The organism is Solirhodobacter olei (assembly GCF_004010155.1).
Taxonomy (GTDB): domain Bacteria; phylum Pseudomonadota; class Alphaproteobacteria; order Rhodobacterales; family Rhodobacteraceae; genus Solirhodobacter; species Solirhodobacter olei.
Genome location: NZ_RRYH01000013.1, coordinates 1 through 57,031, shown reverse-complemented (window position 1 = coordinate 57,031; position 57,031 = coordinate 1). Strand labels below are relative to the sequence as shown.

The window sequence follows — 57,031 nt, the reverse complement described above, 5'->3', positions numbered from 1 at the left end:
ACGGTCGGGGCCGGCGTAGGCCCTGCCTCCGCCGCGGTGCTCCCGGTCAGGTCCTGCACCGTGACGGGCGCATCGTAGCGCACCGATTCCGGCGCCCCCGACAATGGGGCCCGGCTGAGCGCGAGAGAGAGCGTTCCTACCCGCTGCGCCAACGCCACCATCTTCGCGCCCTCCGGCGTCACCTGGAGCGTGACGGTCTTGGGGGGTGAACCGCTAGGCTTGCCGGTCACCGCAGTGTCCTGATCGGTCGCCAGAACCCGCAGCCCCTGCAGGATACGACGGCTCGCCTCCTGACCAGAGCTTGTCTTGTAAGCCAATAGAACATCGACATAATCGCCACGCGTCAGCAGCCCGGCCACGGCGCTCTGTGGCGTCACGGCGATGGAGATGCCGCGCATGCCGCGCGCCAGAAGCGCCGCATCGACGCTTGGCGCGGCCTGAAGATCGTGCGGATCAAAGATCGCCCCCTGCGCCAACGGATAGCTTACCACGCGGCCGGTGATGCCACCGAAATGTGCAGCGTCGGACGGTATGGCGTCCGGAGGCACCCCCGCTTTCGGGCGCCGGGCCGAGGCGATATCCGCCGCCCTGACCACGTCTCCGGGCTTGAGGCCCCGGGCCGCCACCAGCACGGACACGGTTTGCGCGGGCGCCACCGCAACACTCTCGGCCGCCGCCGGAACCGGTGCGGGGCCGCTACGAACATAGACCCAGGCCACTCCGGCCGCTCCGATCCCCGAGAGCGCCAGAACGCCGATCGTGCGGATCGTCACTGCACTGCACAGTTGCCAGTGCTGTCGAGTGCGGTGCAAACGTTAGCGAACTTGGTTTGCACGACCACCCCGAGGTTGCCGACGATGACCACCAGAACCGCGGCAATCAGGGCAGCAAACAGACCATATTCGATGGCAGTTGCGCCGTCCTCGTTGCGGGAAAAGACCGAAAGAGATTTTGCAATGTAGTGGATGGACTTACGGACCATGCTCTTACCTCACGTAGATCGTTATACCGGTCGCCTTTTAGAAACCACGACTTGCTCCAGGCGCCGCTGCCTCTAGCTAGGGTTGCAATTGATGCAGTCACAACCTCTTTCCGAAAAACATGCACACAAAATGCAACCTTTGGGATACTTTTGTCGCAGGCCTGCAACAGTGCGAACGCAAATGTTTAAGAAGTTGTAAACTTTATGTTTGTACCGAAACTATTTCACGGGAAAAGAGGCGTCATTCCGGGGATTTGACGGCGAAATGGGTCGACTCAACTGCGAGCGGAGTTGGCCTGCAGTTCGATCGGTTGGACCCTGATGGCGATCCTGGTTTCGGGCGCGCCCGAACGCATGGATCGGTCCTTGATTGCCACCGGCATGATCGTGGTCGCGCTTGGCCTTCTGCTGATGGTCTGGGCGATGCCGTCAGGGTCCGTCTGGCTGGTGGCCGTGGCGATGGCAGCCATGGGCGGCGGCTTCGGACTGTCCTGGACCTTCATCCTGCGCCGCTCGACCGCGCTGGCTGACGGAGACGAGGTACAGCGCATTGCCGGCGCAATCCCGGTGCTGCAGCGGCTGGGCTATGCACTTGGCGCCGCCGTCATCGGCATCGTCGCCAATGCCAGCGGGTTCCTATCTATGCAGGCACCAGAGGACGGGGCGCATGCGGCGCGGGCGATCTTCCTCGCCTGCCTGGTGCCGGCAGCACTGGCGCTCGTCGCGATGCTGGGCCTCGTGCGCCGGTAGGGTCTGGCCCCAAAGAAAGACCCGGGTTCCACCGGCCGCCAAAATTGTCCCCGCCATCTCGCGGCAGATTTCCATATCCCGCTTCCCGTTAAACTTGGCTGCCTGGCTAGCCGCAACGAGTGGAGGATCCGTGAGCGACGTCGCACAGGCGCAACTCACTTTCGACCGCGACGCCTAAGTGGGCGTGACCGAAAGCGCGCCGGTTATGATCTCGCAAGGGCCCGGCACGGGTGCGATCTCAAATAATCGATTGTGTGAAAGTACCGGCGGAACTAACTGGGCGGCGCGGCACAGCGTTCCGTATCTGACAGATCGCCCGCTCACACCCGGTCAAGTTCAAAATCCATAACGAGCTTGTGCGGCCCGACGTCAGCTTGAAAGTCGTCGAGTTCGCCGTCCGGCAACTCCCATATCGCCCATTTGAGCAGACCCAACTCGCGGTGGTTGCACTGACCGAACCGGATGATTTCCCGCCGGGCGCCGCCGACAAGGGTATCCCGTTCCGCCCAGATCAGATCATCAGCGGCAACGCCGTAGACCGCGCCGGTGACAGCGTGTTCAATGAATGCTGTTCCTACGGCTACGTAAGCGATCGCGCAGCTCCCCGATGCAGCGCCTCATGCCCGTCCAATAACAGAATCCGGCTTTGCAAATTGCAAGACAAAGGTACGGAGAAAATGCATGATTTTTGCCCTGCGCGGCTTACTCATAAGAGGACAAGCCGGAATTGCATCGAACCAGCATCATGTTGGCAGCCATTGCGCCGACCGCGGACCGAAGCCAGTACCCGAGGCGATCTCAGACGAAGGCAGCGGCCATACAATGACGGATCAAACAAAGCCGATGCGAAAGCCGTACCTCAGCACCCGGCGCCTTATGTGCGAAATGGCTTGATCGGGACGACCTCGTTACCGAAGTCTGGAGCCTAGGTTGCCGGGGTTGCGCCAACGGAGTCCCGTTTGTCTTTTGTACGCCTGGCCGTCACCACTGCGATGGAGCTCCGCTCAACGCCCGTTCTCTCAGAAGAGTTGGGCACCTGCTCGTCACGCAATTTTCGGCTTTCCGGACCGAGCGGTCGGTCCGCTCCAGTGGTGTTCGACCTCGGCCCCTACCGGCCGGTATGGGGGCGCCTTGCTGTCGTCAGGGATGGTATGACGAACGGCAGCGACGAGGCCAATCCAGGCATGGCGGCCGTTGCCCCCTCAAGTTGTTCGCCGGCCTCATGAGCCGCGATTGCGTTGGCCGGATCATACGGCGTGTTGAATTCCGGTATTGGCGAACGCTCCCATAAACAAGAGACGGATCTCCCCGTGGTTTCTCCCTCCCGTCTCCGGCCCCAGCATCAGGAAGCGGGTCTTCCGCTTCGCCTATCTCCCGGCTCTGAACGCGTCACTTTCGCCGTCGATCAGTTCCGTGGGCCAGATCCGGCGGATGGTGCCGGTCGGGTAGATATCGGCGTATCGCGGCATCGAGGCCAGAAGCGCCTCGCAAAGTGCCATGCCGCAGCCGAACAGATCTTCGCGGAACCGCGTCAGACTTGGCGACAGATAGGGGGATTGCGGGCTCTCTCGACCGATCACGGCGATATCCCTGCCCGGGCGAACGCCAGCTTCGGAAAGCCCTCGATAAAGGCCAGCGGCAAGGCTCGGGTTCAGCAGCACCACCGCCGTCGGCCGCTCCGGCAAGGCCAGAAGGCGGCCCGCCACGGCATAGCCGCCTGCCTCGTTCGGGCGAAACGGCAGGGCCAGTTCGGGGTCGAGCACCAGGCCATGCGCGGAATGTGCCTGCCGCGCGGAGTCCAGGAAGACATGTCCGAGGTTCGCGTCGTCATCCGGCACGGTCACGGCGATCCGTTCGTGGCCGCGGGCGACGAGCCGGTCGATCGCCTGCCGTGCCATGGCCTCGAAGTCGATGTCGATCCAGGGCTGCCCGGCATCGGTGCTTGACCGACCGAGGGTGACAAAGGGAACGCCGCGGCTGGCAAGGAAGTCGATCCGCGGATCGATCCTCTTGGTCGAAGAAATGATGATCCCGTCGGCGATGCCGCGGCTGACCATCCGCTTCAGGTAATCGCCCGCATCCTCATCCGATGGGCAGAGCAGGGCCACGAGATCGAGATGATGGCGGCCCAGGACCGTCTGGACCCCGTCGAAGATGCTCATGAAGAAGGCGTCACCCTGTCCGGTGATCTCGTGCCCCGTCTCCATCATGAAGGCAATGACGCCGGTCTGACCGCGGCGCAGGCTGCGGCCAGACTGGTTGGGAACGTAGCCGAGCGCGAGGGCCGCCTCGCCGACCCGCTTGCGGGTTTCCGGGTTCACGTCCGGCCGGTCGTTCAGCGCCCGCGACACCGTCCCGATGGATAGATTCAGGTGTTCGGCCAGTCCTTTGATGCCAATGCTCATGCCTCCTCCACCCTTGCATCCTACCGTTCTGACCGAAGTCCCAAAAAAGGGCAATTGACTCGTAAACGTTTTCGGAAATACTACCGTAAACGTTTACGGATGCCTTGCCAACCCGTACGGGTCCGAAGGGAGGAACCACGGACCGCGGCCGAAGGCAGGGCTGACCCGTCGACTGAAGGGTCTGAAGACCGACACCAAGGGAGGTGACAAAATGAAGACTGCGATGAAGCTGGCGCTTGCGCTGCTGGCCGGGCTGACCGTTGGAACCGGCCCGGCCCTTGCCGCAAGCAAGACGTTCAAGGTCTGGTGGTACGAGCCGGCAGATGGGGCGCTCGGCATCTCCTGGGCGGCCGCGCTGAAGGAATTCAAGCAGCAGCATCCAGATGTGAACGTCGAGTTCGAGCTAAAGACTTTCAATCAGATCAACCAGGCCGGCAGTCTGATCCTGAATTCCTCCGAGGCGCCTGACGTCCTGGAATACAACAAGGGCAATGGCACCGCCGGCCTCGTTGCCAGCGAAGGCCTGCTCCAATCGCTGGACAAGCCTTTCCACGACCGCGGCTGGGACAAGATCCTCAGCCCGAGCGCCGTCGAACTGGGCCGCTATGATCAGAACGGCATCTTCGGCTCAGGTCCACTCTATGGCATCTCGGACTACGGCGAATTCGTCTCGGTCTTCTACAATGCCGACATGCTGTCAAAGGCGGGCATGACCGTGCCGAAAACCCTGCCAGAGTTCGAAGCCGACATGGACAAGTTCGTCGCCAAGGGCATCACTCCGATTGCCGAAGCGGCCAACGATTATCCCGCGCAGCATCTGATGTACCTGCTGGCGCTGAGCAAGGCGGATGCCAAGTGGGTCTCCGATTTCGAGGGACTCAAGGGCCCGCTCGACACCAAGCCCTTCGTCTATGCCGCCCAGAAGTTGCAGGACTGGGTGAAGAAGGGCTATGTCAGCAAGGATTCCACTGGCATGAACGCCAATGACATGATCAGCCAGTTCACGTCGGGAAAATCGCCCTTCGCGATCACCGGCACGTGGCTCTCGACCGCCTTCGGCAACATCAAGACCTTCCACGCCAGCCAGTTCCTGTTCCCCGGCAACCGTTTCGCGCCGGGCTCGACGGGGAACCTCTGGGTCGTGCCGAAGTCGGCCAAGCACAAGGATCTGGCCTACGACTTCATCGGCATCACGCTCAGCCCGAAGATCCAGAACCTGATGGGCAATAGCGGCGGGCTTCCGATCGCGGCGGATCCGGCGAAGATCACAAATCCGGTCGGCAAGATCACCACGACGCTGTTCAACAAGCTGGTCGCGCAGAAGGGCCTCGGCTTCTACCCGGACTGGCCTGTCGCAGGGTTCTACAACGTCGTGCTGCAGGGAACCCAGGCGGTAATCGGCGGATCGATCACGCCCAAGCAGTTTGGCGAGCGCCTTAAGCAGGCCTATGACGCTGGCCTGAACTGACACCTGCGCGGGGCAGCGCGGCTGCCCCGCCCTTCGGGGCCCAGAACCATGGCGACATTTTCCCGGAACCGGCGCGACGCCGCAGCGTGGTGGCTATACCTCATGCCGGGCCTGATCGGCTTCCTGCTGGTCGTGGCGGTGCCTTTCGCAATGAATATCGGCATCAGCTTCACCCGCTGGCGCGGGATCGGCGAGCCTCGCTATGTGGGACTGGCGAACTACACCCGCCTCCTGGCCGACACGGCGTTCTGGACCTCGCTGGAGAATACGCTCTTCTTCGTCGTCGCCATGGCAGTCGTGCCGACCGTTATCAGCCTCGTCCTGGCCTCGACGCTCTTCGACTACGTCGCCAACACTTTCGGGCAGGGTCTGTCGAGCTTCTTTCGCGCGGGCTTCTATCTTCCCCAGATCCTGCCGGTTTCGGCCGCGGGCATCCTCTGGGGCTGGATACTGAATCCACACGGGGTACTGAACCTTATTCTCGGAGGGCTCGGCATGGTCGGGTTGCAGGGGAACTGGCTGGGCGATCCGGGGCTCGCGATCTACGCGCTTATGGCGGTGATGGTCTGGCTCCAGATCGGCTATTCGCTCGTCGTCTTCATGTCCGGTCTCGCCCGTGTCGATCCTTCGCTCTACGAGGCGGCGGAACTCGACGGTGCCGGAAGTGTCCAGCGGTTCTGGTACATCACCATCCCCATGCTTCGACCAGAGATCTTCGTGGTCGGCCTGACCACCACGATCGCCGCGCTGAAGGTCTTCGCCCCGGTTTACGTGCTGACGAACGGCGGGCCGAATTTCTCGACGATGGTGCCATCCTACTATTCCTACTACCAGTTCTTCTCCACCGTGCGTGTGGGCTACGGCGCGGCCATTGCCACGGCACAGACCGCGATCACGGTCGTCCTCGGTCTGATCTTCCTCTGGGCACAGTCCCGCGACGAAGAGGAGGACATGGAATGACCGACGCGACGATCCCTTCCGCCCCGGCGAAGCCTTCAGCCGGCCGCAGATCGCGACGGCGCGGCGCCGGCCGCTGGATCGTGCTTGGGCTTCTGATCCTGTTCCTGCTTCTCATGCTGGCACCCCTGGTACTGGCGGCCATGAACGCGGTGAAGACAGCGGCAGATTACGCCGCCCGCGGGCCGCTTGCGCTGCCGCACAGTTTCACCATCGCGGGGCTGAAGGCCTTCTGGGTTCACGCCAACTTTCCCCGCAAGCTGCTGAACAGCCTCCTTCTGTCCGGCGCCGCGGCGGTGTTCGGCACCGCGCTGAGCCTGTTTAATGCCTATGCGATCGGCATCGGCCGGATCAGGGGTGGGCGGGCGCTTCTGGTCCTCATCCTGCTCGGCATCATGATCCCGCAGGAGTCGCTGGTCTATCCGCTCTACTACATGGCCAAGGCCGCGGGACTGTTCGACAGCCTCTGGTCGGTCATTATCATCTTCACCGTCCTGCAATCGGCGTTCGGCACCTACCTGCTGTCCGCCGTGATGCAGGAGTTTCCCCACGAACTTCTTGAGGCCGCACGCGTCGACGGAGCGACCCGCTGGCAGATCCTTCGGCTTATCGTGCTGCCGATCCTGCGCCCTACGCTCGCGGTGCTGGCCACGTTCTTCTTTATCTGGACCTGGAACGAATTCCTGCTGCCGCTGGTGCTTCTGGCCTCGAACGACACGCAGACGATCTCGGTCGCAATGGGGGTGCTGAGCGGTCAGTACGTCTCGGACCCGACGACGACGGCGGCGGCATCGCTTCTGGGCATAGCGCCGACCATCCTGTTCTTCCTGATCTTCCAGCGAACGCTCACGAAGGGCGTCATCGTCGGGGCGGTGAAATGACGACCGCACGCCGCGCCTCCTCCAAGGACCAAGTTCAATGAAATTCAGTGACGGCAACTGGCTCGTTCCGGACAACCTCGCTCTCCTCAACCCGGTGCATGTGCATGAGGTCCGGGCCGAGGGAACCGGCCTCGTCGCCATCATCGCGACGCGGGACCTGAAGGGCCGGGGCGACCAGCTCAACACCGGGGTATTCCTGCTGCGGCTGACCTCTCCTGCTGACGGGATTATTGCCGTGCGCCTGGAGCATTTCCGCGGTGCGCGCCAGCTCGGCCCGGACTTCGCGCTCGCGGCCGGGGATGGTCACGGCCAGATCCGCTGGACCGGGCAAGAGGCCATCCTTGAAACAGGGCAGCTCTCCGCCCGCCTGCCGCGAGAGGGACGCTACCGGCTGGATTTCCTGCGCGATGGGCGCCGGCTGACCGGAAGCGGTCTCAAGGCCGCGGGCCAGGCGCGCGACCGCGACACCGGCGCAGCGCATGTGTTCGAGCGGCTGGACCTCGACGTAGGCGAATATGTCTATGGTCTGGGCGAGCGCTTCACGGCCTTCGTCAAGAACGGCCAGAGCGTCGAAATCTGGAACCGCGACGGCGGCACCGGCACCGATCAGGCTTACAAAAATATCCCGTTCTTCCTGACGTCCAAGGGCTGGGGCCTGCTGGTCAACAACCCTGGCCGCGCCAGTTTCGAGATCGCGACCGAGAAGGTGTCAAAGGCACAATTCTCCGTTCCCGGCGAGGTGCTGGAATATCTCGTCATTGACGGCCCGACGCCCAAGGATGTGATCGCACGCTACACCGGACTGACCGGCCGGCCCGCACTGCCGCCGGTCTGGTCGTTCGGGCTCTGGCTCTCCACCTCCTTCACCACGGATTACGACGCCGGCGTTGTGAACGGTTTTCTCGACGGGATGCAGGAACGGGGCATCCCCGTGCAGGTCTTCCACTACGATTGTTTCTGGATGCGCGGGCTGCACTGGACGGATTTCGAATGGGATCCACAGACCTTTCCGGACCCCACAGGCCAGCTTGCGAACATCCGTGCGCGGGGCATCCGCACCTGCCTCTGGATCAACCCCTACATCAGCCAGCTCTCCCCTCTCTTCGACGAGGGGCGCGAGAAGGAATACCTGCTGCGCCGGCCCGACGGCAGCATCTGGCAATGGGACCTGTGGCAGCCCGGCATGGCCATCGTCGACTTCACCAATCCCGGGGCCGCCGAGTGGTACTGCGGCCACCTCAAACGCCTCCTCGACATGGGCGTGGATGCGTTCAAGACGGACTTCGGCGAGCGCATCCCGACCGATGTCGTCTGGCACGACGGCTCCGACCCGGAGCGGATGCACAATTACTATGCCTACCTCTACAACAGGGTGGTCTTCGAGCTGCTGCAGCGCGAACGCGGAAAGGACGCAATCGTCTTCGCCCGCTCCGCCGCTGTCGGCAGCCAACAGTTCCCGGTCCACTGGGGCGGAGACTGCGATTCCAACTATGCCTCGATGGCTGAAAGCCTGCGCGGGGGGCTCTCGCTCGGCCTCTGCGGCTTCGGCTTCTGGAGTCACGACATCGGGGGGTTCGAAGGCACCGCCGCCGCACATGTCTACAAGCGCTGGTGCGCCTTCGGCCTCCTGTCCAGCCACAGCCGGCTGCATGGCTCCGACAGCTACCGCGTGCCCTGGGCCTTCGACAACGAGGCCGTCGAGGTGCTCAGGCAGTTCACCCGCCTGAAGTCCCGCCTGATGCCCTATCTCTACGCCGCCGCCGTCGAGGCAAGCCGGACCGGCGTTCCGATGATGCGGGCGATGGTTCTGGAGTTTCCCGAAGATCCGGGTGCCGCCACGCTCGACCGTCAGTACATGCTGGGCAGCAGCCTGCTTGTCGCCCCGGTCTTTTCTGAGGATGGCACGGTCGACGTCTACCTTCCTCCGGGCCGCTGGACGCATCTGATGACGGGCGAGGAAAAGACCGGCGGCTGGCATCGGGAACACCACGATGTCTTCAGCTTGCCGCTCTATGTCCGGGAGGGCACGCTCCTGCCGACGGGCGCGCACGACAACACGGTCGACTACGACTTCGCCGAGGGTGTCACTGTCACCCTCTACGCCCTCGCTGACGGAGCGACGGCGCGATGCGAGGTGGCAGGTGCGCATCCTCTCACGGTGACTGCCAGTCGCGACGGAAGCGAGATTCTGGTGGAATCGGAAGGAGATGCGCCCTGGCACCTCCGGATCGTTGGGCATGACGTGGTATCGGCTGAAGGCAACGCGACTTGGAAGGATCGCGGTTGGCGTCTCATGGGTAGGGACCGGTTACTCCTGAAGCCGCCAATCACTTCACCTCGGGGACAGATATTAGTGAACTCGACCAAACGAGCGTGAAGATAAACTGCCGAACGGCTGCCATGATCCCCTTTACCCTTCCCGGACGTTGCGGAAGCCCGCGGCGAAAGACACCTCCTGCTCCTACTGAGCTTTGCCAGCGGGCGTTGCGAACCGCAGCTTCAGGGCATCGCACCCGGAAACTTGAACGACCAAGATGAAGGCGCCTTGCTGCTGTTGCGACAGCGCACGGCCAAGGGAGGCGACCAGCCCCTCATCTGCTGTTAACCTTGCTCGAACTCGGCACCCGGGATACTCTGCCCAACCAGGCTTGGCCCGCGCCTCCTCCCTCCAGTTCGGGAAGTATCGCACATACAGGGCGTCGAACGTCATCGAACCATCTGTTCGAGCGATCGCATAAGGAGGGGTTGCGTCATCCGCTCGGAATGGAGGTTCCCTATGCGGCTATCCGCACCAATCCACAGCTTGAAGCGGCGGGCCAAGCTCATGGCCCGCGACGAAGATATTCCCCTGCACGATGCCTTGGACCGCATCGCGCGCGAAGAGGGGTTTGTGGCGTGGAGTCTACTCTCTTCTCGCCTGATGATGAGCCCGCCTGCCACCTCGCTGCTGCCAGACCTCGCGGCAGGGGACATGCTCCTGCTTGCGGCGCGACCCGGGCACGGCAAGACAAGGCTCGGATTGCAGCTTCTGATCGATGCTGTCCTCGACGGACGTCGGGCCGTCTTCTTCACGCTGGAGTACACAGAGCACGAGGTCCTGGACCGGATCCAGTCCTTGAATGACCAGGTGACGGCACGCGCGCTGGAGATCGTGACTTCGAACGACATCAGCGCCGACTTCATCACTCGGTATTTGTCCGGCGCGCCGCGCGAGACTGTCGCCGTCATCGACTACCTGCAAATTCTTGATCAGCAGCGTAGCAAGCCCGCCCTGGCAGAGCAGCTGCATGTCCTGCAGGAATTTGCGCGCAGTACCGGCACAATTCTCGCCTTCATCTCGCAGGTAGACCGTTCCTACGACCCGGAGCGATCAGCAGTGCCGGACCTGACGGACCTTCGCCTTCCGAATCCCGTCCCGATTGAGGTCTTTTCCAAGGCCTGTTTTCTGAATGCGGGAGAAATCAAGGTGCAGCGCATAGCGTGAGACCTACTGCCGGGGCGGGACAACGAGCCCCGGCGGCTGCTTCAGTAGGTATGCTGCAGCGAGAAGCATGCCGACGGCGGCCAAAAGCTGCTCTTGGATCTTTCGATGCTACACGCGAGCGGCCGGGCTGGGCACTTCCAATACCTCAGGCCCCGCTCAACGAACGGCGGCTCCTAGGGCGCCCTGCCCTGCCGTGGAACGGCAAAGTCGAGGGCGCGTTGCAGCCCGACGGCCCCGATCGCAGGGTGGATCAACAGGGCTAGAAGCCGTCTATCGCCGCGCCCTCGTCAAACGGCAGCCTGCCGCCCGTTCCTATCATGGGGCGACCCCCTCGAGCAACGCCGCCGCCGAGCGGATGGCGCGGATGTTGCGGCCATAGGCCTCTGGCGCATCAGCAGACCCGTCGCGGAACACCGCCGATCCGGCGACGAGCACGTCGGCACCGGCTCGGACCAGACCCGGCGCAGTGGTCGGGTCCACGCCGCCATCGACCTCGATATGGATCGGCCGGTCGCCGATCATCCCGCGCAGACGGCGGATCTTCGGCGCGAGGTCGATGAACTTCTGCCCGCCGAAACCCGGGTTCACCGTCATCACGCAGACGAGGTCGGCAAGGTCCAGCAGATGCTCGGCCGCCTCGACTGGTGTGGCCGGGTTCAACGCGACACCGGCCTTCATCCCTGCCGCGCGGATCGCCTGCAGCGTGCGGTGGATATGCGGCCCGGCCTCGACATGGGCGGTCAGGATATCCGCCCCGGCCTCGGCATAGGCCCCGATAAAGGGATCCACCGGCGCTATCATCAGATGCACGTCCATCGTGGTGGTGACGTGCCGGCGGAAGGCCTTCACCGCCGGGGGGCCGAACGTGAGGTTGGGGACGAAATGTCCGTCCATCACATCGACATGAACCCAGTCGGCGCCCTGTGCCTCTATGGCACGGATTTCCCGCCCGAAATCTGCAAAATCGGCCGACAGGATCGAGGGGGCGATGCGGATCTGCGGCATGGTCGTTCCTTTCATTCCATCGCCCGTTTGCGATCGGTGTCGAGACCGCCGCGGAAGACGCGGCTCGCGCGGATATCGGCCTCGGTGATCGTCGAGAGCGCGGCGGCATCGAGCGGCGTCGCGGCGGTAGAAAACAGCCGGTTCGCCTGCCTGAGGCGCGCCCGGTCCAGCGCGTTGCGGATCGAACGCGCATTGGCGAAATGCGGCTGTGCCCGCCGGAGCGCGATATATTCGGCCATCGCGGACCTGGCGCCATCATCCAGCGCATAGTTCTGCTCGGACAGCATAACCTCGGCGATCCGGGCAAGCTCTTCGTCGGTATAGTCCGGGAATTCGATATGATGGGCGATGCGCGAGCGGAATCCCGGATTGGCCGAGTAGAATCGGTCCATACGGTCGGCATAGCCGGCGAGGATTACCACGAGGTCGTCCCGGTTGTTCTCCATCACCTGCAGCAGGATCTCGATCGCCTCCTGCCCGTAGTCGCGCTCGTTCTCGGGGCGGTGGAGGTAATAGGCCTCGTCGATGAACAGCACGCCCCCCATCGCCTTCTTCAGTGCCTCCTTGGTCTTGGGGGCGGTATGGCCGATGTACTGGCCGACGAGGTCGTCGCGCGTGACAGTCACGAGATGGCCCTTGCGGACATAGCCGAGGCGATGCAGCAGATCTGCCATCTTCAACGCCACGGTCGTCTTGCCGGTTCCGGGATTGCCGGTGAAGGACATGTGGAGGGTCGGCGTCTCGACCGCCAACCCCATTTCGCGCCGCGCCTTGTCCACCAGCAGGAGCGCCGCGGTTTCCTTGATGCGCTGCTTGACCGGCCCGAGCCCGATCATGGTGCGGTCGAGTTCATCCAGCACGTCGCGCACACCAGAGGCCTGGTACGCGGCGGCGAGGTCCACCGTCTGCGGCCGTGCCGTCTCCGGGCGCATCTCGGTTTCGGTATTGTTCATGTCGGCTCCTGCGAAACGCGGATGCCACCCGGAAGCGGCACCCGGGAGGTCAGGCGTAGCGCGCCCCTTCGGGCTGGCGCACGGCATAGCTCTCGATCGTGTAGCGGATGACCCGTCCCTCGGCCTCCTGGCGCACGACGCGAAAGCCGGGCTCCTCCGCCGGACGGTTCACGATGAAGGACATCCGGATCGACTCCCAGCCCGGCGTACTGTCGAAGGCGATGACGCGGATATACTTGCCGCCATGCGCCTTGCGGCACTCGTTGACCTCGTAGACCACCGCCGCGGCATCCGGGTTGTCGAACATCGGATGGCCCCACATCTCCCAATAGGTGTTGCGGGGGTGCGGGTCGTCGGTCCATTCCACCGACACGGCCCAGCCCTTGTCGATGGCATATTGTGCCTGCACGCGGATGTCGTCGTCACTGAGGTCCGGCAGGAAGCTGAACTGGCCTTGGGTGAGTTTCATCTGGCTTCTCCTCAGGCGGAAACTTCGGGGGTCACGGCGAAATCGGGGCTGTCGGTGGAGGCGTAGTTGAAGGTGACATCCTTCCAGGTATCGAGCGCCTGCTTCAGCGGAGTGCAGGTCCGCGCGGCGTCGCGCAGGATGTCCTCGCCCTCGTTCCAGATGTCGCGGCCGGCGTTTCGGGCAAAGACGATCGCCTCCAGCGCCACGCGGTTCGCCTGGGCGCCGGCGGCAATGCCGTGCGGATGGCCGATCGTGCCGCCGCCGAACTGCAGCACCACGTCCTCCCCGAGGTAGGTCAGGAGCTGGTGCATCTGCCCGGCATGGATACCGCCCGAGGCAACCGGCATCATCTTGTTGAGGCTCGCCCAGTCCTGGTCAAAGAAGATCCCGTTCTCCAGGGCCATCGGGTTTCGCTCTTCGCGGAAGATGTCGTAGAACCCCTTCGTGGTCGCCGGATCGCCTTCCAGCTTGCCGACGACCGTGCCGGCGTGCAGATGGTCCACACCCGCAAGCCGCATCCATTTGGCAATGACGCGGAAGCTGACGCCATGGCTCTTCTGCCGGGTGTAGGTCGAATGGCCCGCCCGGTGCAGGTGCAGGATCATATCGTTCCTGCGCGCCCAGTTCGCCATCGACTGGATCGCCGTATAGCCGATGACCAGGTCGATCATGACGACGACCGAGCCAAGCTGCTTGGCGAATTCCGCCCGCTCATACATCTGCTCCATCGTGCCGGCGGTGACGTTCAGGTAGGTTCCCTTCACCTCGCCCGTCGCGGCAGAGGCGCGGTTGACCGCCTCCATGCAATAGAGGAACCGGTCGCGCCAGTGCATGAAGGGCTGCGAGTTGATGTTCTCGTCGTCCTTGGTGAAATCGAGGCCCCCCTTCAGCGCCTCGTAGACCACCCGGCCGTAGTTGCGGCCCGAGAGGCCGAGCTTCGGCTTCACCGTCGCGCCCAGAAGCGGCCGGCCGTAGCAGTTCAGCCGCTCCCGTTCCACGACGATGCCGGTGGCCGGGCCTTGGAAGGTCTTCACATAGGCGACCGGTAGGCGCATGTCCTCGAGCCGCAGCGCCTTGAGTGGCTTAAACCCGAAGACGTTGCCGATGATCGAGGCGGTCAGGTTGGCGATCGAGCCCGGCTCGAACAGGTCGAGATCATAGGCGATGTAGGCGAAGAACTCGCCCGGCTTGTTCGGCACCGGGTCCACCCGGTAGGCCTTCGCGCGGTACTTTTCGCAGGCGGTCAGGCGGTCGGTCCAAACCACGGTCCAGGTCGCCGTAGAGCTTTCGCCCGCCACCGCCGCCGCCGCCTCCACCTCATCCACGCCATCCTGCGGCGTGATCCGGAACAGCGCGATGATGTCGGTGTCCTTGGGCTGGTAGTCGGGCTCCCAATATCCCATCTGGGCGTATTTCATCACGCCGGCGGCATAGCGCTTCTTGGCGTTCGTCTCGGTCTTCGCCTTGGACTGGTCGAGCATGACGATCTCCTTCTTCTGGGCTCAGGCGGCCTGTTCGGCCACAAGCTGTGGGTCGAGCGCGCCGCTGGCGTAGCGGCGGGCCATGTCGTCGAGAGAGACGGGGCGGATCTTCGAGGCCTGGCCAGCGGTGCCGAAACGCTCGAAGCGGTCCCTGCAGAGGGCCTCCAGTTCCTTCATCGCGGGAACCAGGAACTTGCGTGGATCGAACTCGGCCGGGTTCTGGGTGGCGACGCGGCGAAACTGGCCGGTCATCGCCATGCGGCAGTCGGTGTCGATATTGACCTTGCGGACCCCCATGCGGATGCCCTTCTCAATCTCCTCGACAGGAACACCGTATGTCTGGGGCATCTCGCCGCCGTTCGCGTTGATGAGATCCTGCAGATACTGCGGCACCGACGACGAGCCGTGCATCACAAGGTGGACGCCGGGCAGGCGTTCATGGATCCGGCGGATCGTCTCCATCGACAGGATGTCGCCATCGGGCTTGCGGCTGAACTTGTAGGCGCCGTGGCTGGTGCCGCAGGCGATGGCAAGGGCATCGCACTTGGTCTGCACGACGAAATCCACCGCCTGATCCGGATCGGTCAGAAGCTGGTCCTGTCCCAGCCTGCCCTCTGCGCCCGATCCATCCTCGGCCGCCGCCCTGCCGGTCTCGAGGCTGCCAAGCACCCCCAGCTCGCCCTCGACCGAGGCGCCCACCGCATGCGCGGCCACGGTGACGCGGCGCGTGATCTCGACGTTGTACGCGTAGCTCGATGGCGTCTTCATGTCCTCCATAAGCGAACCGTCCATCATCACCGAGGTGAAGCCGTGACGGATCGCCGAGAGGCAGGTGGCATCGTTGTTGCCGTGGTCCTGGTGCAGGACGATGGGAATGTCCGGGAAGGTCTCCACCAGGGCGAGAACCATGTGGCGCAGCATGTTGTCGCCGGCATAGGAACGGGCGCCGCGACTGGCCTGCAGGATGACCGGCGCATCGCAGGCTTTGGCGGCGGCCATGATTGCCAGCCCTTGCTCCATATTGTTGATATTGAAGGCCGGCACGCCGTAGCCATGCTCGGCGGCATGGTCGAGAAGCTGGCGCAGGGTGACAAGCGGCATGGGGTCCTCCGTTATCGGTTGAGCAGGGCGCGGGCGGCGGCCACCACGGCTTCCGTGGTGATGCCACAATGGCGGTAGAGATCGGCGGCCGGGCCCGACGCACCAAATCCGGTCATGCCGATGAAGGCGTCATCACGGTCGAGGAACAGCTCCCAGCCCTGCCGGACGGCAGCTTCGATGCCCACGCGGGGGGCGCCCCCCCGGACATGGGCTTGATAGTCGGCCGGCTGGGCGGCGAAGCGGTCGAACGACGGGGCCGAGACGACGGCCGCCCAGATCCCGTCCTCCGCGAGGCGCCGCGCAGCCTCGAAGGCCAGCTGTAACTCCGATCCAGTGGCGATGATCGTCACATGGCGCGGCGTATCGAGCGTGTAGAGCAGGTAGGCGCCCCGCGCCGTCAGGTTCTCGCCGTTGTGGCGGGTCCTGAGGCAGGGTAGTGCCTGGCGGGAGAGGCAGAGAAGCGTCGGCGTCCGGTTCGAGGTTACCGCAAGCTCCCAGGCCTCCGCGGTCTCGATCACGTCGGCGGGGCGGATGACCGACAGGTTCGGAATTGCCCGAAGGCTGGCAATGGTCTCCACCGGCTGATGGGTCGGGCCGTCCTCGCCGAGGCCGATCGAGTCATGGGTCATGACGTAGGTCACCGGAGCGCCCATCAGCGCCGACAGCCGGATCGCGGGTCGGCAGTAGTCCGAAAAGGCCAAGAAGGTGCCACCGTAGGGCCGGAACCCGCCATGAAGGGCGATGCCGTTCATCGCGGCGGCCATGCCGTGCTCACGGACGCCGTAGTGGATGTAATCGCCGCGGAAATCCCCGGGGGCCACGGCGGTCATGCCCGAGGTGCGGGTGTTGTTCGATCCGGTCAGGTCGGCCGACCCGCCAATCATGTTCTGAAAGGTCGCGTTGACCACCTCCAGCACCAGTTCCGAGGCCTGGCGGGTGGCAGTCTTCGTGGCGCGGTCGGAATGCTCGGCCTTGAAGGCGTCGAGAGCCGCATTCAGCGCCGCCGCATCCGGCGCGGCCCACGCCCCGTCGAAAGCCACAGCCCGGTCCGACCCGCGCTTGCGCCGCCCCCATTCGGCCCGCGCCGCAGCGCCGCGAGCGGCGACAGCGCGCCAGGCCGCGCGGATATCGTCAGGAACGACGAAGGGTTCCTCGATCCAACCCAACGCTTCGCGCGCCGCGGTGATCTCCGTCTCGCCCAGCGGCGCGCCATGCACCTTGTGGCTGCCGGCTTTATTGGGCGCGCCCTTGCCTATCAGAGTGCGGCAGGCGATCAGCGAGGGGCGGGCATCGGCGCGGGCCGCCTCTATGGCGGCGGCGATGGCTTCATTGTCGTGGCCATCGACAGGCGCGACGTGCCAGCCCGCCGCCTCGAACCGCTTGCGCTGGTCCGTCGAGGTGGAAAGCGAGGTCGGCCCGTCGATGGTGATCCGGTTGTCGTCCCAGAAGACGATAATCCGACCCAGACCTAGATGGCCGGCAAGATCGATGGCCTCGTGACTGATCCCTTCCATCAGACAGCCGTCGCCGGCGATCACATAGGTCCAGTGATCGACCAGCGTGTCGCCGAAGCGGGCGTTCGCCAGCCGCTCGGCCAGCGCCATGCCCACGGCGGTCGATATCCCCTGCCCCAAGGGGCCGGTCGTCATCTCGATCCCCTTGGCATGTCCGTATTCCGGATGCCCCGCCGTCCGCGACCCGAGCTGGCGGAAGGCGCGAAGCTCGTCCGCATCCATGTCGTCGTAGCCCAGGAGGTGATGCAGCGCGTAGACCAGCATCGAGCCATGGCCCGCGCTCATCACGAACCGGTCGCGGTCGGGCCAGGTCGGATCGGCGGGATCGACCGTCAGGAACCGGTTGAAAAGGACGGTGGCGACATCGGCCATTCCCATCGGCGCGCCGGGATGGCCGGACTTCGCCGTCTCCACCGCGTCCATGGTCAGCACCCGGATCGCATCGGCCATGCGGCGCTCGTCGGCAATGGTTCTGGTTGGCGCGTTCATGGTTCTTCCCTTCAGGCGCGGCGTGACTCGGACACCAGGCGCAGGATCATCGGCGTGAAGATGAGCTGCATGGCGAGATCCATCTTTCCCCCGGGGATGACGAGGCTGTTCGCCCGGGTCATCCAGCTGTCGTGGATCATCGACATGAGGTAGGGGAAATCGATGCCCCGCGGGTTCTTGAACCGGATCACGACGAGGCTCTCGTCGGCAGTCGGGATCCAGCGGGCAATGAACGGGTTCGACGTGTCGACCACCGGCACCCGCTGGAAGTTGATGTCAGTCTCCGAGAACTGCGGGCAGATGCAGTGAACATAGGCATGCATCCGGCGCAGGATCACATCGGTCACCGCCTCGGTCGTGTACCCGCGGCTCGCCTTGTCGCGATGGATCTTCTGCGTCCATTCCAGATTGATGACCGGAACCACCCCGATCTTAAGATCGGCCAGCGCGGAGATGTTGACCTGCTCGTTGACCACGGCGCCGTGCAGGCCCTCGTAGAACAACAGATCGGAGCCACTCTCGAACCGCGCCCAGTCGGTGAAGCTGCCCGGCGCCGTACCCCAGCGCGCGGCCTCCTTGTCGTCGTGGACGTAGTGCCGGGTCTCGCCCTCGCCGGTCTTGCCATAGGTGCGGAAGATGTCCTCCAGCTTCTCCAACTCGTTGGCTTCGTAGGAGAAATGGCTAAACGTGGCATCCCCGGCGTCGAGGCGGCTCTGCAGTTCCGCCTTCATCGCCGCCCGGTCGTAGCGGTGGAAGGCATCGCCCTCGATCGAAACGGTCTTGATCCCCTCGCGCCGGAAGATCTGGTCGAACGTCGACTTCACCGTCGTCGTACCCGCCCCGGACGAGCCGGTCACCGAAATGATGGGATGTTTCTTGCTCATCGTATCCCCGGTTCAGGCGCGGAACAGGCCGCGGTTTCCGAACAGGGCCGAAACCTCGGCCTCTGGCAGGTCATGGTAGGAGGTGATGAGATCCACCTTGCTCGCCGTCCCGAAGACGAAGGGCGTGCGCGCATGCAGATGCTCCGGAACCCGATCGAGCATGCGTTCGGTCCCCGTGGTGGCCTTGCCGCCGCCCGCCTCGATCAGGAAGGCGATCGGCGCGCATTCGTAGACCAGCCGAAGTCGGCCCTGCTCGTATCCCTTCCGGTCGTCGGCGGGGTAGAGGAACACGCCGCCACGGGTGACGATGCGATGGGCTTCGGCGACGAGCGAGGCGATCCAGCGCATGTTGAAATTCCTGCCCCGCGGCCCCTCGGTCCCGGCCAGGCAATCGTCCACCCAGGCCCGGATCGGCGCCGACCAGTGCCGGTAGTTCGAGGCGTTGATGGCGTATTCGTCGGTCGTGTCCGGGATTGCCGTCACTTGGGCGGCCTCGACGAATGTGCCGCTCGCACGGTCGAGGATGAAGGTGCGCAGGCCCGTCCCGAAGCTGACGACCATGGCGGTATACGGGCCGTAGATGATGTAGCCGGCGGCGCTCAGGTTGCGGCCAGGGCGCATGAAGGTCTCCATTGCGTCCTCCAGCGCCGGTTGGATGCCGAAGATCGTGCCAATCGAGATATTGGCGTCGATGTTGGAGGACCCGTCGAGCGGGTCGATAGCGATCGCGAGGGTTCCCTCGGGGTCCAACTCTGCCGGAGCGTCGCGCTCCTCCGAGGCGTACCAGCGGATCCCGGTGCCCTCAAGCGCGTTGGCGAAGGCCGAATCCGCAATCACATCCAGCGCCTTCTGCGTGTCGCCGTCGCTGTTGGTGCCGACGTCCGCGCCCAGCGGCCCGCCCAGCGGCCCCCGCCCGATCCGACCGGAGATCTCGGCGGCGACACCGGCGAGCGCCTCCATCGGGCGGGCCAGTTCGGTGGGAATTTCACGTCCCGTCGTGATCAGCCTGGGCATCGCACCGCGCCTCCCGCCGCTCTGCAATGCCCTAGACTTGCCGAGAATCCGGGAGTAAGAAAATTTTAAAAATCTGATGCAGGCGAAAGAAAAATCTTTGGTTAAGCTCGATCAGATCACGCTCCGGCAGCTCCGCGCCCTCCGCCTGGTGGAGGAACACGGCACGATCTCGGCCGCCGCGGCGGCGGTGGGGCTGACGCCGCCGGCAGTGCATTCCCAGGTGAAGACGCTGGAGGAGATCATCGGCGCGCCACTGCTGGATCGCGACGGGCGCCAGCGCGGTGTTCTGAGCGCCCAGGGGCGCGTCCTTGTTCGCACTGAGGCCCAGATAGAAGCGTTGCTCGACAGGGCCTTGCGCGAGGTCACCGCCCTGCAGCAGGGGCGCACCGGAACCGTTGTTCTGGGCGCTGTCAGCACCGCGAAATACGTCGCCCCGAAGATCGTAGCACTGCTGGATACCGAATATCCCGGTATCGAGGTGGTGTTGAAGATTGCCAACCGCCAGGACACGATCGCAGCGCTCGGACGAGGCGAATACGATCTCTGCATCATGGGACGCCCGCCGCGCTCGCCGCTGACCGAGGCCACGGCCCTGGCCGACCATCCTCATCTTATCATCGCGCCGCCCGGGCATCCGCTGACGGGCGATCGGCGGATCCATGCCGCCGAACTGGCGCGCGAGCGCTTCATCCTGCGCGAGAGCGGTTCCGGCACCCGCCTGCTCGCCGAGCGCTACCTAGGCCAGTTGGGCGACGTGCTGCGGATCGAGCGGATCGAGATGGACAGCAACGAGACCATCAAGCAGGCGGTGATGAGCGGCCTCGGGATCGCCCTGATCTCGGCCGACACGGTGGCCAACGAGGTCGAAACCGGGCGGCTGGCGGTGATCCGCGCCGAGGGCACGCCGATCATCCGCAAGTGGTACCTCCTTACCCCGCTCGACCTGAAACCCGCCCCTGCCACCCGCGTGATCGGGGCCTGGATCGGGGCCAACGGCGGCGCCTGCTTCCCCGGTCACGAGGTGCTGACCCGATGCGCGATGATGCCGGAGTGAACCGGCAACGGCTCGGAAGTCCCTACATTGCGGGAAGATCCGCAGTCGAAGGCAACGGCCTTGAGCGCTGATCCGGGGCTTCCAGAAGGTTGCGGGCCCGGTCCAGACGCACCCCTTCCACGAACTCGCGCGGCGTGACACTCAGTTCGCGCACGAACAGCCGCGCGATGCTCTTCAGGCTGACCCCAGCCAGTTCAGCGAGACGTTCAACCGGAAAAGCCTCGCAGATATGGTCCATGACTGCAGCAGAGGCAGGTTTTGGGGTCCAAGAGCTCCAGTCAGGCTGCAAAGAGCCGCCTTCGAGGTGCCGAGCCTTAGCAATGGAGGTCCAGAGTGCGGGCACGTCGTTACATGGCGGCTTATGCAGGCGGCGATGCGTCGGTGCTTCTCCTGCGCTGACTGCGACCCGCCGCAGCCTCAGACCCGGCGCGCCGGAATGAGACCGCGCAGCGAATTGCCCACGAAGATCGCCTCGGCGTTATCAAGATCGATCGGCCACAAGTCGGCTTCCGTCGCGCGCGCCGATGCGAGCAGCTCTTGCCGCAGCACCCCGGGAAGCAGCCCTGCGGACGGAGGGGGTGTCAGCAGCCGCCCGCCTCGCTGCACGAAGATGTTGGTGATCGTGCCCTCGCAGAGAAACCCGTCACGGTTGCAGAATAGGACTTCATCGACCCCATCGGGCAGCTCCGCCCGTGTCTGGTCGTAAAGCGCGCGTCGGCTGGTCTTGTGGCGCAGCCAGGGATCGGCTGCATCGAGCCGCGCTTTGCCGATGGCGACCCTCCAGTGGTCCGGATTGGGCTGCAGCGGGCCGGACGAGAGAGAAAGGCTTCCGTCGTGGCGAAGCACCAGCCGGACCCGATGTGCGCCCGGACCGTTGACCTGCTCCAGGCGGCTCAGTGCGTCCCTTCGCTGAAACGGGAAGTGGAGCGCGGCAGCACTCCGCTCCATCCGGCCGAGATGGAGGTCGAGCCGCGTATAGCCGAACCCTGAGGTGAACCGCAGGGTCTCGATGAGCTCGAGTTCGATCAGGTCGTGCTCAGAGAGGTTGCGAAGCGCGTCTTCCAAAGGGCTTCCTCGTATTCCGTCTCGGCGGTGCTGTCGTGTACGATCCCGCCCCCCACGTTCAGCCGCGCCGTCCCGTCTCCCGGCAACACCAGGGTTCGGATGGCGACGCTGAACTCCATAGCGCCAGAAGGAGAAATCCAGCCGATTGCACCGCAGTAGGCCCCGCGCGGACAGGGCTCCAGCTCGCGGATAATCTCCATCGCCCGGATCTTTGGTGCGCCTGTGACGGAACCGCAAGGAAAGAGCGCCTCGCAGAGCGCCTGGAAACACCAGCCGTCACGCAGCTTCGCGACAACGCGAGAGGTCATCTGATGCACCGTCGCGAAAGTCTCCACCCGGAAGAGAGCCGGGACCCTAACCGATCCGACTTCGGCCACGCGCGACAGATCGTTGCGCAACAGATCCACGATCATCAGGTTCTCCGCCCGGTTCTTGGGATCCTTGGCCAGCCGCTCCCTGCGGTCAGCATCTTCGACAGGATCTCCATAGCGGGGGAGTGTGCCCTTCATCGGCAGGGTCTCCGCCCGGCCAAGGGCGTCGATACGAAAGAACAATTCCGGCGATCGCGACAGCAGGACTGGCCCGCCAAGATCGACGAAAGCCCCGTGAGGCACAGGCTGGACCGCGCAAAGTCGCCGATAAAGCTCGTATGGCGTCCCAGAGACCCGAGCGGTGAGCGGAAACGTCAGATTAGCCTGATAGATGTCTCCGGCAGAGATATAGGCGTGGACCCGGTCGAAGGCCTCCCGGTACCGCGTGAAATCCCAATCTGGGGTGAAGTTCGACAGGACGGGGCCCTGCACCGCCTCATGCGGCGGTGTAGTCAGGGCACTTGGCCCATCAAATGCCCCAAAGAGGAGCAACGGCTCCTGGCGCCGGGTCGGCAGCAACGGCGTGAGACGGTCTGTAATCAGGTAGCCGAGCTCGTAGCTCGCGTAGCCGGCGAGCCACTTGCCCTGCCGTCGCAATCGCTCGATGGCATCGAATGCCGTCCTCACCTCGCCCGGCGTCTCTGCGCGGATTATCTCGCATGGTTCGCAAAACAGGGTTCCGCCCGAGAGCGGGCCCTGGTCGAAGAGCACGCCCGGCCGCGTTCCAGCAGCCGCGGGCATCTGGCGAATGTCGACCCTTGCGGATGGCCCCATCAGCGTAGCGACTCCCCAAACCCCGCCGAATGCATTGGGCCCGCTGATAGGTCGTCTCCTGCATGCCCTCAAGTCGTCTGCCGACCCCCTGGGCTGCGATTGCGTCGCCCGGGTTTCTCGCGCAGCGCCACCAATGCGAATGGCGGCGCAGTCCGCTCAGGAAATGATTTAGTCGATCGGCGTCGAATTTGTGCAGGCCTATCCGATCGCCGCATGAAAGACGCGCATCACCAGCTTTCCGGCCCTCAATAATGCAGTTTGGCTCCTCGATGCCCGGGAGACCCGACACGGTGAGGCAGAGCAAGCTTGCGGGGCACGGATGCGCACCAGTGGTGATCTGGAGTTATTTCATCTGACAGAAGTTGGGCTGCCTGCTACCATTACCGGAGACTCCGGCAACAACAGCGACGTCCGCATCCCCAACATCCGATCTCATCGCGACGAACGACAGCCCGACCCTACCGTCGAGCGGCCGGGATGGGGGCTCTCTGCTGCCGGTCACACAGGGCCCGACGCACCATGGCGACGCGGGCGCTCTCTTGCCATTCGGACACTGCGGGCCCGGGCCACCTGCGGAGGAGGTTCCTGCCCTTTCCGACGGCGTAGTCGTGCGCGCCGGACCCTCGGGAGTGCTGGCCTGCATCGGTGTCGCAGGCTTAATATGGAATTGACGATTGGAAATGGCTGCACAATATCCTCACGCTTATGTCCCGTATGGTCCTTTTCCTATTACTGATTGTGGTCGCCGTCGCTGCCGTGTGGTGGGGATTGCGCGGGCCAAGGGAGTGACAGGCGGTCAAGGCGGACGGAATCTTCCGCAGGTCGGCGCTGAACGGCTCGCGCCTGCCACGTCACTTCAGCGGCAAGAATAGCACCACGGCCACCCCCTCTCCCGGTTCACCCATGAGCAAGTGTGAACAAGTACCGGACTTTGATCCCTTTCGGCGCCGAACCGTAACCCCTGGCGGCTCATGAACTTTCCAATAGGTCCCGCGGGTTTTCGGTCGTTGCGCGGGGTCACGGTTGGACGCCGATGGTGGGGTCAAACACGCTGCCGACACACCCGCGGGCTCTTAGCAAGTCCGGAGGCGAGTCGTGGCTCATGGGTTGCTGTGACAACTCTGGACCGGGGTCTTAGCATTTTTCGGAAGCGTGGTTTCATGACAGAAAACCATTCGCCGGGCCGCACCTCATTGATCCCATTTTGTGTACATCGCCAAAAAAGAGACGGCTGATCTGCACGATTGGGCCTCAATTTGGGCGCGACGATCCTCTCGGAGACCGCTGACGAAGGGGGCGCGCGCTCCGCTCCTCGGATCGCGGTCACCGCCGGGTTCTAACTAGGAGTTGAGCCGAGAAGTAGTAGGCCATGCTCTGCGTCGGTCACTTGGCCAGCGTGGAAGACGGCCGCTTGCAACATGAGGTGCGCCATGGAGGCCAGAACGCCAGCCCCGGAAACCGCCTGGGATGCAGAATTTCTGCAGTCCATCCTAACGAAGGTCGGCAAGCCCAAAGCCGAGCCGCCGGTCAAGGGACGCTCATCGATCCCCAAGTGGGATATGCCCGGGTTCGCGGCCGGAAGCCGCGTGATGACAACCTTCGGCCAGCTGCCAATTGAGGTCATCCGCCCCCATGACCCTATCAGAACAGGGGGCGGCGGAATACGTCGGGTGCGAAGCACCAACAAGATCCCGCTCGACAGAATACTACTGGCTCGCAACCCCGAGGCACAGCCAATCCGAATCCAGGCCGGAGCGTTTGGCGCGGGCCTGCCAGAAAGCGATCTGCTCCTCTCGCCCGGGCAGGTACTGCTCCCAATCCCTGCCGGAAATCTCGTTAGGCGCACCGCTGTCGGCGACATTCACGGACGCGCCAACATCGCCCGTGTCCCGATCGGGAAGGTAACCTATTTCGTGTTTGAGTTCGATGAACCGGACTCTGCGTTCGTTGAGGGTCTGCCGGTCTATCTGCCCGTGTCGGCGCAGGACTGAGGGGCGTCGCCGCTCGGAACCTGGTGGACACTTGGGCGCCCGCGCTGAATCTATGCAACGTCAGCTATAGGGGGATACAGTTGTCACCGCGAACGCCCGCAATTGGGGCTCTCTGCGGACAGGATGTCGTCGGCTCGCCCATCTCGTATGCTGATCTCGTTCACTGTCATCGCTTCAGTGTTTCGAAAGGCCTGCGCATCTCAAAGGGATGGCCTCACAATCTCATGATGCTTCTACGGCTGTGCCGATCGGCGGCCGCGCAGCTAAGAGGAAGACCACCTGATCAGCCTCAAACTCGGAGGCTCACCCTTAGATCCGAAGAACCTCTGGCCGGAGCCGCACCACGTTCCCGGCAACCGTGGCAGCTACGACAAAGACAGGTTCGTAAACCGACTACACCGGATGGTCTGTCGGCGCGATTTCAGTCTGAGGCCGGCGCAGAAGTGAATTGCGGGCGACTGGGCAGCGGTTGCGCGCAAGGTCGGCACCGGGCGCTGAGTGCTGAGTGCTGATCGTCCGAAGGCATGGCGCGGGAGCCGTCTACGCGGTTCAACCGCGCCATCGTCCGCCTTCGCAAAGTCAGCCGGAAAGGCCGGGCAGACCGACGCTATATGGCGTCCTCCCGTAACCGTTCCAAGACGCCCTAGCTTACCGGCCGAAATCGGCGGAATACCTAGGCCGCGATGTCGCTCGAAACCGCGAAGAACGCGGCGCTGAGTTCACGCAGTTCGGGACCCGAGATGATCAGGCCGAGGCTTTGGAGCCGCTTCAAGATCGGCCGCAGGTGGTGGAAACGGAGATGCTCAAGCGACGACTCGGCGGCGAGCGCCTCGAGTTCCTGGGCGATCGCGAATGCCGCCTGACGACGTTGTTCCAGCTCCTCACGCGGAAGTCGTTCGCGACCTCCGCCCGCGAAGAGCCTGAGCTTGGCGTTGCGGTAGACGCGGTCGCGGGCGGCAAGCAGAGCCGTGCGCAAACGTTCGAGGCGCGTAGGATCGAATGTCATGGCAGCTTCCTCCCTAGGATGAAGTAGAACATACACCCGGCGGGTGAGTCCAAGATTCCCATTTTCGCGTGTCGCTGTGATGACGCTGCTCGGCCGGTTCAAGCCGATCTCGCTCGGGAGGTCTCGGCCGAACCGCTAAAAACTTCATTGCGATAATCGAGCTCTCCGATCGGCGCTCAAATCTGCCAGTGGTAACGATCCGCAAGGACTACCGAGACCCTAACGATGATCAAGGCAAACCCTAGATCGAAATTCCGAATGCCCCAGTGACGAAGCTTCCAAACGCGCGCTATAGCGGGGTCGCTTGCCTGAAGCGCTGCGCTTCACATTCGTCGATGTCCGCCGAGGGGGCCCGTTGCAGTTTGGGCAAGCGGCCGCGTGGGGAAGCCATCGGTCCGTTTAGGGGACGCCCAGCCGACTCCCTCAAAGACCGATTTCGGGGCGCTATGCTGACGGTCAGCTTAGGGGGCCATCTACCGCCCGACCGGATACAGGCAAAACCCTAAGAAAGCGGTCATTCAGCCAAGCCAATAAGCTAGTCAGTTGTCGGCGTTTATAAATCACGGCGACGATCACTCAACGCCAAGCCAATTGACGCGCCAACATCGTATAGGTCGCCCATCTCTACCTCCCGTGCATATCTTTGGAAGTTGATTTGGAGGCCCTCGATTGAGGCCGGGCCCTTGCCTCGGGCCTCACTCTCACTGTGCGTGGATTATGACGTCGAAGCGCGCTTGGGGCTCGGCATCCGTCTCCCACTCACGTCTGAGCACGGCGCTCACCCGTGTTTTCATGGGTCTATCGACCCGGAACGTTAATATGCGCTCTCCCCCGGAGCCAATGCCCCCACGACCGGAGAAGAACGTATCGCCAGACGGCGCGAGTCCGGCCGTGACAACCCATCGATACCCGGTGGTAGGGTTCTCTTCCAGCCGGACAGCAATGGCATCACCCGGCCGAGCCCGCACCGTCTGTCCGTTACTTGCTTGCGTTAGCTGAATTTCCGCCACACCGAGCCTTCTTACCAGACGTATGTCTCGTGAATCATGCCGTCAGCTTCTTCGCGATAGTTGTAGCTCGTCTGTGTTAGCTTTGCACTTGCCGCCAACATGGACAGGGCCACAACGGCGGAATCGGAGTTGTTGGCAAGCTTCTTCCAACCGACACCGACAATGTAGACCCAAGAGTTCCGGTTTTGGTTGATGCCCCACAAAGCGGTCACCCGCTTGTTATTGAGCCAGCTGGCGATGCCTCCCTGAACATCTGCGCTGACGGCATCAGGGGAAAGCGTCGGCGCAGCTTCAACATCGCCGCCCAACCCTGCTTCAGTAGCGGTCGTCGCGGGGGGTTCTTGGTCGGGCATAGTGTCTGTCATAACATTTCCTCCATCATTTCCTGTCGAATGCTCCGGGGGTTCGATTTCAGGCGTGACCGTCTCTGAAGTCGCTGCCGAATCTAAATCCGGCCCGACATCTTTTACCGTCTGATCTTTCTTTTCCTTGGCCATCCACTCGTCCTCCTAGAATACGTAGACCTGCTTAATGATCCCGTTTTCCTGGTAGATGTTGACCGTGGATTTGCCCGACTTCGCGGCCGAGATCTGCGTCAAAAGGTCGAAGAAGATGTTGTCGCTGTCGTAGGCAATGCGGCGCCAGCCGACGCCGCCGTCTAGGTATGCCCAGGCATTGCGATTCTGATCGATGGTCCATAGACCGATCACTTTGCGGCCATTGAGCCAACCGGTCTCGACGATGCCGTCAACGGCCCACATCTCGGAGTCGATGCCGCACTGGCCATAGGCGATGCAAAAGAAACCAGACTCGCCCCAACCGGTGCCCCAGCTGTTCTTGCAGATCCAGAACTTTCCAGTGTCGTCATAACCGACGCAGGAGACGCAATGCCCCCCTGCGACAGCGCCGCTGACATGCTTATAGACACCGCTCTTGTAGGAGAAGAAATCGTTGTAGACCGTGAAAGCGCAGGAGAGTGGCCCGCGCGTGGATATCCAGGTCTTCATGTCGGCCGCGGACTTGATCGAGTGCCAATTTGTGATCTTGGTGAGGCGGTTCTTCCAGTCGGAGCAGCGGTTGCTACAGTTTTGGTCGCCTGCTGTGTAGGGGTAGCAGGCCTCATCACACACGCCGTCGGTCTTGAAGGCATCCAGGCCTTTATCGCACCACCAACCGTTGGAACAATTTCGTCCCTGAGAGCGCGCGATGCAGTAGAAAAGCTCTGCTTCCGACAGGTCTACCGCAAGATTGGGATCATTCCGCTGGCGCCGGAAGGTTCCTTCCACTGTGGCGCAACTTCCGAAAGCAACGCAAGAACCGCATCCGCCCTGATCCTTGACCGGCGTGATGAAGTTCTTTCCACCGACGTTTCGAAGATCAAAGGCTGCCGGCGCACCCACCGCGGCCAGTGCCGTTTCATCGGCGCGACTTGCTGCCGCTTGCTCGCGGGCCTCAAGCGAGTCTTCGCCCGGTGGTGGGACGGCACCCAGCCTTAGCCTCTTTTCGGCGTCCGGAAGCTCAGACACGCTCGTAGCTCCGGCCTGCCAGTTTTCTCCTGCGTTGTGAATTGCCGACTGCAGCGTAACTGCATCAAGGCGTTCGAGAGCCATAATATATCCTCCTGCATTTTGAGGTTTGCAATAGAGAATTCGACTCGCTACGGACAGGGAGTTCCTGGGGATTAGCGAAAGCCAACCCCGATTGCCCCTTTTTGAGGGAGGGCGAATCGTCATAATAGATTTGTCAAATCAATAATAAGACAAACCACAAAACATTTCCAGCCACGCCCAAAATGCCAAAGGTGCCAGGAGTGCGCCTCTAGAAAGATTCATTTAATATGCATGTTTAATCATCTTATTCGTGCACATCACAACTTCCCTCCAAATAAGTGGTTGGATGGTCAAGAGGATGCCCCTTCTAACACCCCATCTTACCCAGGTGACCCATACGGCTCCGTATCAACAAGCGATTGTTTTTACTATTTTTTAATTTTGCAAGTGACTCACGCGCCTTGAGCCTCGGATGTGGCCTCGCGGTAAAATCTCGTTTGATAAAGGAGCGAATGAGGAAGGCTCATGGCGCAAGGACCAAGGAAGATACTTCATAAGTTTTGTCGCGGACGGTCACTCTTGATCCAAATTCATAGGCAATTTCTGGCCGATTAATCCACCCAGCCTGAGCCGTATCCAGTATACAATACGGCGACGAAATGGCAAAACCATGACCTATTGAATTCACACGCAGTCAAAATAAGGCCACAATAACATTCTTACTTACCGCCTTTGCGAGCTATTAAGCCCTGCGTTGTATCTTCTTCGACTCGGATCAGTATGCGAGTGTTGTCGATATCGTCGACCTTCATATAGGCGACCTAGAACACGCGCAGGCCGGCTCCATAAGCGACGCAGAGTGCGGCCTAGTACATGAGACCCGCGCCGCCACGACGAGCCGCGCTGCATCCTTCATGCTCAGCACCTCGGGCAGTTTGCGCGGACTGCCCCGTCCGATGGTAAGCAGCCTCCCGACCCAGTTCGAGTCGTTCCGCGTACATGATCGGCACAAGCTCCCGCATCGTCTTGGGGCCGTCGGACAGAGCCGACAGCACCAGGCGGGCGAATTTGGCCCCGCTTGGCCACGTCTTGTCCGCAGCCTGCACCTTCGCTTCGACCGCCTTGAACGGCGGGTTCTAGGTTGCTCGTGCGAGGCCGGGGCCAGATCTACTGGTCAAGGAACCCATTGTTCATCGCGAAAAGCGCCGCGGCCGTCCGGCTGGTAACGCCAATCCTGTGAAAGTTGTTCTCCGTATACTTCTCAGCCGTCTTTGGCGCAATTCCAAGGGCGGCTGCGCCTCTTTGCCGCTTTCGCCGCGGGCGATCCGCGCGAGCACTCCCGCCTCCCGACGGGTCAACCCTGCCGGAAGTTGTGGCAACGATTTGGCCCGACGCCCAGCGGCCCTAAGCACGGCGCCAATGAAGGTCGCGGGCAACCGCCCATAGACCGCTTCGCGCCTCAGGCGTTGGAATCCCACACACCGCGAAGAGGACTTCGAGTGACGTGCTCTCGCAGGACCGGCCTACTCCGAGTTCAACTCTGAAGAGGTGGAATGGCGTCTTGCCACACCCCGCCAATTACCATTCCAACCGGCGACAACTGCTCGGGTCCCATCACCACCTCGCCCAAGACATCCTCGAGTGCAATCGCTTCCTTGGTGATCCGCAAAACACTGGCATCCGCCGCCGCACCGGATGCCAAGGTACCAAGATCCGGCCGTCGTAGCGCCGAGGCGGCGCGGCTGGTGGCCGCGGCTATGCAGTTATCAAGCGGCATGCCCAGGGTCAGGAACTTCGTCATCGTCCGGAGCAGATTGTAGGCCGGACCGCGAATGCACATTGCATGCACGTCCGACGAGATCGTATCCGGCCAGAATCCAGCCCGGGTCATGGCACGCGCGGTGGCCCAGGCGAAGGAGCCCATGCCGTGACCGATGTCGAACAGCACGCCCCGCGCGCGTGCCTCGAGCACGGCCTTACGGATTTGGCCGTCGGCAAGCATCGGTGCGTTCGGGAACGGGCGGAAGCAATGGGTGAGTATGTCGCCGGGGCGGAGTCGGGAGACCACAGCCTCGTAGGTCGGAGGCGGCTCGTCGATATGCACCATGAGCGGCAGTGCAGCCGCATCTGCCACGTCAAGCGCCACATCGAGCGGCGCGATGCCGTTTGCGCCGGACGCGTTTCGCCCGACGCGGACCTTGATGCCGGCAATGTTCTGCCGATCAGCCACCGCGACCGCTACTGCCTCTCGTGCCGCCATCAGCCGCATGTCGGCGCTCTCGCCCACCATGATCGTCGGAGAGAAGGCGAAGATGCCGGCAAAGGATACATGAAGAAGGGCTAGGACACGCGACTGAGCAGGTTCGATCACATGGGCACGGAAACCAGGGTAGTTTCCTGGGCCAGCGCTCCCGGTGTCGACACAGGTGGTCACGGCGCTCTGGCGCGAATAGTCGTCGGGGTCAACGCCGAGCGAGGTCCCACCCCAGTAGACATGGGTGTGCAAGTCGATCAAGCCGGGGGTGACAATGGATCCCGAAACGTCACGCACCACGCGGCCAACAAGGTTGTCGCCTACCCCCGTGCAACGCCCGCTGGAGAAGCCCACATCGGCCACTCGATCGATCCCCTGAGAGGGATCAATCACCCGTCCGCCCTTCAACACCAGATCGTGCATCGCATCTCCCCACACGCGCCATCTGGCGCAGCTTTACAGACAGGTGTAACCACCGTCGATCACCAGAGCCGCTCCGGTCATGTAGCGCGACGCATCGCTCGCCAGATAAACCGCAAGCGGCCCAATCTCATCAGGCGCCCCGAGCCGTCCGAGCGGGATGTTCCGCTCTATCGCGGAAACCATCTCGGGGTATTTCTCCGACCATGTGCGGTTCGGTTGGGTCAGGAATATGCCGGGACAGATCGAGTTGACGGTGACGCCGTGCGGCGCCCAGTCAACGGCAAGGCTGCGGGTAAGCTGCAGCACGCCCGCCTTCGCCGTCTCATAGTGCCGGCCAGAAATTCCGCGCATCGCCACCAGCGCGTTAATCGAGGCGACGTTGATGATACGCCCACCTCCCCCCCTACCAAGCATGGCGCCGCCGACAATCTTGCAGCACAGAAACGTGCTGGTAAGGTTCAGATCCATCAGTGTCTGCCATTGGTCGAGTGGCATCTCCTCGGTCGGCTGGTTGACCCGGCGACCGCCGACATTGTTCACAAGGATGTCGAAAGGGCCCGAGTGCTCCAGCGCCTCGGCGCAGGCCGCCTCGCATTGCTTGGGATCGCCGATGTCGGCCACGATCACGTCGGCCTCGCGGCCAAGGGCACGGATGTCAGCTGCCGTGGATTCGAGGCTATCGGCACTGCGTGCGACGAGAGTTACATCGGCACCGGCTTCGGCGATGGCAAGCGCCATGGCGCGCCCCAAGCCACGGCTTGCGCCCGTGATGAAAGCTCGTCGACCGTCCAGCCGGAATGCGTCGGCAAGTGCCATCGGAGTCGTTTCCCATTTGTTATTTCAAGCCTAACCGTCAGATCTGGCAGAAAAAATTCCGTTTCGGAATGCACGATACGACATCTGCATGACGGCAGCCCGACCGCACCTTAGAGGCGGATGCCGATGTTCTTCGTCTGCATGTAGCCGAGCAGCGCCTCCTGCCCCTTCTCGCGACCATAGCCCGAGCGCTTCATTCCACCGAAAGGTGTCTCCACCCCCCCGGCCCACCATTGGTTGACATAGACCTGGCCGGCGACCAGCTGGCGCGCCACGCTATGGGCCACGCCGAGATCGCGGGTGTAGAGGCCGGCGGCAAGCCCGTAATCGGTGCCGTTGGCAATCGCGATTGCCTCCTCGGTTGTATCGAACGGCATCACCACGACGACAGGCCCGAAGAATTCCTCCTGGGCGATACGCATCTCGGGGCGGACGTCGATGAACACGGTGGGCGCCATAAAATAGCCAGCTCTTGGCAGCCTGCCACCACCAATCGCGAGAGTCGCACCCTCTTCGACGCCGGTCCGGCAGAGCGCTTCGACCCTATCAAGCTGGCGCGCTGAGATCAGCGGCCCCATCTCGCAGCCGTCTATGCCCGGGCCGACGCTGATCGCACCGGCCCGAGCGATGAGCCGCGCCACGACCTCGTCATAGACCGAGCGATGGACGATGAGGCGCGAGCCGGCCGAGCAGATCTGGCCGGCGTGCTTGAAGATACCGCCGCACGCGCTGGTGACGGCCTGGTCTAGATCGGCATCGGGAAAGACAATCCCAGCCGACTTGCCGCCGAGTTCCATCACGCAGGGGATGACCCGTTCGGCTGCGGCGCGGAGTACGGACTTGCCGGTCTCGACGGAGCCGGTGAAGACGATGTGGTCAATGTCGGAATGTGCCGCGAGAGCCGCCCCCGCCACCTGGCCCAAACCGCAAACGATGTTCACCGCGCCGGCCGGCACTCCGGCGCGGTCACAGGCTTCTGCAAGCAGGACGAGGCTCAGCGGGGAGTCCTCCGGCGACTTCAGCACCACCGTGTTGCCGGTGACGAGTGCACAGGCAATCGAGCGCGCACCGACCGGCAGCGGCCCGTTCCATGGCACGATTTGGGCCGAGACGCCGTAGGGCTCGTGGACCGTGTAATCGAGCCAGCCCTGTCCGAGCGGGATCTGCCGCCCCTCTAACTTGTCGGCAAGCCCACCGTAGTAGCGCAGATAACGCTGGGTGAGCGGCACTTCCGCGCGGCCATTGGCAAGCGTCTTCCCGTTGTCATGGCATTCGACCACGGCAATCTCGTCCGCGGCCTTCTCCAACTCGTCGGCAATCCGGAACAGCATTGCACCCCGTTCGTGTGGCGCCATCCGATCGAGCACGCCGTCGGTGAAAGCATCCCGTGCCGCGGCGACCGCCCGGTCGATGTCTTCTTCCGTGCCCTCGGCAATTTCTGCCACACGGCTGCCGGTCGCGGGATCAATCACCGCCAGACGTTGACCCGCCGAGCCGTCGATGAAGGCACCGCCGACATAGTTCTTCCAATAGGACCGAAGGGTAGTAGGCATGGGGCTCTCCGGTGCAGGAGTGGGATCGGCTGCATCTTTGCCGCCTTCCCCGCGAATGGCGAATGTTGAAAATTCATTCCGCGATGCCGAATCCGCATGCCGAATGCGGCGGAATGTCCGTCGCACAGTGGCGGCGGGCCTCCTAAATTAGCGATGAGGATGGCGAGGTGCTGCAGATCGCGCAGTGCCCTAGCCCTCAGCCCGAGGAGGGCCTGTCATGGAAACGAAGTGGTTGCTCGACTTCCTGTCGTTGGTCGACACAGGAAACTTCTCGCGCTCGGCCGACGCGCGCGCGACAACCCAACCCGCCTTTAGCCGTCGCATTCGCGCGCTCGAAGATTGGGTGGGCGCCACGCTGTTCGACCGCAGTGCGCAGCCGATCGAGCTCACCCAGGCCGGCGCGCAATTCCGTCCGGTGGCTGAGGAGGTCCTCCGACGGCTGTTGCAGAGCCGTGAGGAGATCCAGCAGATCGGCCGTAGTACGGAAAGCACGATCACCTTCGCAGCAACACACAGTCTTTCGCTGGTTTTCTTCCCGCGCTGGATCAGCAGCATCGAGGATAAGACAGGCGTACTGCGGACGCGGCTCGATTCGAACCAGATCGCCAACTGCGTTCAGACCCTGCTGCACGGTGAATGCCACTTCCTTTTGCTGCCGACCCACGCCAACGTTGATATCCAACTGCCCGAGGAGCGGTTCAGCTCGCTCGTTGTCGGCCATGACCGGCTAATCCCGGTTTCGGCACCCGACGAGGCCGGCGGACCCCGCCACCACTTGCCCGGAACGCGGGAGGCGCCGGTACATTACCTCGCCTATGCGCCCTCGTCGGCCAGTGGCCGTGCGGTCGATTTCATGCTGTCGCACCACCCGGAACCGCCGGTGCTGCACCGTGTGTTCGACACCCATTTGGCGGCGGTATTGAAATCGATGGCGCTGCAAGGCCGTGGCCTGGCCTGGCTGCCCGAGAGCGAGATCGGGGCTGAACTCGCTTCCGGCGCGTTGCTTCCCAGCGGCGACGATTCCCACGTCATCCAGACGGCAATCCGTCTGTTCCGTTCCCGCGATCAACTTCCACCCGCACCGGAGGGGTTCTGGGCCAAACTGGTCGATGCAAGTTCGGCATCGCCATAGGCTGAGCTTGCATTGGCCGGCCCGTGGCGCGGCCGCTAACGTCCCGGGGAAACGATACGAGGGCCCCGGATATGCCGCGCGATCCAGCAAAGAAGATTGCCATCCTCGGACTGATGCTCGAAAGCAATGCTTTCGCCCCGGTGACCACCGAGGCCGATTTCCGGAGCCGCGTCCTACTGAGAGGCGAGGAGATCCTGACCGACCTGGCGAGTGGCGAACCGAAGCTGCCGACCGAGATCTGTGGCTTTGTCGCTGCGATGAACGAGACCGCCACATGGGTGCCGGCGCCGATACTCGTCGGCCTCGTCGAGGCCGGCGGACCGCTCGAGCACGGGTTCTTTCGTCAATGCCACGAGGAAATGCGGCAGCGGCTGATCGCCGCGATGCCGATCGACGGCGTGTATATCTCGAACCACGGCGCGATGATCACCACCGAGACGAAGGATCCCGATGGCGAGATATTCGCGATGGTCCGTGAGGTCGTCGGACGGGATGTCCCGGTCGTCGCCACGCTCGACCTTCATGGCAATGTCTCTGAGCGGATGGTGGAAAGCGCGGATGTCATTGTCGCCTATCGCACGAATCCGCATGTCGACATGCTCGATCGGGGCCGGGAGGCGGCGCGCGCGCTGCAGGCGCTCTTTGGGGGGATGCAGCCGGAGTCGACGATGATCCGGCTGCCGGTGACGCCGCCCACGGTGACGCTGTTGACGGATGAGGGGCCTTATGCCGATCTGATCAATTTCGGGCAGAGCCTGATCGACGACGACATCCTGAACGTCTCGATCCTCGGTGGTTTCGCTTACAGCGATACGCCGAAGAACGGACTGGCAATCATCGTAACCGGCCGACGAAGAAACGGCGCCGCGGTCCGTGTGGCCCGGAAAATCGCCGCACAGGCTTGGTCGGAGTACCGTCGTTACACGCCCCTGCTGACGCCACTTGACGCGGCAGTAGAACGAGTCCTGGCAGTGGCGCACGATCCTGCACTTCCCGCGGTGATCCTCGCTGACGTCGCGGACAATCCAGGCGGCGGAGGCAACGGCAACACGATGTGGATTATCGAGGCGCTGCACATGGCCGGGGCGACCGGAGTGATCGCAGGGGTGATCTATGACCCCGCGTTGGCGGCCGAGGCAACCTCCCTCGGGGAAGGGGCAGATTTCGAGGCAGTCTTCAACCGCGTGGAGCCGGATGCCTTCTCGCGTCGCTTCTCGGTGCGGGCTCGGGTAAAGCGGGTGCGCGACGGCGATTGCGTCGGCCGCCGTGGCTTCTACGCCGGCCGGAAGATGAACCTCGGGCCGACCGTGCTGCTGGACATCGGCGGCATCGAGATCGTGGTCGTCTCAATCCGCACCCAGTGCGCTGATCCGATTTTCCTTGAGAGGATGGGGCTCGACATCGGCAAGGCGCGTGCCGTGGTCGTCAAGTCACGCGGCCATTTCCGCGCAGGATTCAATGAATTCTTTACCCATGATCAGGTGATCGAGGTCGACGCACCGGGCCTCACCTCGCCGATCTTGTCGCGGTTCGACTTCAAGAACCTGCCGCGGCCGGTATATCCGGTCGACGCGGACGTTACCTGGTCGGTGCCGGCCTAAACCCACGAGCCGAACATGCTTGTCATCTCTGAAGAAACTGCCCGTCACCTCGTCTCGATGGACGCTGCGATAGCTGCGGTCGAGGATTGCTTCGCAGCGATGGCGCGTGGGCAGGCCCGCAACTACCCCGTGGTGCGAGAGATCGTCGGTATGGCCGACGCGGTCTTTGGCGTGAAGGCCGGCGCCGACACCAGCGCTCGGGTATTGGGCCTCAAGGCGGGCGGCTATTGGCCCGGCAATGCGGCGCGCGGCCTGACCAACCACCAATCCGCAACGCTCCTGTTCGACGCCGACACCGGCCGGGCCGCTGCGCTTGTCAGCGCCAACTATCTGACCGGTGTGCGGACCGGCGCGGCCAGCGCGATCGCCACCAAGCATTTGGCCCGCCCGGAGGCGCACGTACTGGGTATCCTCGGCACAGGTGGGCAGTCTCTCTATCAGCTCCGCGCGACCCTGGCGGTCAGGCCCATCGACGAGGTCCATGCCTGGGATCCCTCGCCCGCCAACCTCACCAGCTTCGGTGCCGAAATGGCAGCGCTCGGCCTGCGATTGGTGGTGCATGACGGTCCGGAGGGCGTGGCCCGCGCCGCCGAGGTGCTGATTACCGTCACGCCTTCGCAACGTGCGCTGGTCCAGGCGGACTGGCTGCGGCCCGGCAGCCATGTTTCAGCAATGGGCGCCGATACCAAAGGCAAACAAGAGCTCGACACGAAGCTGATAGCCACGGCTGCGCTCTTCGTGGACGTGCCCGAACAGGCGCGGTTGATCGGCGAGTTCCAGCACGCGTTTGCTCAGGGGTTGATTGACGACAGCCATATCCGGGCCAGCCTCGGCGCGGTGGTGGCCGGCATTGCACCGGGAAGGCAAAGCGCCGACGAGATCACTATTTTCGACGGCACCGGCGTTGCGCTGCAGGACCTCGTTGTGGCCGACCTCGCGGTGCAGCTCGCCCGGGCAAAGGGGCTCGGCACCGAAGCCCCGTATTGACGGCCAGGCGAGCGGCCGCCGTGAGGAGCCGCGACGAATACCGGGGCGCCACGCGCTACCAGCCGTTCGTCCGCGCCCAGATCTCGGTCACTTCATGGCCGCCATCTACAACATTGTAGCTCGGATACATCGCGGCGGTCATGCAGACATGATTGGGATAGACCCTCAGCTTGGTCCCTATCGGGAAGTCCGACACTGTCAGCGGTGCCGGCACCGGTATCAGCCCGTGCTCTTGATAGACCCGCGCGACTCTCATCTGTGGCGAGAGTGGCTTGCCGTCGAGAGCGGCGATGAGACCGAAACCCACATCATTCGGCACCGCCTCCGTGCTGCGGTCTTTGGACAGCGCCAGCGCACCGGCATCGATGAGGATGTGACCCAGGTCACTCCGATGGCCGATGACCTCGGCAAGCACGGAGACTGCGAGATCCTCCACCCCGCAGGAACCTATCTGGGCCTGGAACATATCGCCGAACATGTAGACACCGGCACGCACCTCAGTGACGCCTTCGAGATGACCGGCATGCAGTGCGGTCGGCGTCGAGCCGATACTGACCGTGGGACAGCGGATACCGGCGGCGCGGATCGCTTCGGCTGCCGCAACTGCCGCGCTGCGCTCGATCTCCGCAACACGCTCCACATCAACGAGGCTGCGGCAGGCGTAGGAATGTCCGGCATGTGTCATCACGCCCGCGAACGCGGTCCCAGTGCCGGCCGCGAGCAACCGGGCGATGGCGATGACTTCCGGTGCGCCAGGGGCGAGGCCGGAGCGGCGCTCTCCACAGTCTATCTCGATCTGCACGTGGAATTTGTGGGCTAAGCGTTCGCCCTCGGCGTTAATCGCTTCAGCGACCTCGATTGCATCGGTGATCAGTGTGACCCGGGCGCCCCGTGTCTCTATGGCGGCCACCCGGGCCAGCTTGTCCGGGACGATGCTAACGGCATACTGGATGTCGGTGAGACCCGCGGAAGCGAAATATTCTGCCTCGTGTAGGGTCGAGACAGCAATGCCACCTGCCTCCCCGGCCAGCGCAATCCGCGCCACGTCAATCGACTTCGCCGTTTTCAGATGCGGCCGTAGCGCCACGCGATTGCGCCGGCAGGCGGCGGACATCCGCGCGAGGTTGTCGACGAGCCGAGGCCGGTCGAGGACGAGACAGGGAGTGGAAAGGTCAGCGAGAGTGGTCACGGTGGTTCAGTCCTTCGACTCGAGGATGAACTCCTCGATCATAACGTTCATGCCGGCCAGCAGTCCGCCGTCTACCGGGAGGGATGCACCGGTGATGTAGGCGGCATCGGCCGAGCCGAGAAAGGAAACGGCCCTAGCAATGTCCTCTGGTTCAGCGACGCGGCCGAGCGGATACCAGCGCGCGAGCTTGTCGAAAACCCGCGGGTCCTTCTCCAGCCTGATCTCCCAGGAGCGGTTAGCGGTCCGGACCGAACCCGGCAGCACAGCGTTGCAGCGGATGCCGTGGCGACCATACTCCGAGGCGACCGCCAGGGTCAGGTTGATCACCCCGGCCTTGGCCGCGCTATAGGCCGGGTTGCCGAAGAAACGCACGCCGTTCACCGAGGCGATGTTCACCACCGCGCCGGCTCCCCGCGCCGCCATCCGCGGCAGCACCGCACGCAGGCAGTGATAGGGCCCGTCGAGGTTGATCGCTGTCTCGCGCCGCCAGCTATCAAGCGATAACCCGACGAGATCGCCCGCATCAGTGAAGCCCGCGTTGTTAACAAGGAGCGTAAGCGGACCCAATGCCGCCTCAGCTGCTGCCACCGCCGCCTCGACCGCGGTAGGGTCGGTGATGTCGGCCGTCAGGGCCACGGCGCGATGGCCGGCGGCCTTCAACTCGGCCGCCGCCCCCTCGGCCACCGCGCCGTCAAGGTCGAGCACCGCCACGGCCGCCCCCTCCCTGGCGAGCTGACGGACGATGGCATGGCCGATGCCGCGCCCCCCTCCAGTGACGAGCGCGACGGTCTGGCGGTGATCGGGCATGGCGGCCTCCTAACTCAGGGCCGCCGCGATCCAGTCGAGCGACTGGAGGCGCATGTGGCCGTAGTTGTAAAACGAGATCGAGCTGGCGCCGAGACCGCGCAGCCCACGCACCGCCTCGGCCACCTGCGCCGCGTCGGTCAGGTTGGGCCAGGTCGGGCGAAGGATGAAGCCGGTATCGGCCTCCGTCCCCGCCGCCCGCACCACCTCGGCGGCATCGGCGAGGATCGCGGCAACGCCCGACTGGTAGGCGGGCACCTCCAGTCGGTCGGCGGCACGGCCGAGCCGGGAGAGGTCGCTACCTTCTGTCCAGCACAGGCTGTTCGGGCTCTGCACCGTCGGGATCACCGCGAGCGCCACTCCGGCGGGCAGCCCCGCGCGGACCTCGGTGGCAAGCTCCGCCACCGTCGCACCGCGCCAGTCCACAAGTGCGCGCCATTCGGCATCGGTCCGGGGATCGGTCGGGGGCGGCGTTCCGTCGGCGAAGAAGGCATCAAGCTCAGCTCGCGTCCGCCGCGCCAGACGGCCGAGGTCGAGTCCGGCGCCTCGCGCGCGCTCGGTGCATGCCGCGCAGAAGCAGGTGCCGAGCATGACCTGCACCGGCTCGGGCAGCTCTATCAGCTCAAACTCGTGGTGATAGCCGTGCCGGAACGCCTGCCAGCCCGGCGCCTCGAGCGCGATTTCACAGACGCCCGGCTGGGCGGCGGTATCGGCGCAGAGCGCGCCAAGATAGTGGCGTACCTCCGGCTGCGACGGGCAGAGCGAGTTCACCAGCGGACCGCCGTAGACCGTCTGAGCCGCAAGCTCCGGGTGGAGCCGGCCGAGGCGGGAATTGTGCAGCCCGATCGTCCAGGCGGTGACCGACAGCTCCGGGGCGCCCTCCGCCAGCGCGCGGAAACTGTCGAAGTCACGCGACATTGCCGCCTGCTCGGGCACGAGCCGACGGTAGCGGCGCGGGTCGGGGCGAAAATAGGTAGTGTTGCCCTCCGGGAAGACCACCTTGTCCTGCCCGTGCGGGCGGACGAACTTTCCGGAGTGGTAGCTTGCCGACAGCGCGACGCCGGTGGCACCCGCCGCCGCCAACCTCTGGGCGATCAGGTCGGCGCCGTCCTCGCGCAGATCCCAGGGGTAGAGGTACATCAGATGGCGCGGCATGGTGGTCTCCGGCACAACGAGAGGGCGGGGCTCGGGGGAACCTACCGGCAGCCGCCGCAGCCAGCCAATGCCGAGAACACATCGCGGCATGACCATTTGGCATTCGGCAAGGATCGGCGGCGCCACTAAACTGCGTGCAATAGGCCCCCGCGGGCCCTGATCGCACGGGCGCCTCGCACCCGCGGGCGCCAGAAAGCCGGAGGCTGGCATGAAGAATATCGTCGTCACGGGCGGCAGCGGCAAGGCAGGCCGGGCGGTCTGCCGGCACCTCGTCGAGCAGGGCTACAGCGTTCTGAACATCGACGTGCAGCCCTCGCCGGACCAGGTCTGCCCGTTCTATCGAGTGGACCTGAACGACCGTGGGCAGGTGATCGACGCGCTGCAATGGACGGGCGGAAAGGACCACCCATTCCGAAGCTTCGCGACACCGGACGCGGTTGTCCATTTGGCCGCGATCCCAGCACCAGACCTACAGCCGGAAGAAGTGACGTTCCGCAACAATATGCTGTCGACCTACAATGTGTTCGACGCCGCGTTGCGGACTGGGATCAAGCGAATCGTCTGGGCATCGAGTGAGACCACCCTCGGCCTGCCGTTTTCGCCGGAGAACCCGCCCGCATATGCACCCGTCGACGAAGAACACCCCATGCGACCAGAGAGCGCCTATGCGCTTAGCAAGGATTTGGGCGAGGAGATGGCGCGGCAGATGGCGCGCTGGAACCCTGGCACGAGCTTCGTCGGGCTCCGGCTGTCAAACGTGATGCTGGCCGAGGATTATCCCAGATTCTCCAGCTGGCAGGGCGATCCGGCGCTTCGGCAGTGGAACCTCTGGGGCTACATCGACGCGCGCGACTGCGCCCAAGCGGTGGAGAAAGCCTTGCATGTGAATCTCGTTGGCGCTGATACCTTCATCATCGCCAACGCAGACACGGTAATGGAGACGCCGAGCGCCGAACTGATGGCGCAGATTTTCCCCGATGTGCCCCTCATTGGGCCGGTTGCGGGTCACCAGACGCTGCTCTCGATTGAAAAGGCCCGGCGCATACTCGGTTACGAACCAGAACATTCCTGGCGAACCGCCTGAGCCAGCACGACAATCGCCTTCAATGGGCGCAGGCCATCCGGCGGGCACGCGGGATGGCCTGAAAGCGTTTAAATCGCCGTGCACGGCATGAGCCAAGCCGATGCCGGAACCACATACGGCCATGCATTCTTTCTATTTTGCTTGGCTCCGAAACCACCTCACAGTTCTGTCATACAGCCCACGACCCCGCTCGAGTCCCGCAGCATGCGACGGACCGAACCGACAGAGGAGAGACACATGTTCCACCGTAAGGTCGCAAGATTGGCCGCCTCGGCCCTGGCGATCGGCCTGCTCGCCGGCAGTGCCTTCGCCGAGACCACCGTGAACTTCACAGTGGCTGAGTACAGCTCGAAGACCGGGCCCTTCTACAAGCAGGTTGCGGCCGATTTTGAGAAGGCCAACCCCGACATCAAGATTAACATCGAAGTGGTGCCATGGGACTCGCTGCTACAGCGGCTCACGACCGACATCGCCGGCGGCACCCCGCCTGACATGTCGATCATTGGGACCCGCTGGCTACTGGACTTTGCCTCGCAGGGTGTGGCCGAGCCGGTCGACAAATATCTGACGCCGGAATTCAAGGGCACCTTCATCGACACCTTCATGAAGCCCGGCATCATCAATGGCAAAACAATGGGCCTGCCGGTCGCCGCTTCGGCCCGCGCCATGGTGATCAACACCGATCTGTATAACAAGGCCGGCGTGAAGCCGCCAAAGACCTGGGAGGATCTCTACAACGCCTCCGAGAAGATCTCGAAACTGCCGGACACCTTCGGCTTCGGCTTGCAGGGCAAGGAGATCGAGACCGACGCCTATTACTACTATGCGCTCTGGACTTTCGGCGGCGACATCCTGCGGCCCGATGGCAAGAGTGGTCTGGACTCGCCGGAGGCGCTGGCCGCGGCGACCTTCTATAAGAAGATGATCGATAAGGGCCTGACCCAGCCGTCGCCGACCAACTACAGCCGCGAGGATGTGTTCAACCTGTTCAAGCAGGGCAAGGTTGGCACGATCTTCACCTTCCCGATGTTGATCCCGCAAATCAAGGCGGAGGCACCGAACCTCCATTACGCGGTGTTGCCTTTCCCGATCCAGAAGACCGAGGCAACCTATGGCGTGACCGACACACTGATGTTGTTCTCCAGCTCGAAGGTGAAGGCCGCGGCCTGGAAGTTCATCGAATTTACCTACCAGGACAAGTACCGCAAGCAGTTCGACCTGGGTGAAGGCTTTCTGCCGGTGACCAAGAACATCGCGGCGCTCGACTACTTCAAGAACGACAAGGACATAGCGGGTTTTGCGGCTGGCCTGCCCTACGCCAAATTCGCGCCAGTCATCGCGAACTGGGAGGAAATCGCCGATACGACGGTCCGGGCGCTGCAGCAGATCTATCTCGGCCAAGTCTCGCCGGAGGACGGGCTCAAGGCCGCGGCTAAGAAGATCAACGGAATCCGTGGGCTCTGATCACCAACGGGAGGGGGCGGAAACGCCCCCTCCCTTCCCAACGCCGGGTTCCCCGGCATCCGCTCCGGAAGGAACCTCGAGGTGACGGTATGAACTTATCCGCAGGCTTCAAGCCCCTCGCAATGATCCTTCCGGGCCTGGCGCTCGCCGTGCTGATCATCGGCTATCCGATCTACGACCTCGGCTACGCTTCGCTGCACGAAGTCAGCCGCTTCGGCCAGTTCCGTGGCCTAAATGGCCTGACTAATTTCCGCGACGTCTTCCAGGATCCGCTGTTCTACGGAAGCCTGATCCGCACGGTGATCTGGACCTTCGCCGTGGTCGGCGGCACCCTCGCCCTCTCGCTGCCGATCGCGATGATGCTGAACGAGGAATTCTACGGTCGGGGCCTCGCCCGCGTCATCATCATGTTGCCCTGGTCTATCTCGCTCACCATGACGGCGGTGGTCTGGCGTTGGGCCCTGAACGGTCGCGCAGGCCTCTTCAACGCCACGCTAATGGACCTAGGCATCCTTAAAGAGCCGATTGAATGGCTCGGTGAAGCTCACCAGGCGTTTACGGTAGAAATCCTTATAGGCATCCTCGTCTCGATCCCTTTCACCACCACGATCTTCCTCGGCGGACTTTCCGCCCTGCCACAGGATTCCTATGAGGCGGCAGCAGTCGACGGCGCCACCCGCTGGGACCAATTCCGTCACATCACGCTGCCGCTGATGAAGCCGTTCATCAACATCGCGGTCGTGCTGAACGTGATCTACGTCTTCAACTCTCTGCCGATCATCTGGGTGATGACCGAAGGCGGGCCTGCGAACGGCACTGATATCCTGGTGACCTATCTCTACAAGCTCGCATTCCGCTTCGGCCAGCTCGGCAAGGCCTCAGCTATCTCGCTCATAATGTTCGGCGTGCTCATGGTCTTCACCATCATCTACGTCCTTTTGGTGATGCGCGGCGAGGCCGGTGCTGACGCGGAGGAATGACATGCTGAAGAAGAGCCTCCTGTTCTGGCTAATCCTATCGCCTCTCGTCGTGGTGATCCTATTTCCCTTTGGTGTGATGTTCGTCACAGCCTTCCGCCCACGCGAGGAGCTCTTCACCTATCCTCCGACGTGGACCTTCTCGGAATTCCGCTGGGCGAACTTCGCTGAGATGTGGGTGAAGACCAACTTTGGTCGGGCGCTGTTGAACAGCCTTTACGTCAGCGTGCTCTCCACCGTGCTGGCAATGATCCTGAGCATCCCGGCCGCTTACGCACTGTCACGCTACCGCTTCCCGGGAAAGCGCGCCTACCGCACTTTCCTGCTGATGACCCAGATGATGTCTCCGATCGTGCTCGTGCTCGGCCTGTTCCGGATGATGGTGACGCTTGGGCTGGTGAACACGCTGAACTCCCTCGTGCTCACCTATGCCGCCTTCAACATGGCCTTTACCATCTGGATGCTGCAGAGCTACTTCAGCACAATCCCGCGCGATCTCGAAGAAGCGGCCTGGATCGATGGCGCCGGCCATCTGACCAGCCTGTTAAGGGTCTTTCTGCCACTCGCCGTGCCGGCCATGGCGGTTACGGCAATCTTCGGTTTCATCAACAGCTGGAACGAATTCGTGTTGGCGCTGACGATGATCCGCTCTTCCGACGGCTTCACCCTGCCCGTCCAGATCTACTCGCAGGTGGCCGGCAGATACCAGATCGAGTGGCACCATGTGATGGCCGCAACCATGCTAGCCACCCTGCCGGTGGCGATCGTCTTCTCTTGGCTTCAGCGGTTCCTGATCCGCGGCATGGCGCTTGGCGCTGTGAAATAGCCGAGGACTAACAAAGGGAACCGGACCATGGCATCCGTCACTATCTCCAACGTCGGCAAGTCCTTTGGGACCATGAGTGTCCTGCACAACATCAACATTGATATCGAGAACCACGAATTCGTCGTGTTGGTGGGGCCCTCGGGCTGCGGCAAGTCTACCCTGCTAAGAATGATCGCCGGGCTCGAGACAGTGTCGAGTGGGGAGGTAAGGATAGGCGAGCGTGTCGTGAACAACCTGCCGGCGCGTGAGCGCGACATTGCGATGGTGTTCCAGAACTACGCCCTCTATCCCCATATGACCTCCTACGAGAACATGAGCTTCAGCCTACGCCTGCGAAAGCGGCCTCAAGCGGAGATTGACCAAAAGGTTCGCGATGCGGCTTCAACGCTGAACCTCCTGCCTTTCCTCGACCGCTCACCCCGCCAGCTTTCCGGCGGGCAACGTCAGCGCGTCGCCATGGGACGGGCGCTCGTCCGCGATGCCCAAGTATTCCTCTATGATGAGCCGCTGTCCAACCTTGACGCAAAGTTGCGAGTGGTGATGCGGACCGAGATCAAGGCGTTGCACCAGCGACTGAAGACCACCTCGATCTACGTCACGCACGATCAGATCGAGGCAATGACGATGGCCGACCGGATCGTTGTCATGAATGGCGGCCGGATCGAACAGATCGGCTCGCCGCTCGATCTCTACGACCGGCCAGCCAATCTCTTCGTGGCGGGCTTCCTCGGCTCGCCCTCAATGAACTTCCTGAAGGGCCAGATGCGGCGCTCGGACCGTCAGGCCTTTGTCGAGACCGAGGGAGGGATGTGGTTACCGGTTTCGCCCGATGCAGCGGCCAGAGAGGGCCAGCCGGTGATCTGCGGTATTCGTCCAGAGCATATAGCGATCAGCGGCGATGGCGGGGTACCAGCCACGGTAGAAGTGGTCGAGCCGACCGGACCGAATATCGAGGTGTTCATATCGCTCGCCGGCCAGAGCGCCAGCGCTGTTATCTCTGAACGCCGCACCTTCCGACCGGGTGAGGAGATCGCGCTCCATTGGCTGCCCGAGCACGCGAGCGTGTTCGACCCCGAAACCGGGCAGCGCCTGTAGAAAGCCCTGGCCAACTTCATCGACCACTACAACCATCACCGCAACCACGAGAGCCTCGGCAACCGCACCCCCGCCGACGTCTATCTCGGCAGGGCCGAAACCATTCTCAAACGACGAAAGAAGATCATTCCGCCGCCGTGTCGGGCGCGCCTATCCAGGCCATTCCGGACCTCCCCCAATACCTAACGCAGCGTCAGACCCGGAGCGCGGCATAGCCCTCAACCCCGCGAACGGCGAGCCAGCTCAGCGCGGCCATCACGCCGGCGGTGGCGAGGCAGAGGGCGAGGCCGCCAATCTGGTAGCTGATGCCAGAAAGGAGCGTGCCGACAAGTCGCCCTGCGGCGTTCGACATGTAGTAGAAGCCCACATCCATTGTCACCCTTTCCGAGCTGGTAAAGGCCAGGATCAGGTAGGAGTGGACCGAGGAATTGATTGCGAAGACGTAGCCGAAGGCGAGCAGCCCCACGGCAAGGGTCGCCGTGAGCCAGATGGCCGGGGCGCCGGCAAGAAGGACGACCGCCATCAGCGCGAACGGGATGACGGTCAGTATCAGCACCCAAAAGGCAGCCGATGAGGCGATCTCGGCTTCCGGCCGCCCTGCCCCACCGAGCAGCTTCGGCACTGCCGCCTGCACTGCTCCATAAGCGATCACCCAAGCCGCCATGAAGGCGCCGACAAGGAAGAACGCGACCCGATGGCCCTCTGGCGTGCCGTCGGAGAGCGTCGCTTCGAAATAGACCGGGATGCCTACGACGAACCACACGTCGCGCGCGCCGAAGAGGAACATGCGGGCAAGGGAAAGACGGTTGATACGTGGGTCCTTCGAGAAGATCTCGCCGAACTTCGTCCCCTTCTTTCCCCGCGGCAAGCCCGCCGGCATGAAGACAACGGAGGCCACAAGGATCGCCAACAGCGCCACGGCCATGGCCCAGATCGAGGCACGGAAGCCGAAGCCCGCGAGGAGCGCCGAGCCCAGGAAGAAACCAGCTCCCTTCACCGCGTTCTTCGAGCCGGTTAGTACCGCAACCCAGCGAAATAGACCGCCCTGAGACGCTGGCGCCAGGAGCTTCACCGCGCTCTTCGACGACATCTTGGTAAGGTCCTTGGCGACGCCCGAGAGGGTTTGCGAGGCCATCACGTAAGCGACCGAAACCGTGACGCTCCAGCCTGGGTCGAGGCGGGTTAGCGCTGCCAGCGCGACCCCCTGCAGGGCTAGCCCAGCGTAGAGCGTCGTCGTCAACCCAAAGCGGGTAGCGAGCCAGCCGGCCGAGAGGTTGGTGACAATGCCAGCGACCTCGTAGCCAAGGAAGAGCCAAGCGATGGCGATCGGGCTGAAACCGAGGAGGTCAAAATGAAGGAGTACCAGCATCCGGAGCGCGCCGTCCGTAAGCATGAAGGCCCAGTAGGCTGCAGTGACGGTCGCGTAGGCCGCTAGCGGCGAAGAGCGCGCAGCCGCTGTCAAAGTGTTCCCGCCACCATCTGCGCGATGTCGGCCAACCGGCAGACATAGCCCCATTCGTTGTCGTACCAGGCGAAGATCTTAACTTGAGTGCCGTTCACCACCATGGTGGAGGCGGCATCGACGATCGAGGACCGCGGATCGTTCAGATAGTCCGACGAAACCAGGGCCCGCGTCTCATAGCCGAGGATGCCCTTCAGCGCCCCCTCCGCCGCTGCGGCGAAGAGTGAGTTCACCTCTTCGGCAGTGGTCGGCCGATGCACCTCGAAGACGCAATCGGTCAGCGAGGCGTTCAAGAGCGGCACCCGAACCGCGTGGCCGTTCAGCCGGCCTTTCAGTTCGGGATAGATGAGGGTGATCGCCGTCGCTGAGCCGGTCGTGGTCGGGATCAGGTTGAGGAGGGCTGAGCGGGCGCGGCGCATGTCCCTGGCCGGGCGGTCGACGATGGTCTGGGTGTTGGTCACGTCGTGGATCGTGGTCATCGAACCGTGGCGGATGCCGATCCCTTCGTGGATCACCTTCACGACTGGCGCGAGGCAGTTCGTGGTGCAACTTGCCGCGGTGACGAGATGATGTGCGGCCGGATCATAAAGGTGATGGTTCACCCCAAAAACGAGGTTCAGCGCCCCGCCATCTTTCACTGGCGCCGAGACGACGACCTTCCTGACGCCGGCAGCGTAGTAGGGCGCCACTTTCTCCGCCGTCTTGAAGACGCCGGTGCAGTCGATGACCAGATCGACACGCATCTCGGCCAGCGGCAGATCCTCGATCCGCTTCGTCGCCGTCAGCCGTATCCGGGCACCGTTCAGGGTCAGGCTCCCGGCATCGTGGGAGATCTTAGCCGGCCACCGACCATGGACCGAATCGAACTCCATCAGCAGCGCGTGGCTCTCAGGCGTGCCGGAGGGCTCGTTCACCAGCACGATATCGCCACCCAAGCCCTCGTCGATGAGCCGACGCAAGAGAAGCTTGCCCATCCGCCCAAGGCCGTTCAAAGCGATGCGGCTCATGCTTGGACCTCATGGCCGAGATCATCCAACCGGTGCTGCAGCGCAATGCGCTGGAGCGAAGCCAGAGGCAGCGCAACGAAGGCGGCGATCCGGCGATTGAGTTCGGCGTACGCACGAGCGAAGGCGAGCCCTTTCTCCGACGGCGAGCCCTCCGCCTTCACCGGATCGGGCATTCCCCAGTGTGCCGTCATAGGCTGGCCCGGCCAGGCCCCGCATTCCTCGTGAGCGGCAAGGTCGCAGACCGTGAAGACGAAATCGAACGTCGGGGCCCCCGGCCCGCGGAACACGTCGACGTTCTTGGCATGGAGGGCCGAAACATCGTGGCCGTTCCGCTGGAGAACGTCGATAGCGTAGGGGTTGAGCTCCGACTTCTCCCGAGTGCCTGCGGAGTAGGCGATGAACTTGCCTTGCCCAAGCTCTGATAGGATCGCCTCAGCAAAGATCGACCGGGCGGAGTTGCCTGAGCAGATGAAAAGGACGTTGAAGACCCGCTTCGACACTGAGGCACTCTCCTGTCTGGGGTTGATCGCCGCGGCGATTGCCGGGGCGCAGAGGTCCGGCCGTCCGCGGCAACAATCGGCGAGGAAATAGTCCACCAGTCCTGCCGTCCGCGTCAGGTCAACGGCGTAATAGACCGTCCGCCCGTCGCGCCTCGCCCCGATCAGTCCTGCCTGCTCCAGCGCCTTGAGGTAGACCGAGGCGGTGTTCGGCTTCAGCCCGAGCACCTCCGCGATCTCGCCCGCGCGCACGCCCTGCGGGGCATGGCGCATCAGAAGGCGGAAGACTGAGAGGCGACCCTCATGGCCGAGGGCGGTAAAGGCTTCGGAGGCGGCTCGTGTTTCCATTAATCATGAATACTGGAATTAACTTGACCCGCATAGTGAACCTTTTGCGACAGGCTGCAGCCAGAGGCATTCTGCCGGCGGCAGCAAATTTCTTGACGCCGCATCACATGCCGTACTTATCATGTAATCGAAGGCTGAGGCTGAAAGCCGGCCTTCTGGCGTGCGGCCGAGCGGATGGGGCTCCCCGCGCCAGCGCTTCTGCACCAGGCGCGACTGCCCGCGACATTGCACATCACGACAGACGCCTGGCTGTCCACGGCCCAGTACTTCGCGCTCTGGCGAGCGGTCGAGGCACTGTCGCATGGCCCTGCCGTCGGTCTCCGCATGACCGCCGGGACCGACACCTAGTTGCATCCCCCCGCCACGATGTCCGCGTTCTTCGCTCGGGACTATCGCGACGGCCTGCACCGGCTGGCGCGCTTCAAGCGCCTCTGCACGCCCGAGGAACTGACGATCACCGAAGCCGGGAGCGAATGCCGGGTTGCGGTGCGCTGGCTCCATGCAGTCGAAGCAGAACCTGATGCGGCGGCCGATGTCACTTTCGCCGCGATCCTGGAACTGCGCCGGCGGGGAACCGGGCGGCACCTCACCCCGATCCGGGTCGAGATGACCCGCCCCGGCCCGGTGACCGCGGTGCATCGGTCGTACTTCGGCGCCCCGATCCGGACCAGCTGTGATCAGAATGCCTTGGTCCTCGCCCGGGCCGACCTCGACTTGCCCTTCTCTGGCCACAACCCGGAGCTTCTGAACCTGCTCGATCCCGCGCTTGCCGCCTCGCTGGAGGAGATCGAGGCGCGGTCATCGCTCTCCGATCAGGTGAAGGTCCTGATCCGGCGCCGCATCGCCAGCGGCAAGCCCGACATCGCCGAGGTGGCCCGCGAACTCGGCATGAGCGAGCGAACCCTGCAGCGACGGATCACCGAACACGGGACGAGCTATCGTGCCCTGCTGGACGAGGCCCGGCGGGACCTTGGCCGCCGATTGCCGTCGGATGGGCAGAACGGCATCGACGAGATTGCATTCCTGCTCGGGTTTCAGGACACCAGCTCGTTCTACCGTGCCTTTCGCGCTTGGGAGGGCGTCACGCCGGCGCAGTGGCGGAGCCTTCATTGAGCGCCCGTCGCGCTGGCGCCACCTTCGGGGATGAGCCGCTACCCGCAAAACCGACCCCCCGTCGAGATCCGCAACAACGTCCGCTTTAGGGCGCAGGCGGCAATGGATCCGATGACCGTGCATGGGCCGCCTTGCTGCCGTTGCAACAGCGCGCGGCGATGACCGGCTCCGAGCCCGGTTGATCTATACTGTGATCGGAGCCGTAGGGCAGGAATTGCCCAAGAAGCGGCCTTCGCCACGATCCTGGCGGATTACGGCAAGGTCATGAGGCGGATCGCGGCCTGGCAGGGAGATTGGTAGGGACCATAGTGGGCCCGTCCCTTGGATTTCGCTGACCCGAGCTTCGGCCTCCCGATTGCAGCCAGCAGCCCCTTTCTCCTCTCCTCACCGGCAAATCTATTTCAGGAGCGATGCCCGCAGTCCATGAACTTCCTTCGGCGTTTGCTTCTGATCACGCAGCCCCTTCACGTCCACCGCCGCGAGAGGTCTCATGCCTGCTGGCGCGTTGGCCGCATTGCCCCAGGCGCCGCGGACATAGTTCAGGATCGCGGCCAGCCTGGCATCATCTAGATGCGCAAAGCTCGGCATCGTTCCGTTGAAGGTTTTGCCCCCCACCTCGATCTTTCCCGTCAGCCCGTTCAGGACGACATGCACCGGATAGAGCCGGTCAAGGAAGAGATCGGAATTGCCCGCCAACGGCGGGAAGCTCGCCGGAAGGCCTTTCCCGGTCTTCTGATGACAGGCCGAGCAATTCTGTTCGAAGAGCTTGCCCCCATTGAGCGAAGGAGCTGCGTCGGCGGTCGAAACGGCAGGTGCGGCCGGTGGCGGGTTCGGCCCGAGATAGGTGCCCAGATAGGTTACGATCTGCGCCTTCTCGGCGTCCGGGATCCGCAGGCCAAAGCCATACATCGTCACCAGGATATCCTTCCAGGCGCTTGCCGGGATACCGGAGGACTCCTTCAGGTAGCCCAGATCGTGGCAGGTCTGGCACCGGGCATAGACCAGATCCCGGCCGGGCCCATCGGGGAGGGTGATTTCATCGGCGGAGGCGCGTCCCAGGCCCAGCCCGAGACAGGCAACAGCCCACAGTAATATCGCACGTCGCATCGGCGTTCCCGTTCGGATAATCAGGGTTTTGGGGCGGGGAAGCGCGACTGGGACGTGCTTCCCCCTAAACCGTCCGAGAGTGGCTCTAGACGGTAACCTTCACATGGTCGGCGCCGTTCCATTCGTAGCCGCGCGGGTTCCACCACACGAGCCCGTCAAGTGGCTGGCTCCGCCCGAGGGAATCCGTGGCGCGCGAGATCAGCGTGTTCTCGCCCTTCGCGAGCGTTCCCTTGGCCTTCCAGTGATACCAGGCCCAGGGGCTTTCGGGCGCCTCGATCTCGGCATCCGTCCAGGTCTTCCCTCCGTCGGAAGACACTTCCACGCGGGTGATCGGTCCGCGTCCGTCATTGAAGGCAACGCCAGTGATCTCCACCGCGCCCGCACCGGGCTTGTCCTCCGGCAGAGGAGAGAAGATCGCACTCTTGATCTTGTGGCCGTAGGTCGGAACGCTGTTGGTTAGCGTATAGTCGTTGGCACCGAACTTGCCCGGCTCCACCGGCACCAATGGCATCCGGTATCCCATCGACTGGTAGACCGACGGCGACTGCTCCGCCTCGAACAGGATCGTATTGATCTGCTTGACGTTCATGTTGCCGTAATAGCCGGGAATGATCAGTCGCACCGGCCCGCCGTGCGCCGCCGGGATCGGCTCGCCATTCATCTTAAGCGCCAGGATGGCATTATCGAGCGCAGGATCGTCGATGTGATAGCTCTTTGCGAAGCTGGAGCCTTCCGGCGTCGCCGGATGGTCCCACCCGTGGGCCGTGATCCACTTGGCACCCGAGGACACGAGGAGCTTCTGCGCCTCCAGGAAGGGACGGAACGGCACGCCTTCCCACTCGATATTGCCCATGCCGCCGTTGTGCCACTGGCCGCCGGCCACCTTCTGTTTGGCGGCGTAGAATGCCCGGCCGTTACCCGCGCATTGCAGCACCGACACGCGCTTGACCTGCTCCATGCCTGCAAGGTCGGCGGCCTTCACCGTCCTTGGTCGCGCCACAAGCCCGTCGATCGTGATAGTCCAATCCGGGAAATCCGGTGCCTTGATCGTGTCATACCATGCTGCCTCGCCCTCGTGCGGGAAGTGGAAGCGGCTATAAAGGATCTCTTTCGGTGTGTGCTTGTGCTGGCGCAGAAGCGTGAGCGGCGTCTCCATCACGCCGAGCTTGGCATTGTGGATGATCAGGCCGGATACCTTGCCTGCGATCACCGCCGCGGAATCCTCACCGGCGGCGAAGGCCGGCCTGAGATAGCCTGGCATCGAAAGCGCCAAGCCGGCCGCACTCGTCGCCAGCCCGAATTGCCTTCTGTTGAAACGAAACTCCCCATCGCGTCCTGACATCATCTTTCCTCCCTTGATGAACGTCACGCCTGTCGGTCTGGTCCTGCCTTCCTCTTGTTCGTTCGCGCCAGGCCTCGGTGTAAGCGCCTCTCCTCGGGCAGGTCCTCCCGACCGCCTGAGTTCGCTTGAGACACTTCCTGCGGGCCCGTTTCCAAGAGGGAACGGGGCGCAGCTATCGGGTGCCTTGTGCAAGATTACAGATGCCCTTTTGAGCATATTTAACATCACGGCCCCGTTATAATCCGTCAAGAGAATTCTTCGGGCCATGGCGAGACCGGGCCCCACATCGCGCCATCGTGGGGCGGTCACACAGTCAGAGTCGTTGCTGCTGATGTATCGAATGACAGCATCCAAGCACTGCACAGAAGAGGCAGAACAGCCGGGATTGGGGGCGCGTTGCTGCCTTTCGAGGATGGCGCGCCGAAGAGCCGTGACGAGGCTTACTTTACATTCGTCAGAGCTAAGGCCTCGCATTCCAGCCAGTCGAGATAGGCCCGGATCGCCGCTTCATCCCGCTTGCAATAGGACCATTTCAGGTGCTTCTGCACGCTGATGAAGCCCGCCTGTTTCAGTATGTCCAGATGCCGGCTGGCCGTGGGCTGAGAGATGGCAAGCGCGTCGGCAATAAACGTCATGCAGACGCCGAACTTTGCCGGATCGGCGGACCATTGATGGCCGAAGTGCTTTCCGGGTTCTGCCAGCAACCGCAGGATCGTCAGGCGCTGCGCACTGGCCATGGCCTTTGTTTGGGTTGATCGGTCCATAGCGCCAATCATATAGTCAATGAGCTAAATGACAATATGGGATCTAACATGCTGGAACTGCCGAACGCCACGACCGTTGAAGGCAACAAAATCCGGTGGGGCAGGATCGGGAACGGTCCGCCGCTGGTTGCCATTCACGGCACGCCCTTTTCTTCCCAGGTCTGGCGCAGAATCGTGCCGCATTTCTCCAGCCTCAGGACCGTCTATTATTTCGACCTCGCGGGCTACGGCCTGTCGGAGATGCGCGAGGGGCAGGACGTTTCTCTTGCCGTACAGAACCGGATTCTTGCTGCACTGTTCGCGGAATGGGGCCTCGACCGCCCGGATGTGCTGGCGCATGATTTCGGAGGCGCTACAGCGCTGCGCGGCTATTACCTTCAGGGTCTACGCTATGCCTCCCTGACCATCTTCGATGCTGTGGCGCTGGCGCCCTGGGGGTCCCCTTTCGTTCAGCATGTACGTAAGCACGAGGCAGCCTTCGCGGGGATGCCGGGCTACATGCACAGGGCGCTGCTGCGGGCCTATCTTCAGACCGCCGCCCACAACCCCATGTCCGAAGAAGCGCTGTCGATCTATTGTACGCCATGGCTCGGCCCGGTCGGGCAGCCAGCCTTCTACCGGCAGATCGCCCAGATGGATCAACGTTTCACCGATGAGATCGAAGGAAAGTACGACCGGATGGATTGCCCCGTTTCCGTCCTGTGGGGGTTGAATGACGAGTGGATTCCGTATGACAAAGGTCGGGCGCTGGCGGCGCTGATCTCGGATGGAGAGGTGACGCCGATCGCAAATTCAGGGCATCTGGTGCAGGAGGACTGCCCGGAAGCGATTGTCACTGCTGTACTGACGCGCCTGCTCGGCCGCTAACGCCCGCTTCGCCTGCACTCTAGGCCGTCGACTGGATAGGGCCGAACGGCAGGTCCAGGGTACCCCTCCGAGACCGGGAACAGCGGAGAAGAGGGCGCCCTGGCGTCGTCAGGGATGGTATGACAAACGGCAGCGACGAGGCCCCTACATATCAACAGATAACTGACGGACCCGTTCGGCCAAGCGCTCGCAGGTCGCCTCGAAACCTGCGTCATCCGTGCGGAGGATAAGGCTTATGCCGCGAAGTCGGATGGCGCCGCGAAGAAGGCCGCGCTGAGATCGCGCAGCTCGGGCCCGGAGACGATCAGGCCGAGGCTTTGGAGCCGCTTCAGGATCGGCCGCAGGTGGTGGAACCGAAGATGCTCAAGCGACGGCTCGGCAGCGAGCGCCTCGAGTTTCTTGGCGATCTCCAGCGCCTCCCGAAGGCGCTTCTCCAGCTCCTCACGCGGAAGCCGTTCATAACCTTTACCCACGAAGAGCCGCAGCTTGGCATTGCGGTAAATTCGGTCGCGCGCAGCAAGCAAAGCCGCGCGCAAACGCTCGAAGCGTGACGGATCGATTGCCATGGCAGCTTCCTCCCTCTTCTTCAGTGCCGTTCAACGGCTCCCACGTTGCGTCAACTCTATCAGTCTCCCCTTGTCGGCAATCTGACGGACCATGGTCAGGTCAGGTCACATGCCCGGCACCTCTTATGGAGTTGACTGAAGTTGCGCTGCCTTTCTGCTCACGCCCGGGCCAGGCGCCGTTAGGCGGCTTGGCGGATTACACCGATGCCCTACTCAGGTAGCGACTCCATGCCCCCTCATGACACTCTGCCATCTGCCCGAGCTTCTTAGCGCTCCCAGCCGGGTGCCGATGAATGGCAACCTCACCACAATGTGATTACACCACAATGAGCGGGCCTTTTTGGTAAGTCCGCCAGGAAGACATCCGCAATGTATGAAAAAATCAGTGATTCCGCGTCGGAAGCGTGCGGGATTGGATAAAGAGTATAGTGTTCCGGAGCGTCTTCAGACCCGGATTTGGCTTGATGCAGGTCAAAGAAGTGCCGCGTCTCTGGCCTTAAATCTTTCCTCAAGGTTATCGGCCTTCTCGCAAAGAGTTCAAACAAAACGTCGGAAACATTTGTTTCGGGCAATGGAAAGGAGTGCTTCGATATGATTACGCACATCTCGAAAATCGCAATCGCCGCCGGCTTTGCAGCGGCTACCGCTCTCGGTGCAACGGCAGCCTCCGCCCAGAGCAATACCGTGACCAAGACGATCTACATTTATGCGGACCAGGCTGGTCTGCCCGGCGCCGATCACAAAAACCATGATGCCTTCTTCCCTGCCGACTTCGTAGTGAAGGCCGGCCAACAGGTGAAGCTCGTATTTATCAATAACGATGATGCGCCCCACAGCTTCACGGCGCCGGGGCTCCACCTGAACGTCGTCATCAAGGCTGGCGTCGACAAGGCCGGCTCGGACCAAGTCACTCCGACCACAACGACCTATACGTTTACCCCGACAAAGGCTGGCGAGTATCGCTGGCATTGCGTTATGCCCTGCGACACCTATTCGATGAATCGCCAGGGCTATATGGCCGGCTACGTCAAGGTGATCTAAGCTCCGATCTGTGCAAGGCTTCAGGACAAATGGCGCCGCCGAGAAGCCGGCAGCGCCATTTCCGCATTTGTTATAGTATTGAGAGGCGCTTCCATTCAAAGGGTCGCCGCCGGTCCACACAGCGTTATCAAATCTTGAGTGGGAAGCGGTATTCTCCGTCTTGGCTCAGCCCAGCACTGGGCTGCGGATCCTCAGCCCAGTTTGTTCGCACCCTGAACCTTCGATTGGGTCAGCTCGCATGGCCCGCTCCAGGTTGCTCCTGTGTGCCCCTGAACGGCCGGAATCGGGGCGCTTTTCTGCTCTTCAAGCTGCGGGCGGCGAAGGGTGGATCTAGCCCGAACTACCCGATACTGCCTACGGGTGCCCTCGTGATCGACGACCTGCGATGGATGTTGCCATCTGGTCACGAGGTCCATTGTCAGCGGGGGCCCTCTTCCCGCGGGCGTCACCAGAGCCGCGGCGATTGTAATCCCGCGCGCTTCTCAAGCGGGAGCCACGCCGCGACCTCTAACGGTGTGGCTGCGTAATGCGGGAGCGCGGTGGGCCGTCGCCCGAAGCTTCGTACCACCCTTAAATCTCCGCGCTGGAAGACGTTGCTCGTTCCCGCGCGGTCCCATTGGGCGAGACGTCGCCTGCGGCGAACCGACGGCCCAGCGGAACGGCGACGACGAGAGCGACCAGGAGCAGACACGTCGCGGGGATAACGCCCGGCTTGAGGCTCATTTCGAGCACCACTGCGGCCACCAGCGTGAGCGTGCCGAACTTAGCGGTCCACGCAACGGGATCACGGGTCAGGCACTGCACGCTTGGCGTGAATCCATTGCGTCGAATTTCTGTGTTGAGCAAGCGCATGCGCCGCCCCTCGACCTGGGAGCCGAGAACCGAAATCAGAACCAGGC

52 protein-coding genes and 1 pseudogene (1 of these 53 cut by a window edge) are annotated in these 57,031 nt (G+C 63.2%); 21 read left to right on the top strand and 32 right to left on the bottom strand.

Annotated elements, in window-relative coordinates:
* Both cpaB and EIP85_RS11075 read right to left on the bottom strand, forming a co-directional pair.
* On the bottom strand, positions 1-773 hold the 5' portion of the coding sequence (gene cpaB, locus EIP85_RS11080; RefSeq protein WP_164871703.1) for a Flp pilus assembly protein CpaB. 124 nt of this gene lie to the left of the window's left edge; 773 of the gene's 897 nt are visible here — the first part of the coding sequence; the start codon lies at positions 771-773; its stop codon lies beyond the left edge, outside the window.
* Positions 770-982 (bottom strand): Flp family type IVb pilin, encoded by a 213-nt coding sequence (locus EIP85_RS11075; RefSeq protein ID WP_206615507.1) that lies wholly within the window; start codon positions 980-982, stop codon positions 770-772. Before EIP85_RS11075 ends, cpaB begins: the two co-directional genes overlap by 4 nt.
* Before the next feature lie 291 nt (positions 983-1,273).
* On the opposite strand from EIP85_RS11075, the gene EIP85_RS11070 reads away from it, so the two are divergent.
* Positions 1,274-1,732, top strand: a complete 459-nt coding sequence (locus EIP85_RS11070) for an MFS transporter (RefSeq protein WP_277749297.1) — start codon at positions 1,274-1,276, stop codon at positions 1,730-1,732.
* Between the two features lie 1,367 nt (positions 1,733-3,099).
* Here the strand turns inward: EIP85_RS11070 and EIP85_RS11065 are convergent.
* Positions 3,100-4,137, bottom strand: coding sequence for a LacI family DNA-binding transcriptional regulator (locus EIP85_RS11065; RefSeq protein WP_127902249.1), 1,038 nt, complete (start codon positions 4,135-4,137; stop codon positions 3,100-3,102).
* 211 nt (positions 4,138-4,348) lie between these two features.
* Between EIP85_RS11065 and EIP85_RS11060 the strand changes: the two genes are divergently transcribed.
* The 5 genes from EIP85_RS11060 (at position 4,349) to EIP85_RS11040 (ending at position 10,927) form a co-directional block, all read left to right on the top strand.
* A complete protein-coding gene (locus EIP85_RS11060) occupies positions 4,349-5,605 on the top strand; it encodes an ABC transporter substrate-binding protein (RefSeq protein WP_127902248.1) in 1,257 nt (418 codons plus the stop codon).
* Between the two features lie 48 nt (positions 5,606-5,653).
* Positions 5,654-6,565 (top strand): carbohydrate ABC transporter permease, encoded by a 912-nt coding sequence (locus tag EIP85_RS11055; RefSeq protein ID WP_127902247.1) that lies wholly within the window; start codon positions 5,654-5,656, stop codon positions 6,563-6,565.
* A complete protein-coding gene (locus EIP85_RS11050) occupies positions 6,562-7,443 on the top strand; it encodes a carbohydrate ABC transporter permease (protein WP_127902246.1) in 882 nt (293 codons plus the stop codon). Before EIP85_RS11055 ends, EIP85_RS11050 begins: the two co-directional genes overlap by 4 nt.
* A 37-nt stretch (positions 7,444-7,480) precedes the next feature.
* Positions 7,481-9,820, top strand: coding sequence for an alpha-xylosidase (gene yicI / locus EIP85_RS11045; protein WP_127902245.1), 2,340 nt, complete (start codon positions 7,481-7,483; stop codon positions 9,818-9,820).
* A 399-nt stretch (positions 9,821-10,219) separates the two neighbouring features.
* The gene (locus EIP85_RS11040; RefSeq protein WP_127902244.1) at positions 10,220-10,927 is read left to right on the top strand and encodes a DNA helicase; all 708 of its coding nucleotides are present in this window, start codon (positions 10,220-10,222) and stop codon (positions 10,925-10,927) included.
* A gap of 315 nt (positions 10,928-11,242) precedes the next feature.
* Here the strand turns inward: EIP85_RS11040 and rpe are convergent, their stop codons facing one another.
* Genes rpe through EIP85_RS11000 form a run of 8 tightly spaced genes read right to left on the bottom strand, consistent with a single transcriptional unit; the run spans position 11,243 to position 19,837 of the window.
* Entirely contained in the window at positions 11,243-11,947 is a 705-nt protein-coding gene (gene rpe, locus EIP85_RS11035; RefSeq protein ID WP_241559970.1) for a ribulose-phosphate 3-epimerase, read from the bottom strand.
* On the bottom strand, positions 11,944-12,885 hold the full coding sequence (gene cbbX, locus EIP85_RS11030; protein WP_241559969.1) for a CbbX protein: 942 nt from the start codon (positions 12,883-12,885) through the stop codon (positions 11,944-11,946). The genes rpe and cbbX overlap by 4 nt, the downstream gene beginning before the upstream one ends.
* Before the next feature lie 49 nt (positions 12,886-12,934).
* Positions 12,935-13,354 carry a ribulose bisphosphate carboxylase small subunit gene (locus EIP85_RS11025; RefSeq protein ID WP_127902243.1) on the bottom strand — a complete coding sequence of 140 codons (420 nt, stop codon included), beginning with the start codon at positions 13,352-13,354 and terminating at the stop codon, positions 12,935-12,937.
* 11 nt (positions 13,355-13,365) lie between these two features.
* Complete coding sequence (locus tag EIP85_RS11020; protein ID WP_127902242.1) at positions 13,366-14,835, bottom strand: form I ribulose bisphosphate carboxylase large subunit; 1,470 nt, start codon at positions 14,833-14,835, stop codon at positions 13,366-13,368.
* 21 nt (positions 14,836-14,856) lie between these two features.
* A complete protein-coding gene (gene fba, locus EIP85_RS11015; protein WP_127902241.1) occupies positions 14,857-15,936 on the bottom strand; it encodes a class II fructose-bisphosphate aldolase in 1,080 nt (359 codons plus the stop codon).
* A gap of 11 nt (positions 15,937-15,947) precedes the next feature.
* The gene (gene tkt / locus EIP85_RS11010) at positions 15,948-17,939 is read right to left on the bottom strand and encodes a transketolase (RefSeq protein WP_127902240.1); all 1,992 of its coding nucleotides are present in this window, start codon (positions 17,937-17,939) and stop codon (positions 15,948-15,950) included.
* A gap of 11 nt (positions 17,940-17,950) precedes the next feature.
* Complete coding sequence (locus EIP85_RS11005; protein WP_127902239.1) at positions 17,951-18,823, bottom strand: phosphoribulokinase; 873 nt, start codon at positions 18,821-18,823, stop codon at positions 17,951-17,953.
* 12 nt (positions 18,824-18,835) lie between these two features.
* Positions 18,836-19,837 (bottom strand): class 1 fructose-bisphosphatase, encoded by a 1,002-nt coding sequence (locus EIP85_RS11000; RefSeq protein ID WP_127902238.1) that lies wholly within the window; start codon positions 19,835-19,837, stop codon positions 18,836-18,838.
* A gap of 97 nt (positions 19,838-19,934) precedes the next feature.
* Between EIP85_RS11000 and EIP85_RS10995 the strand changes: the two genes are divergently transcribed.
* Positions 19,935-20,891 carry a LysR family transcriptional regulator gene (locus tag EIP85_RS10995; RefSeq protein ID WP_164871702.1) on the top strand — a complete coding sequence of 319 codons (957 nt, stop codon included), beginning with the start codon at positions 19,935-19,937 and terminating at the stop codon, positions 20,889-20,891.
* A gap of 22 nt (positions 20,892-20,913) precedes the next feature.
* On the opposite strand, the gene EIP85_RS10990 is transcribed toward EIP85_RS10995, so the two are convergent.
* The 3 genes from EIP85_RS10990 to EIP85_RS10980 form a co-directional block, all read right to left on the bottom strand.
* On the bottom strand, positions 20,914-21,129 hold the full coding sequence (locus EIP85_RS10990; protein ID WP_206615506.1) for a helix-turn-helix domain-containing protein: 216 nt from the start codon (positions 21,127-21,129) through the stop codon (positions 20,914-20,916).
* Between the two features lie 179 nt (positions 21,130-21,308).
* On the bottom strand, positions 21,309-21,956 hold the full coding sequence (locus EIP85_RS10985) for an aminotransferase class IV family protein (RefSeq protein ID WP_127902236.1): 648 nt from the start codon (positions 21,954-21,956) through the stop codon (positions 21,309-21,311).
* The gene (locus tag EIP85_RS10980) at positions 21,917-23,068 is read right to left on the bottom strand and encodes an aminodeoxychorismate synthase component I (protein WP_127902235.1); all 1,152 of its coding nucleotides are present in this window, start codon (positions 23,066-23,068) and stop codon (positions 21,917-21,919) included. Before EIP85_RS10980 ends, EIP85_RS10985 begins: the two co-directional genes overlap by 40 nt.
* A gap of 1,463 nt (positions 23,069-24,531) precedes the next feature.
* Between EIP85_RS10980 and EIP85_RS10975 the strand changes: the two genes are divergently transcribed.
* On the top strand, positions 24,532-25,092 hold the full coding sequence (locus EIP85_RS10975; RefSeq protein ID WP_164871701.1) for a Hint domain-containing protein: 561 nt from the start codon (positions 24,532-24,534) through the stop codon (positions 25,090-25,092).
* A gap of 673 nt (positions 25,093-25,765) precedes the next feature.
* Here EIP85_RS10975 and EIP85_RS10970 read toward each other — a convergent pair.
* From EIP85_RS10970 to EIP85_RS10940, 7 genes are all read right to left on the bottom strand, one after another.
* On the bottom strand, positions 25,766-26,098 hold the full coding sequence (locus EIP85_RS10970; protein ID WP_127902233.1) for a hypothetical protein: 333 nt from the start codon (positions 26,096-26,098) through the stop codon (positions 25,766-25,768).
* A 701-nt stretch (positions 26,099-26,799) separates the two neighbouring features.
* A complete protein-coding gene (locus tag EIP85_RS23445) occupies positions 26,800-27,066 on the bottom strand; it encodes a protease inhibitor I42 family protein (protein WP_422067214.1) in 267 nt (88 codons plus the stop codon).
* A gap of 53 nt (positions 27,067-27,119) precedes the next feature.
* Positions 27,120-27,605: a hypothetical protein gene (locus tag EIP85_RS10960; protein ID WP_127902232.1), complete on the bottom strand. Its 486-nt coding sequence runs from the start codon at positions 27,603-27,605 to the stop codon at positions 27,120-27,122.
* 12 nt (positions 27,606-27,617) lie between these two features.
* Entirely contained in the window at positions 27,618-28,718 is a 1,101-nt protein-coding gene (locus EIP85_RS10955; protein WP_127902231.1) for a C1 family peptidase, read from the bottom strand.
* Positions 28,719-30,192: 1,474 nt separating this feature from the next.
* Positions 30,193-31,335: an amidohydrolase/deacetylase family metallohydrolase gene (locus tag EIP85_RS10950; RefSeq protein ID WP_127902230.1), complete on the bottom strand. Its 1,143-nt coding sequence runs from the start codon at positions 31,333-31,335 to the stop codon at positions 30,193-30,195.
* 33 nt (positions 31,336-31,368) lie between these two features.
* Positions 31,369-32,151, bottom strand: coding sequence for an SDR family NAD(P)-dependent oxidoreductase (locus EIP85_RS10945; RefSeq protein ID WP_127902229.1), 783 nt, complete (start codon positions 32,149-32,151; stop codon positions 31,369-31,371).
* Positions 32,152-32,261: 110 nt separating this feature from the next.
* On the bottom strand, positions 32,262-33,830 hold the full coding sequence (locus EIP85_RS10940) for an aldehyde dehydrogenase family protein (protein WP_338325348.1): 1,569 nt from the start codon (positions 33,828-33,830) through the stop codon (positions 32,262-32,264).
* 91 nt (positions 33,831-33,921) lie between these two features.
* On the opposite strand from EIP85_RS10940, the gene EIP85_RS10935 reads away from it, so the two are divergent.
* The 3 genes from EIP85_RS10935 to EIP85_RS10925 all read left to right on the top strand — a co-directional run bounded on the left by EIP85_RS10935 (position 33,922) and on the right by EIP85_RS10925 (position 37,424).
* Positions 33,922-34,836 carry a LysR family transcriptional regulator gene (locus EIP85_RS10935; RefSeq protein WP_127902228.1) on the top strand — a complete coding sequence of 305 codons (915 nt, stop codon included), beginning with the start codon at positions 33,922-33,924 and terminating at the stop codon, positions 34,834-34,836.
* 71 nt (positions 34,837-34,907) lie between these two features.
* Positions 34,908-36,437 (top strand): M81 family metallopeptidase, encoded by a 1,530-nt coding sequence (locus EIP85_RS10930; protein ID WP_127902227.1) that lies wholly within the window; start codon positions 34,908-34,910, stop codon positions 36,435-36,437.
* Positions 36,438-36,452: 15 nt separating this feature from the next.
* Positions 36,453-37,424, top strand: a complete 972-nt coding sequence (locus tag EIP85_RS10925; RefSeq protein ID WP_127902226.1) for an ornithine cyclodeaminase family protein — start codon at positions 36,453-36,455, stop codon at positions 37,422-37,424.
* A gap of 55 nt (positions 37,425-37,479) precedes the next feature.
* On the opposite strand, the gene EIP85_RS10920 is transcribed toward EIP85_RS10925, so the two are convergent.
* From EIP85_RS10920 to EIP85_RS10910, 3 genes are read right to left on the bottom strand one after another with little or no spacing between them, the layout of a single operon-like run.
* Positions 37,480-38,613 carry an alanine racemase gene (locus EIP85_RS10920; RefSeq protein ID WP_241559967.1) on the bottom strand — a complete coding sequence of 378 codons (1,134 nt, stop codon included), beginning with the start codon at positions 38,611-38,613 and terminating at the stop codon, positions 37,480-37,482.
* A gap of 6 nt (positions 38,614-38,619) precedes the next feature.
* On the bottom strand, positions 38,620-39,420 hold the full coding sequence (locus EIP85_RS10915; RefSeq protein ID WP_127902225.1) for a glucose 1-dehydrogenase: 801 nt from the start codon (positions 39,418-39,420) through the stop codon (positions 38,620-38,622).
* A gap of 9 nt (positions 39,421-39,429) precedes the next feature.
* Entirely contained in the window at positions 39,430-40,572 is a 1,143-nt protein-coding gene (locus EIP85_RS10910; protein ID WP_127902224.1) for a hypothetical protein, read from the bottom strand.
* A gap of 208 nt (positions 40,573-40,780) precedes the next feature.
* On the opposite strand from EIP85_RS10910, the gene EIP85_RS10905 reads away from it, so the two are divergent.
* The 6 genes from EIP85_RS10905 to EIP85_RS23440 all read left to right on the top strand — a co-directional run bounded on the left by EIP85_RS10905 (position 40,781) and on the right by EIP85_RS23440 (position 46,204).
* Complete coding sequence (locus EIP85_RS10905; RefSeq protein WP_127902223.1) at positions 40,781-41,656, top strand: NAD-dependent epimerase/dehydratase family protein; 876 nt, start codon at positions 40,781-40,783, stop codon at positions 41,654-41,656.
* A gap of 261 nt (positions 41,657-41,917) precedes the next feature.
* Positions 41,918-43,120: an ABC transporter substrate-binding protein gene (locus tag EIP85_RS10900; protein ID WP_206615505.1), complete on the top strand. Its 1,203-nt coding sequence runs from the start codon at positions 41,918-41,920 to the stop codon at positions 43,118-43,120.
* Between the two features lie 89 nt (positions 43,121-43,209).
* Complete coding sequence (locus EIP85_RS10895) at positions 43,210-44,100, top strand: carbohydrate ABC transporter permease (RefSeq protein WP_127902222.1); 891 nt, start codon at positions 43,210-43,212, stop codon at positions 44,098-44,100.
* Position 44,101: 1 nt separating this feature from the next.
* A complete protein-coding gene (locus tag EIP85_RS10890; RefSeq protein ID WP_127902221.1) occupies positions 44,102-44,923 on the top strand; it encodes a carbohydrate ABC transporter permease in 822 nt (273 codons plus the stop codon).
* Between the two features lie 27 nt (positions 44,924-44,950).
* Entirely contained in the window at positions 44,951-46,018 is a 1,068-nt protein-coding gene (locus tag EIP85_RS10885; RefSeq protein ID WP_127902220.1) for an ABC transporter ATP-binding protein, read from the top strand.
* 6 nt (positions 46,019-46,024) lie between these two features.
* Positions 46,025-46,204, top strand: coding sequence for an integrase core domain-containing protein (locus EIP85_RS23440; RefSeq protein WP_422067213.1), 180 nt, complete (start codon positions 46,025-46,027; stop codon positions 46,202-46,204).
* Between the two features lie 7 nt (positions 46,205-46,211).
* Here the strand turns inward: EIP85_RS23440 and arsJ are convergent, their stop codons facing one another.
* The 3 genes from arsJ to EIP85_RS10865 all read right to left on the bottom strand — a co-directional run bounded on the left by arsJ (position 46,212) and on the right by EIP85_RS10865 (position 49,332).
* A complete protein-coding gene (gene arsJ, locus EIP85_RS10875) occupies positions 46,212-47,411 on the bottom strand; it encodes an organoarsenical effux MFS transporter ArsJ (RefSeq protein ID WP_241559965.1) in 1,200 nt (399 codons plus the stop codon).
* A gap of 65 nt (positions 47,412-47,476) precedes the next feature.
* A complete protein-coding gene (locus EIP85_RS10870) occupies positions 47,477-48,487 on the bottom strand; it encodes an ArsJ-associated glyceraldehyde-3-phosphate dehydrogenase (RefSeq protein ID WP_127902218.1) in 1,011 nt (336 codons plus the stop codon).
* Positions 48,484-49,332 (bottom strand): metalloregulator ArsR/SmtB family transcription factor, encoded by an 849-nt coding sequence (locus EIP85_RS10865; RefSeq protein ID WP_127902217.1) that lies wholly within the window; start codon positions 49,330-49,332, stop codon positions 48,484-48,486. The genes EIP85_RS10870 and EIP85_RS10865 overlap by 4 nt, the downstream gene beginning before the upstream one ends.
* Positions 49,333-49,506: 174 nt before the next feature.
* On the opposite strand from EIP85_RS10865, the pseudogene EIP85_RS23215 reads away from it, so the two are divergent.
* Together EIP85_RS23215 and EIP85_RS23210 are read left to right on the top strand one after the other, a co-directional pair.
* Positions 49,507-50,040, top strand: a pseudogene (locus tag EIP85_RS23215) (AraC family transcriptional regulator ligand-binding domain-containing protein); the annotation flags it as partial.
* Between the two features lie 108 nt (positions 50,041-50,148).
* Positions 50,149-50,445 (top strand): helix-turn-helix transcriptional regulator, encoded by a 297-nt coding sequence (locus EIP85_RS23210; protein ID WP_277749301.1) that lies wholly within the window; start codon positions 50,149-50,151, stop codon positions 50,443-50,445.
* A gap of 396 nt (positions 50,446-50,841) precedes the next feature.
* Here EIP85_RS23210 and EIP85_RS10855 read toward each other — a convergent pair whose 3' ends face one another.
* From EIP85_RS10855 to EIP85_RS10845, 3 genes are all read right to left on the bottom strand, one after another.
* Positions 50,842-51,552, bottom strand: a complete 711-nt coding sequence (locus tag EIP85_RS10855) for a c-type cytochrome (RefSeq protein WP_127902216.1) — start codon at positions 51,550-51,552, stop codon at positions 50,842-50,844.
* Between the two features lie 85 nt (positions 51,553-51,637).
* Positions 51,638-52,894, bottom strand: a complete 1,257-nt coding sequence (locus EIP85_RS10850; RefSeq protein ID WP_164871698.1) for a sulfite oxidase — start codon at positions 52,892-52,894, stop codon at positions 51,638-51,640.
* Between the two features lie 440 nt (positions 52,895-53,334).
* Entirely contained in the window at positions 53,335-53,658 is a 324-nt protein-coding gene (locus EIP85_RS10845) for an ArsR/SmtB family transcription factor (RefSeq protein ID WP_127902214.1), read from the bottom strand.
* Between the two features lie 48 nt (positions 53,659-53,706).
* On the opposite strand from EIP85_RS10845, the gene EIP85_RS10840 reads away from it, so the two are divergent.
* A complete protein-coding gene (locus tag EIP85_RS10840; protein ID WP_127902213.1) occupies positions 53,707-54,525 on the top strand; it encodes an alpha/beta fold hydrolase in 819 nt (272 codons plus the stop codon).
* Between the two features lie 233 nt (positions 54,526-54,758).
* Here the strand turns inward: EIP85_RS10840 and EIP85_RS10835 are convergent, their stop codons facing one another.
* Entirely contained in the window at positions 54,759-55,091 is a 333-nt protein-coding gene (locus EIP85_RS10835) for a hypothetical protein (RefSeq protein WP_127902212.1), read from the bottom strand.
* 591 nt (positions 55,092-55,682) lie between these two features.
* Here EIP85_RS10835 and EIP85_RS10830 point away from each other — a divergent pair.
* A complete protein-coding gene (locus EIP85_RS10830) occupies positions 55,683-56,132 on the top strand; it encodes a cupredoxin domain-containing protein (RefSeq protein WP_127902211.1) in 450 nt (149 codons plus the stop codon).
* A gap of 570 nt (positions 56,133-56,702) precedes the next feature.
* Here the strand turns inward: EIP85_RS10830 and EIP85_RS10825 are convergent.
* On the bottom strand, positions 56,703-57,031 hold a 329-nt coding region (locus EIP85_RS10825; protein ID WP_206615502.1), incomplete at its 5' end, for a hypothetical protein.

Excerpts from the sequence above, each read along its gene's own strand:
- EIP85_RS10930 (WP_127902227.1), top strand. The coding sequence starts at position 34,908 with ATGCCGCGCGATCCAGCAAAGAAGATTGCCATCCTCGGACTGATGCTC.
- EIP85_RS11060 (WP_127902248.1), top strand. The coding sequence starts at position 4,349 with ATGAAGACTGCGATGAAGCTGGCGCTTGCGCTGCTGGCCGGGCTGACC.
- EIP85_RS10945 (WP_127902229.1), bottom strand. The coding sequence starts at position 32,151 with ATGGCACTTGCCGACGCATTCCGGCTGGACGGTCGACGAGCTTTCATC.
- EIP85_RS10835 (WP_127902212.1), bottom strand. The coding sequence starts at position 55,091 with ATGGCAATCGATCCGTCACGCTTCGAGCGTTTGCGCGCGGCTTTGCTT.
- EIP85_RS11075 (WP_206615507.1), bottom strand. The coding sequence starts at position 982 with ATGGTCCGTAAGTCCATCCACTACATTGCAAAATCTCTTTCGGTCTTT.
- EIP85_RS10915 (WP_127902225.1), bottom strand. The coding sequence starts at position 39,420 with ATGCCCGATCACCGCCAGACCGTCGCGCTCGTCACTGGAGGGGGGCGC.
- EIP85_RS10975 (WP_164871701.1), top strand. The coding sequence starts at position 24,532 with ATGGAGGCCAGAACGCCAGCCCCGGAAACCGCCTGGGATGCAGAATTT.
- EIP85_RS11005 (WP_127902239.1), bottom strand. The coding sequence starts at position 18,823 with ATGAGCAAGAAACATCCCATCATTTCGGTGACCGGCTCGTCCGGGGCG.
- EIP85_RS10905 (WP_127902223.1), top strand. The coding sequence starts at position 40,781 with ATGAAGAATATCGTCGTCACGGGCGGCAGCGGCAAGGCAGGCCGGGCG.
- EIP85_RS11065 (WP_127902249.1), bottom strand. The coding sequence starts at position 4,137 with ATGAGCATTGGCATCAAAGGACTGGCCGAACACCTGAATCTATCCATC.
- cbbX (WP_241559969.1), bottom strand. The coding sequence starts at position 12,885 with ATGAACAATACCGAAACCGAGATGCGCCCGGAGACGGCACGGCCGCAG.
- EIP85_RS10870 (WP_127902218.1), bottom strand. The coding sequence starts at position 48,487 with ATGAGCCGCATCGCTTTGAACGGCCTTGGGCGGATGGGCAAGCTTCTC.
- EIP85_RS11050 (WP_127902246.1), top strand. The coding sequence starts at position 6,562 with ATGACCGACGCGACGATCCCTTCCGCCCCGGCGAAGCCTTCAGCCGGC.
- fba (WP_127902241.1), bottom strand. The coding sequence starts at position 15,936 with ATGCCGCTTGTCACCCTGCGCCAGCTTCTCGACCATGCCGCCGAGCAT.
- EIP85_RS10885 (WP_127902220.1), top strand. The coding sequence starts at position 44,951 with ATGGCATCCGTCACTATCTCCAACGTCGGCAAGTCCTTTGGGACCATG.
- EIP85_RS10830 (WP_127902211.1), top strand. The coding sequence starts at position 55,683 with ATGATTACGCACATCTCGAAAATCGCAATCGCCGCCGGCTTTGCAGCG.
- EIP85_RS10865 (WP_127902217.1), bottom strand. The coding sequence starts at position 49,332 with ATGGAAACACGAGCCGCCTCCGAAGCCTTTACCGCCCTCGGCCATGAG.
- EIP85_RS11000 (WP_127902238.1), bottom strand. The coding sequence starts at position 19,837 with ATGCCCAGGCTGATCACGACGGGACGTGAAATTCCCACCGAACTGGCC.
- EIP85_RS10840 (WP_127902213.1), top strand. The coding sequence starts at position 53,707 with ATGCTGGAACTGCCGAACGCCACGACCGTTGAAGGCAACAAAATCCGG.
- arsJ (WP_241559965.1), bottom strand. The coding sequence starts at position 47,411 with ATGCTTACGGACGGCGCGCTCCGGATGCTGGTACTCCTTCATTTTGAC.
- EIP85_RS10970 (WP_127902233.1), bottom strand. The coding sequence starts at position 26,098 with ATGACATTCGATCCTACGCGCCTCGAACGTTTGCGCACGGCTCTGCTT.
- EIP85_RS10925 (WP_127902226.1), top strand. The coding sequence starts at position 36,453 with ATGCTTGTCATCTCTGAAGAAACTGCCCGTCACCTCGTCTCGATGGAC.
- EIP85_RS10855 (WP_127902216.1), bottom strand. The coding sequence starts at position 51,552 with ATGCGACGTGCGATATTACTGTGGGCTGTTGCCTGTCTCGGGCTGGGC.
- EIP85_RS11020 (WP_127902242.1), bottom strand. The coding sequence starts at position 14,835 with ATGCTCGACCAGTCCAAGGCGAAGACCGAGACGAACGCCAAGAAGCGC.
- EIP85_RS10960 (WP_127902232.1), bottom strand. The coding sequence starts at position 27,605 with ATGGCCAAGGAAAAGAAAGATCAGACGGTAAAAGATGTCGGGCCGGAT.
- EIP85_RS10895 (WP_127902222.1), top strand. The coding sequence starts at position 43,210 with ATGAACTTATCCGCAGGCTTCAAGCCCCTCGCAATGATCCTTCCGGGC.
- EIP85_RS11055 (WP_127902247.1), top strand. The coding sequence starts at position 5,654 with ATGGCGACATTTTCCCGGAACCGGCGCGACGCCGCAGCGTGGTGGCTA.
- EIP85_RS10935 (WP_127902228.1), top strand. The coding sequence starts at position 33,922 with ATGGAAACGAAGTGGTTGCTCGACTTCCTGTCGTTGGTCGACACAGGA.
- EIP85_RS10845 (WP_127902214.1), bottom strand. The coding sequence starts at position 53,658 with ATGGACCGATCAACCCAAACAAAGGCCATGGCCAGTGCGCAGCGCCTG.
- tkt (WP_127902240.1), bottom strand. The coding sequence starts at position 17,939 with ATGAACGCGCCAACCAGAACCATTGCCGACGAGCGCCGCATGGCCGAT.
- EIP85_RS10955 (WP_127902231.1), bottom strand. The coding sequence starts at position 28,718 with ATGGCTCTCGAACGCCTTGATGCAGTTACGCTGCAGTCGGCAATTCAC.
- EIP85_RS10850 (WP_164871698.1), bottom strand. The coding sequence starts at position 52,894 with ATGTCAGGACGCGATGGGGAGTTTCGTTTCAACAGAAGGCAATTCGGG.
- EIP85_RS10980 (WP_127902235.1), bottom strand. The coding sequence starts at position 23,068 with ATGCCCGCGGCTGCTGGAACGCGGCCGGGCGTGCTCTTCGACCAGGGC.
- EIP85_RS10890 (WP_127902221.1), top strand. The coding sequence starts at position 44,102 with ATGCTGAAGAAGAGCCTCCTGTTCTGGCTAATCCTATCGCCTCTCGTC.
- EIP85_RS10990 (WP_206615506.1), bottom strand. The coding sequence starts at position 21,129 with ATGGACCATATCTGCGAGGCTTTTCCGGTTGAACGTCTCGCTGAACTG.
- EIP85_RS10950 (WP_127902230.1), bottom strand. The coding sequence starts at position 31,335 with ATGCACGATCTGGTGTTGAAGGGCGGACGGGTGATTGATCCCTCTCAG.
- EIP85_RS11040 (WP_127902244.1), top strand. The coding sequence starts at position 10,220 with ATGCGGCTATCCGCACCAATCCACAGCTTGAAGCGGCGGGCCAAGCTC.
- EIP85_RS10910 (WP_127902224.1), bottom strand. The coding sequence starts at position 40,572 with ATGCCGCGCCATCTGATGTACCTCTACCCCTGGGATCTGCGCGAGGAC.
- rpe (WP_241559970.1), bottom strand. The coding sequence starts at position 11,947 with ATGAAAGGAACGACCATGCCGCAGATCCGCATCGCCCCCTCGATCCTG.
- yicI (WP_127902245.1), top strand. The coding sequence starts at position 7,481 with ATGAAATTCAGTGACGGCAACTGGCTCGTTCCGGACAACCTCGCTCTC.
- EIP85_RS11025 (WP_127902243.1), bottom strand. The coding sequence starts at position 13,354 with ATGAAACTCACCCAAGGCCAGTTCAGCTTCCTGCCGGACCTCAGTGAC.